The sequence below is a fragment of the Vibrio sp. YT-16 genome, from assembly GCF_033337405.1.
GTDB lineage: Bacteria > Pseudomonadota > Gammaproteobacteria > Enterobacterales > Vibrionaceae > Vibrio > Vibrio alginolyticus.
In genome coordinates, this window is sequence record NZ_JAWOQQ010000013.1 from 1 (window position 1) to 57,671 (window position 57,671).

Genomic DNA, 57,671 nt, shown 5'->3' on the forward strand with positions numbered 1-57,671 from the left:
GAATCTAGCCCAGATATAATCTGACAGGCACCGAGTCGAAAAGTGGGTAACTGTCAGATCAGGTCTGAATTAGTACACATGAATGCACTATCCAAAAGAGAAGCTGTTATATATTAAGACTAGTTTTGGTTTCCGTTTGAGCTATGTTCTACTTTTATTTATCTCCATGAATTTAGTCTTTCTAAATCAAATTTTAGCCGCTAAAATTCTGTTAGATTTGGGGGCTGGGTAAGAGAAACTCGTCACGAATTGTTCCCAAAGCTTTAGACACCGCTTGGTGAGTTATTTTTTTACCACCAAGTTTAGTTAGCTTTTGAGCAATTTCTTTCTGATTAAGGCCTTGCTTTCTCAGAGCGAGCATTCTTTTCTTATTGTCAGTAAGTCTTGAATCGACCATTCTTCGGGCTATATTACGCAAAGCTCCTTCGTCATCTGCTCCAAGAGTTGTACCAGCTCCAGTCAAGCGCACAGCCGCTTCGTTAATGAGCCTTTCTGTCTCGCCTTTTAGCTCTATCGGGTACTCGAAATTATCCCTGATATAATGGAAAAATGCGTCAGCTTGCTTTTGCGTTAAGGACTTATCCTGGAGGAAGTGATAAAAATAAAGATCAACTAGTTCATCTCCTGAAACATCTTTAAGCTTTTCGACTTTGAAAACGTGAAGCCGTAATCGTCGACATTCTTTCTCAAATTGGCTCTTTGATTTCATAGCACTCCTATATACGGAGTTCCAAGTGCGACCATCTTTATTCTTCGGTTTATGATGAGGGCAATACCGGTGGCTAAGTTGCCTTTTTTTCTTATTATCCTGGTGTTGTTCGTTGTGGCTTTCTACTTCATCCTCAGGGTCTAATATATTGTTATCTAACTTATAGAAATATTCTGCGAGTTCATTTCTTTGGCCACACAGCTCGCAGTAGGTTTGTTTTCGTTGCGCATTGAGTTTTGTATCTGCGCTATGTTGCCGAAATCGTGTGGGCGTAAGGTGAAGTTGCCATAAAAGCTCGAGTAGATTGTCTACAGTTCCTTGAAACTTAAAATCTATAGGCCGATATTGATGTTCAAGGTTCATAAAGTGCCTCAAGCGCTGTTTGATCACGTCATGAGCATTTTGGAACCCCATCATCATAATTAGATTGGTTATCGGAGTATCTTCTTTTAATTTTGATGCATATTTAATAGATACAATACGATCTGCCTTTTCTGTCAAAGCCGACTTGTTTTTTGAACGTGGCAAGGGTGAACGATCAATATTCAGGTAGGGGTTTGGAAAGTAGCAAAAATGACTCATAGGAAGAGATCGAAGGAACTCTGACACCTTAGGGTCGATAACTTCTAAGATGAGCTCTCCAATAGGGCGCTTATCGGTTTCTAGTTTGTGGTGAGCTTTACTCCCCTTTAAATGGCTTCTAGGGTCTTTTCTTTTTGAATGTACTGTGTAGTGTGCCCAGCGCTCTCTAAACTCTCGTATGCCATCTGCAACAAAGGCGTCACAATCCTCCCAGACAGAAATATAGTATGCGTCTAAGCGATCACTTGCTTCCTTTTCGATTTCAGCATATTCCATCTGCCACTCCCGTCCCCCGTACTGCAGTGCCATGTTACTAATGATTACGTGATGAACATATTAGCAACTAGTTGCATTTATTGGTAGCTGGTCCTTTATCAATATGAAAATAAATGAAGGCTCAACTTAATCTGCCAAAACGTCCAATCCGGAGTTTAAAAAATATTGGCATAGTCAGGTCTCAGTAACTAGGAGGAGGCAAAGACATGCAGGATCTGGCACATAAAACCCTTATTAATCGCAAGACACTACTCAAGATGATTCCTTTGTCTGATCGGACTATTTACAACATGGAGCAACGGGGAGAGTTCCCTCGACGAATAGTACTTACTAGCCGCAGTGTGGCTTGGGATCTTTCAGAGGTTGAGAACTGGATAGAAGAAAAACGCAGGTCTGCATTCAAAGCAGCTAGACCGGGCTTTTTTTGGTAGTCAGTAATCAATATGTCGTTTGAAGATTTTATGGATACAGAGTTCCTTGTATCAAATAAGAAAAAAAATGTTCCAGTAGTGCACCGTAAAACAAAAGTTGAAGTGAGATCGAGCTACGTAGACTCCATCATAGAGATTCAAGAATGCAGTGCTCAGGAGGCCAATGAACTCGGATTTATTGCTCGACTTCTGATTCAAGCAACCATGCCGCACAGCAATCCAAAATCGAATGAGTGGAGCCGGAAGAATGGTAATTTCACCATCCACATGATGGCACCATCATCTGTAGGTTTGCCTTTCGGTTGTTATGCACGCTATCTCTTGGTTTGGGTAAGTACACAAGCAGTGAGAAATAAGTCAAAACTGGACAATGGCTTTATCACTGAACAGGAAGCACGCAGGCTTGAACTGGGAGATTCTCAAAGAGGTTTTATGAAAAAACTAGGGGTGCGTTCAAGTGGGGGAGAAAATGGGCCAATAGACCCCTTTAGGGACCAAATGCGGCGGTTGTTCAAAACTACGATCAGTGTCAGTTATACAGAACTAAATGATGAAAGTGGATATATTTGTGAAGATGAAACAGGAGCCAGGGTCGCTGATATTTCCCATATTTGGTGGAGTACAAAGCAATCCGATCAAGATTCATTAGGAGCATCTTGGGTGGAACTATCGCCTAAGTTTTTTCAACTTATTACAGATAAACCTGTCCCTTTGGATATGAGAGTTCTGCGGTTGATTAAGCGTTCTCCGATGGCCGTAGATATATATTGTTGGGCGACTTATCGGGTGAGTTATTTAAAGCGAGCCACAATTATTCCTTGGTTAGGTTTGATGGGGCAATTGGGAGCGAATTACGCCAATGTCAAAGACTTTAAACGACGGTTCAATGGTGGACTTAAAAAGGTACAACAGGCATGGCCAGAACTAGATGCTACTCCAACCGAAAAAGGATTACTTTTGAAGCCAAGTGCTCCTCAAGTACCTCGACGGACAAAACGACAGATTGAACGGGATATTGAAGCGTAATGGAACTGTATACACCATCGTTTTAGGTGTTAGTAAGTCTGGGAAATTAGAAAGTTATCCACGCATGTTTTGTCCCGCTTTAAAGGGGGAGTTTTGCGCATGTTTTGTCCCAGTTTACGCATGTTTTGTCCCGGAGTGCGCATGTTCTGTCCCGAGAAAGGCCAAAAAGTTTTTTAATAACAGATGGTTGTGGAACCTCCTATAGTACTTTCCTGTAGGTTTACCTATATAAAAAATTAACCTGTAGTTAAGAGAAAAATACAGTGGATAATTTGGTAAAGACTGAGCAGTTTGAGTATCGAAATTGGAATAATACAGTCTATAAAATACCGAACTGTTAAGCTGATTTATACATGTCTGAAACTGTCAATAGAATGGATTTGAACGGCATTGGTGGATTTTTAAGTTATTGAAAAATAGCTGTTTTAATGTTTCACCTTCTTGGCGTTTCAACATTTATTGACATTTGAGGGGCGGGAGATATTTGGAATCGAAATAATATTACAAGCCTTTCCCATGTGATTTCAGACATATACATACAAATACAGACAAGATTCATCGTCTTTGCAGAAATATACAGATAGCAAAACATGGATAAACAGTGCTGAGGTGCGGGCAAGATAGGTGAAGTAGGCCCACCAACAAGTTGATGGTTCCTATTTCACTCACTACTTATTCGCACCTTCGGGCTCAACGGTATCCTGCTCTACGAGGTCTCTAATTATCGACTTTAACCCTTGGAACTCCTAACCAGCTTTAAGGGGAATGACACCTATGTTTCAAAGATCTGAGGCCGCGCGTTTTTAAGGTGTCGCGCAGGTCGGACGCCAGGATAGAAAGTGACAACCTATCTTTGTAGAGGTCCACATTCACCGCTGATTTTCAGTAGGGGTAAAGGCTCATATCTATAGATTTTGGGCCGATACAGGTTGGTGGGTGCAACTTAGTCACGACAATACTAAGGGCACTCAATTATGAACAACGTACGTATTTTAGCGGCTAAAATAACTACGGCCGCTATTTCATTAGCATTTATCTCTCCCATACCGGTAGTAGCTGGGATTCCGGTTGTTGATGGAACGAACCTGACACAAAATATTATGTCAGCAATGGAGTCTGTCACTCAAACAGCCAAACAGATCCAACAGTACCAAACTCAGTTGCAGCAGTATGAAAACCAGTTGCAAAACACTATGGCCCCAGTGGCTTATATTTGGGACCAGGCACAATCGACGATTGATGATTTAACTCATGCCACCAATACGCTTGCTTATTATCAAAACCAGCTTGGTAGCCTTGATGCTTACCTAAGCAAATTCCAGGATGTGGCCTACTACCGCAGTTCACCTTGCTTCAATGGATCTGGAGGTTGTACGCCTGCAGAACAAGCGAAGATGGAAGAAAACCGTCGCTTGGCGTCCGAATCCCAGAAAACAGCCAACGATGCTCTCTTTGAAGGCTTGAAGCTACAGCATAAAAACTTGCAGGCTGACGCTCGTCAGCTGCACCGATTACAGTCAGCAGCTCAGGGAGCAGATGGTCAGTTAGCTGCTATTGGCTATGCCAACCAGCTCGCTAGTAACCAGGTCAACCAACTCCTTCAAATCCGTAGTTTGTTAATTGCTCAGCAGAATGCTGTTGGTTCTCGAATGCAGGCGGAAGCCGACCGCGAAGCTCAATATCAAGCGTCCCGTGAAAGGTTATTTGATATGGGAGAGCCTACCGACCGTTCAAAAAATAGGGGGTTCTAATCATGCAGAATATCATTCGAGTTTTTATCGTCAGCGTGTTGGCATCTTTCGTTCTGGTAGGGTGTGGTGAGGATGGAGGGCCAAAGCCTACAACGATCAACTGTAATAACCCGAACCTGACGAAAGATCTGAGGGAAGAAGGGAACTGTCTTTGGGATATGGGCGAACGCACGGAACGCTCCAAGAATAAGGGGTTCTAATTATGAGCAAGATATTCATTCGACTTGTGATGCTACTAGCTGTGTTACTGACCTCGCAAACTGCGTCGGCGGCCATTGAGCCTAATGGTGTCTTGGATGAGGTAGCCGTGCGCTTCATGACCGCTAGTGCTACTTGGAGCACGGTAATTACAAACCATGCCGTGTGGCTGTTTTGGACGCTGGGTACTATATCTCTTGTTTGGACTGGCGGTACTTTGATCCTTAAACAAGCGGATATAAGGGAGTTCTTTGCCGAGTTTATGCGCTTTATCCTGACGTTTGGTTTTTTCCTCTGGTTACTCAGAAACGGCCCAGACTTTGCGACGTCAATCATCGACTCGTTGAGAACGATCGGTGCTCAAGCCGGTGGCCTTCCGAGAGACCTAACCCCCTCAGAGCCTATCAGCATTGCTTTCGACATTATTGTTAAAGCAGGTGAGTATTACAGCATCACAAGCCCTATAGATAACTTGTCTCTTTTCTTAATCACGCTAGCAATTTTGGCATGTATGGCGGTTGTGGCGGCTAATGTGTTGTTGGCCTTGGTAACTGCTTGGATATTGATATATGCCGGTGTTTTCGTGCTGGGGTTTGGTGGTTCGCGTTGGACTTCAGATATAGCAATCAACTACTTCAAAAGCGTATTGGGTGTCGCTTTGAAGTTGATGACAATGACTTTGCTCATTGGCATCGCCATGTCGATAATGGACGGTTTTTATGCTGAGCTATCCAATGATGCTCCTATGCGTGAACTGCTGGTGATCTTTGTCGTTTCACTGGTTCTCGTAATGCTTATTCACTCTGTTCCCAATGTGGTTGCTAGCCTAGTTCCCGGAGGTGGCGCGGCGGCGGGTGCTGGCAGCATAAGTGCTGGGGCGGTGGCCGGAGCGACTGTTGCCACTGGTGGTATGGCTGCTGGTGCAGCAATGGCTACCGCCGGCGGTGCGTCTGCTATTCAGGCTGCATTTACAAAAGCAGGTGAGAACGTAGCGAACAATACTGACGTTATGTCGAGCCTTAGCAGTGCATTTAGCGGTAGCGGTGACTCTGACGAGGCTGGCTCCTTCTCCCAAGCTTCCGACCAATCTTCTAGTAATGGCGAATCCTCTGGCGGCTTTAAGGATAGTGTTGCAAAAGCGGGCCGCGTTGCAGCGGATACTGGCGCTAATTTGATTAAGGGAGTGGGAGATATGGCCGGGGAGCGTATAAGCCAAACCGCTGGAGGTCGTTTAGCCAGCTCAGTACGAAACAACATGAAAGGGGACGAGGAAGATGATAAGGAGGGTGACTGACGGCGCTTCTCCTGCATTTGACAACGACAACTTAGGCGGTGTCGTTACTGGCTGGACGAGTCAAACCAGCGGCTTTGATGACCTATCCAGTGATGACCAGGAAGAAGCTCGCCAAGCACACGCTGAGTGGCAAGAGCGTGACCCGGAAAAGCACACCTTCGACGTTGAGGACTACGTTTCGTATGCCCAGGAACGCAATGAAGAGGTTGCTAGCTTTGTCAATAAAGGCCGTTCGGCCGAACTAGATAAGGATTACTGATTATGGAGTTTAACTTTCCACCTCAAAACCTTGCGGAGGTATTTGGTTTCTTCGCAGTGATGTTCATTGTGATGCTGGCCTTCTATTTTTTAGGACAGTGGCTACACAGCACTGGACACAGCCCTAAGATGACAACCATTGCCGATAAAATGGAAGTATTCCAAAACAAGCTGGCCGGGCGTGCCTACAAGGACGTGACGAAAACGGTTGATCAAATCGACAACATGAGACGCTGGCCGTTTGGCCGACGCAAGTAGTTAGAAAGCAGTCGGGCCGGTGATGGTGCACCGGCTCGCATTTTCACATACATCAAACCGATTATGGTGAAGCTGTAACTCGTTTTTGGACAAAAGCACGTTAGAGTATGGGTTCTAACGCGCGAGATGTGGATTAGAAAAAGTATCTTGAAACCTTAAACGTTAGGCTTATGTGTGTGATTCATAGAGGTGGTTTCAATTTTCTTAGCTGAAGATCGAGCTTGTAATTTTGCTCTTGAAACCGCTCTTTCTGCACGCCACCTAAATCACTACACTTACCGTAAACTACAAATGCCACGCGTTGCGAATCCGTCTTAAAGCGTTTGTTATGGTTCATTTTCATCCATAAGACCTTTAAGCTTTTTCTTAGCAAAATTCGCAGCCAAATCTTTTGCAACTGCTATAACAGTTGCCACACTATCGTCCTTGAACTTAGTTTTGATAACATTCCATACATCTTCTTGGCGCAAGTTATCTAAAAATTCATGCCCAGCCCAAGTCATACTAGTTATAACAAACCTTGCAGGAGCCATCGATGAGGAGGAGTGACTTCTAACGTAATCACCTTCCTGTCGGAGGACATTAAAGTTTGAAACTTTTCTATTTCCGAAGTGCGTTACTATCGTGGCTAAAAGAACCCAATACTGACAATAAAGATCGACACTTAGACTCAATCAATGTGGCTATCCAACGAAAGTGTGACAACAAAGTTTGAAACTCGCTTTTGGACAAAAATGCGTTAGGGTTACCCCTCCGAAGGGGAGACGGTACATTACTTCTAGTATGGCAAATGACTCTTGACATGTGTTTTGCGGTCAGGGTCCAAACCACATCATTTCGAACTCTTGATTAGACGTTAATTTTCCCGTAAGTAACTCGATTACGACCTTCATCCTTTGATTGATAAAGTGCTTGATCTGCTATCTCGACAATATCTGTGGCTGAAAATGAATCCATATTGCAAGACAACGGTTCTAGTGTGGTGAAACCAATCGACACAGTAACAATGGGATAAATAGCCTGTGGTGCGTGTTGGATGGATAAATCAGTGATGGCTGTCATTAGATGGTTGATAAGCGTATGTGCTCCATTTTGCTCTGTGTTTGGTAACAACAATGCAAACTCCTCACCACCATAGCGGGCTACGACATCGGCCGGACGCTTCGTTATTGTATTTAACTCTCGACCAATGAGTCTTATACAATCATCACCTGCCACATGCCCAAAGTGGTCGTTATATTTTTTAAACTCATCAATATCAATCATGACAATCGTTAGAGGTTCGCGTTGCCTGCGGGCACGCCTAAACTCGATGTCCAACTGTTCATCGAATGCCAACCTATTCGCTAATCCCGATAAACTGTCGGTATGGGCAAGCTTACTTAACTTAATCAACGCTTTATGGTAAGCCAGGTGCGTCTGAACCCTCGCCGCAACGACCCGCGGCTTTAATGGTTTAACAATATAATCAGAGGCGCCTGCATCGAAAACTTTTTCTTCAAACCCGGTTTCAATATTGCTGGTGATAAAGAGGACTGGGATATCGGATGTCAGCGTGTTTTCTTTTAACATCAGGCACAATTCAATACCATTGGTATCGGGAAGTTCGACATCCAATAGGATTAAATCTGGTCGATTCTCTTTAATCATATCGAGTGCTTGTGCCCCCGTTGCTGCAAATCGAATCCGACCAAAATCTTGCAACACTTGATGTAAAGTAATCACAACTGAACTATCGTCATCAACGATAAGTATCTCAGGATTGCTTTCATTCATTCGATGACTCATTATTTCCCCTTGCACGAACAACAAAAGGCATTAAAACCTCACTTGCTTGCTTGAAATTCAAACGTTTGGTCGCCTCTAGCAACAAGCTCAACGTATCTTTACCCAGCAGATTGAGTAAGTATTCTTTTTGCTCTTCGACTAAAGTTAACGCGTTTAAGTCTTGCTCATCGAACATTTTCAATAACTGATTGGCTAAGTCTAAAGAAACCACCTCATTAGACGCCGCAGGGTCGATAGGCATCTCCGTACTCGTTTTCCATACTACCATTGCATCTTTAACGTTAACCTTCAACTTCTTAAGCTCCGACGACAACTCATGAACAGCCACTTCCGCTTGTGAATCTGGCTCTCGCAAAATATTTTCCGCAGAGGATGCCAGAGTATGAAGGTGCTGAGCACCAACCATGCCAGCGGAGCTGCGCAATTTGTGGACTTGAGAAGCGAGACGAAGTCTCGTTTCTGGATTATCCAGAATAGACGTATCGAAAGAATCATCCAGCATGAGATTCTCATTATCTTCTAAAAGATGCTCAAGAGTATTAAAGAACAGTTCCTTATTGTTCATTAAAAGCGCTTTTGCCTGCGAGATATCTAGCCCATCGATAGATGGCCAATCATCTTGCGGTTTTGAGGGGAGGTTAATTTCCTCAACGTCAATATTTTTCCCCAAATATTGAGATACTTGAGTTCGTAATACACTGATGAGCTGCGTTGGGTTGATAGGTTTTGTGAGAAAATCATTCATCCCCGCATCTAGAGCACGTTTACGCTCTTCAACGAGTGCCCCTGCGGTTAATGCAATAATTGGAATGGACGTCAATTGTAGGTTTTTTCGAATGTAACGCGTCGCCTCTAAACCATCCATTACGGGCATTTGAACATCCATTAAAATGGCGTCATAGTAAGATGGATTCTCTTCTAATTTGCTAATGGCAATATGACCACTGCTTGCGCACTCAACGTCCGCCCCTGCTCGAGTAAGAAGATATGTAGCCACTTCTAAATTCGTATCACTATCGTCAACCACCAATATTCTCACATCCGTTAACCACTTAGCGTGTATTTTCTCGGTCGTCGTGGCGTTTAACACCCGCTCGATGTTCCCCGTTAGACGACAGACCGTATCATTGACGGCGTTAAACAACGTGGAAGCACAAACAGGTTTCTGCAATATTGTGTCAACCAGATGCTTAGAATCTAAAAGTTTAATTTGTGCTTTTTCATAAGCCGTTGCCATTAATACGGCTGGCAATTTTTCTTTACTAAACTGTTGTGATAACGACTCTATCGCCGCTAAACCATCTAAAATCGGCATTTTCCAATCGACGATTAATGCATCAGGTAAACGCAGTCCTTGCTCTTGTCTTGCTATAAAAAGTGCAACCAGCGCTTGGCCATCAGTGACTAATTCTGCTCGCCATCCAAGAGCGCGTGTCAAAGACATGATGTGCTTGGCGTCCTCCTCGTCATCTTCGGCAACGATGAGATAGAGCATTTGTTGATTCTGCGATTGCGCAATTTCTATGCTTTCTGCTGAAAGGACAGGAAAAGGAATATCGACCCAAAAGACAGAGCCTTCTCCCTCGACACTGTTAACGGCAATTTCTCCGCCCATTAACGCGACAAGCTGATTAACTATTGATAACCCCAAGCCAGTTCCACCAAAGCGTCTTGTTGTACTCACATCTGCCTGAGAAAAAGGTTTAAAAAGTTGCGATAAACGTTGCTCTGAAATGCCGACACCCGTGTCACTGACAGAAAAACGAATTGTGGTTTTAGGCGCCTCCTCTGGGGCTGACGCAGAAATGGGTTCGACATGTAAACCAATCTGACCCATGTCAGTAAATTTGAGCGCATTCCCCAGTAAATTGACGAGGATTTGCTTCAATCGCATGGCATCGCCTTCAACCCAGCTCGGCAAATCAGGAGACAAAGTTAACGAAAAATCGAGCTTTTTCTGCTCTGCTTGAATGATAAATACGCTGCTGACTTCATCCACAAAGTTTGGAAGTTCAATTGGTAATAACTCCAACGACATCTCATTCGCTTCAATTTTTGATAAATCCAGCACATCGTTCACTATTCCAAGCAAAGATTTTCCTGAAAGGCTGATTTTATCTATCAATACACGTTGTGAATTTGTCAGTGTCTCATTGGACATTAAATGCGTTAGTCCAATAATAGCGTTAAGTGGTGTTCGAATTTCGTGACTGGTGTTGGCTAAGAATGCGCTTTTCGCTCGGGTTGCATTTTCAGCGTCACGCAACGCTTTCGTGAGTTTCTGTTCAGCTTTCAGCCTTTCGGTGATATCTCGCAAAGAAACGGAGACCAACAACTCATCTTCCATAGAAACGGCACTCAAACTAATTTCTACAGGAAACTCTTCGCCATTACCTTTCAATGCAACAAGATTTTGCGAAGGTGCCATTCGACGATGTTTAGGGTTACGCATATAGCTCAATAAATATGTACGATGCGCTTCTCTTAATTCTGGCGGAATGAGTTTATCCACGGAGTGATGTTCGAGTTGGTTTCTTGGTACATCGAACACTTTCTCAGCTTCCGCATTGACCATTTTGATAATGCCCAACTGATCAACTATCAGTGTCGCTTCAGGTGAAGACTCTATTAGGGCTTTAAATCTTGACAGTTCTTTGGTTTGTTGCTGCCGTAACTGATGATTCCATCTTTCTTTTTGTTCAGTCAAAGCGCTTAACCAAAGCCAGTATTGAATACTGATAGCTACGGTCGCTAAAAACAATATCGTAAGCAACAACGTGAGTAACTGCCAGGAGAAACCAATGATAAAGGGAAGATGACTTCTTGTGTTATAAATGGTTAAGTATCTTGACTCTGAAGCGTCACCCAATTGAAACTGAGATTTCACCGCCCAAATGACACCACTAGTGCTTTCATATTCATGGACTCCAGATATCGCTAGGAGTGACGATGTGTCTGAACTAAATTCAGAATGCCATTGAGCCGAGCCACCATATTCAAACGAAAATGGCTTACTGTCATCCGGATGGGCTATGTACTCATTATCTCTATTGGTTATGTAAGTATCGATACCCGCTATGTTGTCTTGCGTGAGATTGTTTAATACTTCTGCCGCATTGACGTTAATAATAATTAAACCAAACGGTGTGCCATCCTCAAAATACAAAGGTGTTGAAAATCGCCAAACTGGTTTGTGGGGGTTTTCAATAAAGCCGAACTCTCTGTTGAGATTAATATCGGACAAATACACTTGATTTGTCTCAACACTCATCGTTTGCAAGATATATGGCTCGGAGCTTTTCTCCTGCAAAGATAATCCATCAAAGGGGAGCAGAGTCGCCCCTTCGCGTTGTAGCTTAACCTGCTCCTTCCAACGGCCTTTTTCAGTAAGGAGTCGTACTTGATATACCTCGTCTGACGTCAACATATACGCTTTAAAAATATCTTCCAGACGCTCTAACCATTGTTCATCTAAAGCACCTTCCACATTATCAGCCTTCGCATTTTGCATTTGTAGCATGGCTTTAATGGGGGGAGTATTGGCTAAAAACAGCGTGTCACGCTCGTATCGCTCTGCCACAGAACTTATATACATAAGAGCGTCTTGGTTTGTGCGAGTGAGCTGATTGGCAATCTCTGTTTTTTGCCCTTTTAGCAGCAACCAGCTCATTAATAGAAATAGAACGAACAGCGTCGCAATCGCAGGCGGCCATGTTTTTTTTACAATAGGGCTTTGAGCAAACAATAAAAACCGTTGAGCCCGCTGGTAGCCTTCATCGTTTTCTCCAAATTCGTGCTCTGAGTGGGTAATGAGTAGATTGACACCCAACACCAGAAGAAACGTCATTCCGATACCGATGGTCAAAACCCAAGCTATATCCCAGCGATGGGATAAGTATGCTTTGTCATTGGGGGTAAGCTCTAACATCCACTTCTGCCCCATCACATCAATGACACGCTCCAATTTATCTTCTGTATGAAGCTGAACAGCATCATGAGCGCTGGTATAAAAAGGCGTTGGCTCTCTTTGGTTACGCAGTTGAATTTGCGCCTGTTCGAAAACTTTAGGTAAGCCCTCGAGCACATCATCAACAATTAAAGGGGCATAAGACCAACCAATAACATTATCCTCTCTTTCCTGTGGTGAAGATAAGTGGAGATCACTTGGAAAAATAGGCAGCATAATCAGAACGCCACGGCGGGCCTTTTTATCGGCTTGAACTAACGTAATCGGCTCTGTGAGGTACGGTCTATTCTCTCTTGCTGAAGCCAGCGCAGCCCTTCGGCGATTCGTTTCAGAGCCGATATCCAATCCAACTGCCTGCTTGTTAGGTTCAATCGGATAGATGTATTCGATAACAAACCGGTCCTCATTATGCGACGTCAAAAAACGGATAGAAAAGTGCGGCATGCCATCACGTCGAGCTTTTTGTATAAAACGTGCCTCCTGTTCAACCGAAACCTTTCGTATAAAGCCAAAACCGAGCGATCCAGGAAACTCATGCGGTATATCACGAGTACCAATGTAATTTTCAAATTGCTTTCGAGTAATAAATTCTGGGCCAGTGGTAACAATGGCCCCACGAGCGGCCCTCAGTCCATATTCGTAAAAACCAAAACGCTCTTGAATCAACGACTCGGCTTGTGTCGCCAGAAGCTTTATATGAGCTTTATCTTCTTCCTGATCCTGAACATGCAGTAAGACAGAGACCAACGCCGTCAGCAATGAACCAGCCAACAAGGGAAGCCAAGCTAAAACCGAAGTGACAGCTTTTGGCAACGATACCTTCATAAGGAGTATTCCAGTTTAATGTCTGTATAACGTACAGGACGAGAAAAATGGTAACCTTGAAGTGATGCCACACCAAAAGCACGTAACCGCGCAACTTGAAAGGAATTTTCAACGCCTTCAGCGACACATTTTAGTCCCGTGTCTTTGGCTAATTGAGCAATCGTTCTGACTAAAGACTCATCAGGATTGTCTTCGGTCAGTTGATTTACAAAAGAGCGGTCAATTTTAAGTACATCCACTGGTAGCGATTTCAGGTAACTTAAGCACGAATATCCCGTACCAAAATCATCTATGGATATGGTGATGCCCAGTTGTCTGAGCTGTTCCATATCACGAGAGACATGTTGCAAATTATCAAGCATCAGGCTTTCTGTCACTTCAAGCTCTATCTGAGAGGGATGAACGCCGTGCTCTTCAATGGCATGCAATAAGAACGGAAGAAAGTGGGGGTCTAAAAATTGAACCGGTGATATATTTAATGCCATATGTAGACGAACCTGACTTTGTTGCCATTGTTTGAGCTGAGCTAAAGCCAAATGGATCATTTGCTCTCCCAAAGGAATAATGAGCCTCGTTTCTTCCGCTAAAGAGATAAATTCAACAGGTGGAATTAAACGCCCATTCTCATCGGAAATTCTCATCAAAGCCTCGACCGCCGTGACTTTCCCGGTATTCGCATCAATCATCGGTTGATAAAGTGCGACCACTCGTTTGAGGTTAATTGCCTGTTTAATCTGAGAATAATGTTCACGTCGAGCAATATTGTGAGATTCCATCTCTTCAGAATAGAAACAAACTCCATCATGAATCGCGTCGACTTTTGCTCGATGTAAGGCCGCGTCTGAATGTAATATTAACGACTGTGCATCAGTGGCATCTTCAGGAAATACGCTCAAACCCATACTGATTGAGAAATTATTTAATTCCGGATGTCGTTTTGCAAACTGTTGGACAGTTTCCTTAATGGACAAAGCAAAATTTGATAACTCCGTGGGATTACAGAGTTCGGGAACCAGAATCATAAACTCGTCAGCATTGTGCCGACTGACCATCCCGTCATTGTGTACTTGACTTTTTAAACACTGGGCAATTTTCTTTAATAATATATCGCCATATTCGAACCCAAACTCTTCATTAATGAGTTTGAACCCATTGATGTCGAGCACTATTAACCCTAGCTCTCGCTCCAAGCGCTGAGCCTTTTCAATTTCGTTCGCAAGGTGCTCCATCAATAAAAAACGATTTGGGAGGTTTGTAAGTTGATCATGTTGAAGGGTATGAGACATTTTTAATGCCATCGCCTTCGATTCACTAATATTATCAAAAACGATCACGCCACCGATTACTTCCCCATATTCAGAAAGTAAAGGGGCGGCACTATCTTCTACTGGTATCCAGCGGCCATTTTGACATCGCATTTGACAATTAAGAGCCATGCCCACCACTCTATTTTCAGAAATGGCCAGTCTAAGTGGATTTATATGAGAGGGGCCGTCGTTTCCGATCCTTAAAGGCATGACATCCTCAATCGCTAATCCTTCTGCATCAGACATCGACATCCCTATGAGCAGCTCAGCGGCGGGGTTTAAATACGTAACTTGGCATTCTTTGTCCGTTGTTATCACGGCGTCACCAATAGAGTCTAACGTTATTCTAGCGTGGCGAAATACTTCAACTAAACGCTGCTCACGATTTCTAAGCATCAGTTGTGTACGAACCCTAGCCGCTACAACAGGCGGTTGTAGCGGTTTAGCGATAAAATCCACAGCTCCGTCGCGTAAACAATGAAGTTGCTCTTCAACTGAATCATTGGCAGTAATGAAAATTACAGGAATTAAAGCTGTCTCGCTGTGATTTTTTAACAGAGCCAATACTTCATAACCATTCATTCCCGGCATTTGAATATCAAGAAGTATAATGTCGGGTTTAACAGCAATGGCCTGCTTTAGAGCATCAACGCTTCTTTGTTCGAAAAAGACTTGCCCAATTGTTTTAAGTACTTGATGCAGTAAAGTAATCTGATCTGCGTCGTCATCAACTAAAAGTATCCGTGGTGAGGATTTACTCACAGAGAACATACTTTCTCCTTCCGCTAGATAAAGGTTCCGTACAACCAACATGACAAATACTAAAAGTGTAGGTTAGTACTACTGCATAAGCCGACGTTGTAGACCAATTTATTTAAATTTAGTGAGATAAGTGCCAAGATTAATAATGATTCATAATATAATTGAGGTCAAATCGACATTACAAAGCGGATTTATAATCAATAGGTTAATGAGAGGGAATGGATATTAGATTGCAAAATGACACATAATTTTAAAAAGCTCACGACGACGCTCGCTCGGATAACTAAAGGTAGGGGAAACTTTCATCCAAAAGAAGTTAATTAACTTCAGTGATAACAAACAATGGGGCAAAATCGTCTCAGAGAAGAAGGCAAACTACGACAAATGGCACCGAAAAGTTTCGTACTTTATTGTCATAGTTCTAATCTTTATTGTTCGAGTTTCAAACTTTGTTGTCCACCGACACTTCCAATAATCCGGCATCAATTAACAAAGCAACATGATAATTTATGTCCTCTGGCTTATAGTTTTCAAAATTAAAGCCAGAAATTCGGTCAGGATGCTTCTCAATAGAAAGAAGTAATCTTCTGATTAAAGCCATATCTCTTTTCAATCTGCTAATCCTCCAATGAACCATGTAGCCTTGTTAAGGTGTGAGGCGCGCAATACCGAAGATCCCGCATGCCACCTTGACCACTAAAAACAACCCATAGTAAAAATGCCACGCGTGCCGAATCACTCTTGAACAATTTGTTATGCAAATTTTTAGAGCACCCTAGCCATAAGCATTTTTTGCAATTTATCTGGAAAGCTATCAGCTGGAATAAGATCATCAAACAACCATTCAAAATACTCATCGAGAATATCGACCAACTCTCCAATAGTGTAATATGCGTTCGCTACTGAAATTCCAGGCTGAGGTCCAAACACGTAAGTAAAATGATCCCTAATTTCTGGTTTGTGGACCTCTGTAACAACCTTTTTTTCATCGCTAGGTTTGTCCAATCGAAAATGTTTCGAACCATTTGCTAGATCGCGCGTAGCATTAACTAGTTCCTTCATTTGTGGCGGCGCTTGATTAACTTTTTTATAAAACAAGTTAGGCCGATTTTGTTTATCGTTTTTAATCCAGTCGTGGTGCAAGTGCCATGCAGTGACCACAAAGTTGAAGAAATCATAAGGGTGATAACTTTGAGTAACTCGTTGCCGCTCAAATTTTAATTTTTCACGTAACTCGTGAACTGTCTCTATACCTACTTTCAAACGAAGTCCTCAAATTGCATAACGCTTTCTATGCGGATTTTAGCCGCCTTTCATATTCCTATCATGTAACCTTTTTAATACCACATCAACGTGTAATCAATAGGTTAATGAAAGTTAACAGAGATTAGATTGTATGATGCCTGATGATTTCAGAAAAATGCTGGTGCCCAAACTCCTTCGGATAACTTTTGATAGGGGAAATTACTAGGTTCGAACTGAGCAAGATCTTTTGCTCTGAATTGTTTTGGGGCACTTTCTTGTTAGACAGTGCCCACTGTGAAGGTTCTGGACAACTAATATTTGAAGTCTGGAGTTTTGAGTTATCTCACTGAAAGGGAAGTGGAATACGGTGACAATGGGGATAGATAAATTGTTTGGAACAATTAAATGGAACGACTGAAAGAGTCTCCTTTAGAGTCGATAGATGACATGGAGAACGTCATTAAGAAAGCAGAGCGTCGTGAGACGGTAAAACTTTCTTCAGAGGCTATATCAAAAAGACACGGAGCCTTAAAAGATGCAGCTAGATTACAGGCTCTCGTCTCTATTGCTCGTAATTCTGCTGAAAAAGTCTTGGTGTTGCAGAACTCACCTAATACTGAAATTGTTTTGCAAGAGCTGTGTAGTTACGCACCGGGCTTGACGTCGGTGAGATTAAATAAATCAATTAACATAAACAATGAGGTTATCTCTAGGCGAAAAGCTCTTTTGCCAGCAAAAGACAAAATGATTGCATCCGATAATCAGCACTATGCAGCAATAGTTCGTGGACGTTCGATCGACTTATGTTGTATCAGCGGTGCGGAAAGACAGTATTTGTCTCCTCTGTTTTCAAACAAAAATAGCCAAGCGGTAAGAGATAGTTCACTAATGACAAAAACTATGGTGGCTATTTTTAAACAAATTAATCAGCGAGAGTTCAACCATTTAGAGGGCGACCTAATTGAAGCCTTTGGTATTTTTGGTTGCGAGCTTTTCAAAAATACGCAAGAACATGCCCTTAGAGACGAGCACGGTAGACCTTACATTGAACATGTAGAGGGGATGATTGCTTCATGGAAAGACCAATCAAGCGAGACATATAAAAAAGACTTTATGGGGCATCCAAGACTAAGTAAGTATTGGAACGACAATGTTGTAACGAGTGTCGACGGAACCAAGAAAACGCTGCGTTGTATGGAAGTGAGCTTTTTTGATACCGGCCCGGGGTTGGTAGGAAGGGCCTTTGGAACAAGCATTGACGTAGCCTCCGAGAAAGACGCTCTGATAAAGTGTATTGGAAAAAATTTCTCTACTAAATCTGAAAGTGGCGCAGGCAACGGCTACCCTACGATTTTAAATCAGCTAAGTAAAGTAGGGGGATTGATAAGAATTCGGTCTGGGAACCAGTGTTTATTCAATTGCTTTGACAGAGACAAGCATGGATTTTGGACGCAAGAGCAATCTGTAGAAGCCGCGAAACAGCAGCAAAACCAATATTTAATGAATTTTGACAACTGGACGAACAAAAGTCTTGGGTCCACTTCAGGAACAGTGGTATCGATTTTGGTTCCCTTAAGGAAAGATAGTGGACAACGTACTTTGCTTTAACGCAGAAAAAGATCTTGATGATCAAAAGTTTGACATTCTGTGCGCTTACCTTGGAGACGGAGCTTGGCAAGAGCCATCTAGCTTTTATCCAGCTTTAGAAAAAGCGTTAAAAAATAGTGATACTCTTCCCGATGGCATCGTTATTTACGTACCTTCCGGCAAAATCAATGACTGCCTTAAACATTGGAAAAATGAAGATTTACGAGACAGTTTTTTGGATCGTTTGTCGAAAAACAACGTGTGCTTCACCAAAGCCCTTTATTTTATTGATATTAGTGATGGCATTTTTAAAATACATGAAGGTTATACTAGCTCATCCAACTCTTTGCCACTTCAGGCAAAGGATGTGACTAATTTTTATTCAACAGGTCTGCGTAAGCTTGCTGAGCGCAATAATGTTCTGCATATTGCGCCCGCAGGACACACATTCAAACACCCCTCTGGCCGCATCAGTAAAATGTTTATACAGTCGAGAGATATAGCTGCCACTGAAACTGAATTACAATTCGTCGCTAACGGATTACGAACCTTAGTGGAAAATGTAGATTGGCTCAAAATTAAAACAATCTATATAGATACCATGGGTATTTACTCTATTGTAAAAGAAGCTGCTTTAACTGCCGGTTGTAGAGCTAATATCGAAAGCTACCATTCCTACGATTTTTTACAGAAGCTTAATTTACCCATAGACGACTACCTTGTGGTGATTTCAGCATCTACTTCAGGGGGAATGGCTAGAGATCTAGTCAATAGAAACTTCTGCAAAAACAAAATCGTTACCTTGATTGATGTAGAAGTAAGACCTTCCATATCACATGTGCTTATTAACCTGTCTTCAACACCATTGTTACAAGGAGTAAGTAATGTTGATGGTAATGAAACTGATATAGAGTTAGTAGGTGAACATTTCTCATATAAGGCTAAACCCCCTAAACAAGTGACCGTGGGTATCCCCCACAAGCCTAAACACCTTCCGGATATCCTCATAGATTTCTGCATATCAGGCATCAACCAAATCAATCAACCCATTGATATAATTAATAAAAATCCATTACTAAGCCTCAAGCCAGAAAATCTACACGCCAGTAACAAGTTCAATAAATGGTTGGAAGAAGAGTTAAAGTGGTCTCTATCCTCGTCTATTGATACTGTGATATTCAGTGATGACGGTGCATCTAAAATTTTGGCTCAAAAAGCCTCGGACTTTATTAAAAACAGTCGCGGTAATGGAAAATCTCCATCGTTATTGGAATGGCCGAATATAAATAAAGAAGATTTACAAGACGCAACTGGAGTTATAGTCGTCACGGCATTTTCAGGTGACGGTGGAAAATTGAGACAAATTAGTCGAGACCTTAGGGAATATGAAAGCAAAACCATTCCAAGACACTTTTTAATAGGCGTTGGTCTACCCCAAAGCATGGAATCTTGGAAAAAGCTTGAGCAATTCCTCGTACGCAATGCAACACCAAGATTTTATAACTTTTCAGTTTGGAAAGTATTGCCATTGGGACCAGATAACATCCAAAAATCATGGGACGAGTTAGCACAATTAGCTGCAAAAGCGGATAATGAAAGCACATCACCATTGGACACAATTACGCCCGATGATGCAGAGAAATGTTACGAAGCACTATCTCATTGTATTGGTCAAGCTAGTGCTAGCCTGCTACCCAATGCTAATGGCGAATCACTAAAACTGACCGAAGGTTTCGTATTTTTTGATGACAAGTTTGATGACAGAATTGACCGTATTACTCAGAGTGCTACGCTGCTAACCATTGCCGCTGTATTACAAACAGCACGAGAACACGCAGATCCTGAAAAGTGTTTAAGGCCAACAAACTATCAATCCGTAATTATTTCCCCAGAGAACTTCTTGAGATTTAATGATGATATTTTGCAAGCCTGCATCCTTCGCGCGAGCCTACCATCAGAGTTGGATTATTCGTCCGATCACCACTTAAGTGGACTGATGAAAGAATTTCTTTACAAGGTTTTTACTAGACACAAGTATCCGTTTGGTTATGCAGCCCTTGAGTTCGCGGGCGCACTTGCAGTTGGCAAGCTAAAACTGAAAAAGGAACACTGTAGGGAGTTAGTGGAGAAATCGGTCGAATCCATTGGTTCGGAAAGTCGCGTTTTAACAGGTTTCTTGCTGATGGCAATGCCTAAAAGCTGATTCAACGACATTAAAAAAGTAGTGGGGCAAGACTTGCGTTTTGCCCTAATTACCTAACCATATTTATTGAAAATACATAACTGATTGGTAAGAATCGTAGCTACTTTCAGATTAGAACAGCTAGTGCAAACTTGGGCTGTCGTTCCAGCGACTGCAACTAAGCGAAACTCATAGTGGGGCAAAATTTTAGCAACAGAGTCAGTACCGCTTACTCTGACTCGATATTGGGGCGTTACTTGGTCGAGGATTTGCTCGGCTTTAAGCCCGGAGTGTTTCCTGGAGTTTTTTTGTTGTCACGTCTACGTTGATCTGGTTTGCCGGTCGACTTGGCTATTGGTTTTGGCCCTGGTTTCAAACCCATGATTTGATCCTTTTATTTAACGAGGTTATTCCTCGTTGTACAATCTTTGGGCAGTATTGATGGTTTTCAAGATGTGTATGAAAAACAATCTAAAAATATCCCCAAGGTTTCTTACTGGTAACTCATGTCTTGATGCATTTAAAGTGTACTGCTATAAGTTGGAGGCACAAGATGGATAGAATTACCTCGGGTCCGCGACGGCTTAGTGTTGAAGAGATACAAGAGCTTCGTCGTGATATGCAAGAATCCTCAGCCTGGGCCAAAGCCGAACTAAAACGTCGACGAGCCGCAAAAAATCAAAAAAATTCTGCGCATGGTATAGATGATGGTATCGATAATGACCACATTTCTAACTAGCTGTTATATAGGTATATTTTATTCTCATTGATATTCGAGTGGGAATAATTTTCCTCTAGACAGTTGAGTTTATAAGAACCAGCCTTCGGGCTGGTTTTTTTGTACTTCAAGTTTGTGAAGAGGTGGCTCAACTTTTTTGTGAGAGATATATACATGCGGTTAAATTAAATATATATTCATTTTAATTGTTTAATTATCATAAATGGTATTGCTATGGAACAGGCTGACGTTACCTCTCTCATTCCCATCCTTATTACTCTTTTCCTCGCGCTGACCACAAGAAATGTCGTTGTTGGTTTATTCGCGGGTATGGTGAGTGGTGTCGCTATGCTCGAAGGGACATTTGTCGAAAAAGGGCCACTAGACTCGTTTAGTGCACTGATGAAAAGCTATCTACTGCCGCAATTAACTGACAGCTACAATGCGGGCGTCATTTTGCTCTTGGTCTTTATTGGTGGCTTTGTTGCCTTGATGGAGAAATCTGGCGGTGGTGTGGCGTTTGCTAAAAAGGTTACTCAATGGGTGGCGAGTAAATGCCAAGCTCAACTGTCCGCATGGTTCGGTGGTGTGGTTATTTTCTTCTCAGACCTTGGTACACCACTGATTGTTGGCCCTGTTTTTCGCCCTTTATTTGATAAGTTAAAAGTATCACGCCAAAAATTAGCTTTTATTATCGACTCTACTTCCTCTCCCGTCGCAATCTTGATCCCTTTTATCGGATGGGGCGTTTACATCATGGGATTGATTCAAAAAGAGTTTACTGCCCTGAATGTCAGTATGAGTGATTGGGATGCTTTCATTGGTGCGATCCCGTATCAGTTTTACGCCTTTCTTGCGATCGCGATTGTGCCGATTGTCTCTTTCTTCAAATTAGATTTCGGACCGATGGCGAAGGCTGAACAACTAGCAGAGCAGGGCTCCGACTTTGGGAAAGTGCAGGAGTCCATGAATGTGTTTACGCATAAAAATGCAAAATCTAGTTTTGTATGGGCACCTTTGCTCGTTATGCTGGTGGTTCTATGTACCATCCTCGTGCCACACGGTTTTCCATTTCAAAAAGTGGCAGGATCAACGTTTAGGGCTGCACTTTCTTCTGCATATTTCTTTGCGGCCTTCACTTTAATTGCGCTGATGGCGTTTTATGGCGTAAGAAAGCTTTCGGATGGTATTCAGGTTTATCTGAAAGGGATGTCAAACATGATGTCAGTGGCGGTGATTCTGGTATTGGCTTGGGCGCTTAGCTCGGTTGGGAAAGAATTAGGTGCAGCTGCATACATTGCTGAACAAGCTCAAGCCGGTTTCCCTTACTGGTTATTGCCAGCGGTTGCGTTTTTACTGGCCGGTATTATCTCGTTCGCTACGGGATCATCTTGGGGGACGTTTGCCATCATGATGCCATTAGTGATCCCAACTGCCGTCGCGATTGATGCACCACTGTTGGTTTGTATTGGTGCGGTATTATCTGGTGGCTTGTTTGGCGATCACTGTTCTCCCATCTCTGAAACTACGATTTTGTCGTCGACAGGAGCGGGGTGTGAACAGTATGAGCACTTCCGTACACAATTACCTTACGCATTACTCAATGGAATGATCGCATTGGGGTGTTTTCTTTTAGCTGGAATCAACGCCTCACCAGTGATTGTGCTTGCCGCAATTATTTCTCAGTGTGTGGTTTATTTTGTGCTGTCTAAACAAAAGTCAACCGCGAAGCTAGAGGTGGTTTCGGCAGAACAATAAAGAGAGAAACATCACAAAGCGGAGGCTCACAGGGTCTCCGCTTTTCTTTTGAGTCAAGGTAACATTTTTCTTGTGACAAAATGTGTGTGAGGACCTATTTATTCATTTTGTCTCGCAGAATCAACGTACTTGGCTCGGTGTTTCGTATATATGATCCACTATATGTCTAGTTATTCCTCGTATATTGTATTGTTGAAATCCGGAGACTAGACATGTTTGCACTCAAACATCTTCCTCTTGCATTGAGTTGTGTCTTAGCAGCACAAGTGAATGCGAGTATGAATATTCAGCCCGATCCGCAAAATCCGAATGGTTATGTTATTGCTCGTGGTGACGTTCAAGCCGTAGAGCAAAGCAAAACTTCTGATCCTATGTATGCCATTTGGTCACAAGCATTAGAGACACGCCCGAACTCAGTAGTTGAAGCGATTGTTCCAGGGGCGACAACCAACCCAGAAAACGTGAAGCGTGTAGAGCGTGTATTCCCCGAAAGTGAGTGGGACTTCCTGACTCAAATGGCGGCACCTGAATACACTTACACGCGTTTCCTACGTGCAATTGGTAAGTTCCCTGCATTCTGTGGTGAGTACACAGACGGTCGTGATTCGGATGCAATTTGTAAAAAATCGATCATGACAGCGTTTGCTCACTTTGCACAAGAAACCGGTGGCCATATTTCGATTGATAACGTATCGGATAATCCGCTAGGGTTGGAAGAGTGGCAGCAAGCTTTGGTTCATGTGCGAGAAATGGGATGGTCTGAAGGGCAAGAAGGTTACACAACAGGTTGTGGTCAAAATGACTGGCAAAACAAACGCTGGCCATGTGAGTCTGGACAAGGTTACTTTGGACGTGGTGCAAAGCAGCTTTCTTACCATTTTAACTATGGCGCGTTCTCTGAAGTGATGTTTGATGGCGATGCATCTGTATTGCTGAAAAATCCAGGCTTGGTTGCGGATTCGTGGCTGAACTTAGCATCGGCTATCTGGTTCTTCCTAACCCCACAAGCACCGAAACCTGCAATGCTACATGTGATTGACCGTACTTGGGTGCCTTCACAGCGTGAGCTTGATGCTGGCATTGGTTACGGCTTTGGTACCACCATCAACGTGATCAATGGTGGTATTGAGTGTGGAGAGCAAAACAAAGATAAAGGTCAACCTGTTAACCGTATTCGCTATTGGGAAGGACTTGCCGCTCATTATCAAATTCCAATTGAAGCCGATGAGACCAATACCTGTTGGCAGCAGACGCCTTACGGCAGCTTAAATCTGAATGGTGCGACAGACGTGTTGTACACCAACTTGGATGGGAACTGGAAATACTACTCAGATCGTCCGGGAGGCCACTCTTTTGAATGTGAACTTGTTGGTTTCCAAACGGCTTACTCTGCGCTAGTTGCGGGTGACTATGAGAAATGTGTAACTAACTTCTACCAATCTCATGCGGGTTGGCCAGAAGTTCGTGTAGTTGACAAGTTAGACCCAGTGGATCCGGTCGATCCGCCTGTAGGTGGTGTGGCAGCTTGGGATTCTGGCAAAGTATATAACACGGGTGATCAAGTTTCTTACCAAGGTGCTGTTTACGAAGCGAAATGGTGGTCACAAGGTAATGAGCCAACGAAAGGAGACCCTTGGAAGCTGGTTTCAGGCACTCCTACGGAGCCGCCTACAACGGAACCTGAACCACCGGTGACTGAGCCAGAGCCGCCAGTAACCGAGCCAGAACCACCAGTGACAGGCAATTTTATTCAGTGGGAGCCGGGTGTAACGCAAGTCGCTAACGGCGATAAAGTGACGTACCAAAACAAATGTTTTGTTGCGAAAAATGGCCCAGGAGTGTGGGAAAGCCCAACGCAAAGCAACTGGTTCTGGGACGAGATTTCTTGTCAGTGATCGAGTAAAAAACAACCTAACCATCTATAAAGACTCTGCTTTTTTGCAGGGTCTTTTTTTATATATGTAGTGGTTTATTTATGGAATCTAAGTTTTCAATAACAGCTTTTCTCTTTTGTTCTGGAGCCCATTAAAATTCGCGCGCATTTTTTATCAACATTTTTGAAAAAAGGTATTTGTACATGTCGACAAAACTGGCTAACCCAGCACCGCTAGGTCTTATGGGTTTCGGTATGACCACTATTCTGCTCAATATTCATAATGCAGGATTTTTCCCAATTGACTCTATGATTCTAGCGATGGGCATCTTTTACGGTGGCCTTAGCCAAGTAATCGTTGGCATCATGTGCTTTAAACGCGGTGATACATTCGGCACAACTGCGTTTACTTCTTACGGTCTATTTTGGCTAACATTGGTTGGTCTAATCGTAATGCCTCACATGGGTCTTCCTGCAAGCCCTGCAAGCTTTATGGGTTGGTACCTAGCGCTTTGGGGCATCTTCACTGGTTTCATGTTCATTGGTTCTCTATGTTACCCAACAGCGAAGCAAGTGGTATTTGGCTCTCTAACTATCCTGTTCTTCTTGCTTGCTGCTCGTGATTTCACTGGTAGCGAAGTGATCGGTGCTATCGCTGGCTTCGAGGGTATCTTCTGTGGCGCAAGTGCAATTTACTTCGCAATGGCACAAGTACTGAACAACGAATTTGGTCGTGAAGTGTTACCTGTAGGTAAAGCAAAAATCGCTCGTAAAGTTGAAGCGGTTATCGCCTAAGCTGCTACTCATAATGAAGAAAGGGGGATTAACCATTGGTTAATCCCCCTTTTTTATGTCCTCAATCGGACCACTGCTTTTTCTTATTTATGTGATAACGCTATGTTGATGGTTGCTCAACAGTTTCTGCGCTATTGCTGTCTGCCGTTGGTGCTTTACCCGTTTTACGTCGGTACTTATCTTCCCAGTAATCTGCGCCTTTAATGCCCAGTGCAACAGGGTTAAATGTAAAATCGGTCACACCACGTTTTTGTTGCTCTTCGTAGTCGTTCAGTGCTTTGAGTGCAGGCTTCGACATAAAGAAGATGATCAAAATACCGATGATGTTTAGCCACGCCATCAGTCCTACGCCTACATCACCCATCGCCCATGCTAAGTTGGCGGTTTTCACGGTTCCGTAGAACACGGATGAAATAATGATGACTTTCAGAATAAACATCAGTCCATTTACTTTGAACGTACGACGAATGTAAGCAATGTTCGTTTCTGCAATGTAGTAGTAAGCCAGAATGGTCGTAAACGCGAAGAAGAATAGAGCGATTGCGATGAATGGTTTACCCACGCCAGGTAGTGCGCTTTCGATCGCCATCTGTGTAAACACAGGACCATTTGCACCAATATCCGCTGGTAGGTTTTGAACCAGGAATGTACCTTCAATCGCACCATTTACGTTGTACGCGCCAGTGATAAGAATCATGAACGCGGTTGCTGAACACACAAGTAGTGTATCGATGTAAATAGAGAAAGATTGAACAAGACCTTGCTGAGCTGGGTGATCAACACTCGCTGCTGCTGCTGCGTGAGGACCAGTACCTTGACCTGCTTCGTTGGAGTAGACACCACGTTTTACACCCCAGCCGATTGCTGCACCAACGCCTGCCATTGGTGTGAACGCGTCACCAATGATCATGCCGAAAATGCGTGGAACCTCACCAATGTTTAGAAGGATGATGACAAACGCAGTAATGATGTAAGCTAACGCCATAAATGGCACAACGACTTGGGTAAAGTTCGCGATACGCTTTACGCCACCAAAAATGATGAAAGCCAAAATGACACAAACAACCGTACCAGTGAAAATTTTAGCAAAACTGAAGGTACCAATAGCGGTTTCAATCATGTCACCTGAGCCAAATGCGGCTTCTACTGCGTTACCGATACTGTTCGATTGAACGCCAGGAAGTAGAACACCACAAGCAAAGATGGTCGCGATAGCAAAGATCCAAGCGTACCATTTTTGTCCCATTGCTTTCTCAATATAGTAAGCAGGGCCACCACGGAACTCGCCTTCGTCTTCTTCTTTATAAATTTGTGCAAGTGTTGATTCTGCGTATGCGGTTGCAGCGCCAAAGAAGGCAACGACCCACATCCAGAATACGGCACCTGGGCCACCGAAACCGATAGCAGCAGCAACACCAGCAATGTTACCTGTACCTACACGGCCAGATAGTGAAACGGCAAGTGCCTGAAATGATGATATCCCTTTTGTTGAACTCTTCCCTGAAAGTAATAAGCGCCACATCTCAAAGAAGTGACGAATTTGTACAAAACGCGTCATGATTGAATAGAACAAACCTGCGCCAAGGCACAAATAGATCAGTACCGGGCTCCAAATAATTCCATTCAGAAAATCAACTAATGACTGCATGAGTATTTTCCCTGTTAGTTGTGTTTGTGGTTGTTTTTCACACAATACATTACCCTTTATGTAATGCAATTGTTAACTTTTTTAGCTACAAATCCTTTGTAGCGTGATGATGAACACAGAATGGAGAGTAGTTGTTAAAATTTGGTTCTTGTTGCTTATTTGCTCCTTTTAGGTAGAAGATTTGCCTGATGATTAATTATGCAGCACATTGTCATTTAAATGTGCTGCGATTTTGATGAGTTAAAAATGCCAGTGGTTATGCATTTTGTGGAGTAAGTGTCTGCCTGTTTTTTGTTCAGTCATGTCCTCAGGAGTAACGACAAAGGTTAAGCTCTGCATTATCCATCACTTTTGCTTTTTCACCTTTCATTACGCTTGCTAGCAATTGACCTGAACCACAAGCCATCGTCCAGCCCAGAGTTCCGTGTCCGGTGTTAGTAAAAAGGTTATCGTATTTAGTCGCGCCGATAATTGGTGTGCCATCAGGCGTCATTGGCCTAAAGCCGCTCCAAAACTCAGCTTGGCTGAAGTCACCACAACGAGGAAAAAGATCACGGATGACCATTTCGATGGTGTTTTTGCGCTTTTGTGGAAGGGAAGCATCAAACCCTGCTAATTCTGCGGTGCCAGCTACGCGAATTCTGTCATCAAATCGAGTCATAGCGACTTTATAGGTTTCATCCATCACAGTAGATCGAGGAGAGAAGTGTTCATCTTCCATCGGGATGGTAAGTGAATAGCCTTTGACAGGGTAGACCGGAATATCAATATCGAGTTGCTTGAGTAGCGCTGTAGAGTAGCTTCCAGAGGCCACCACATATTGGTCTGCTTTAAATTGTCCTCGGTTCGTTTGGACACCTATGATCTTTTTGCCTACTGTAACCCAATTGCTTACTTCAGTATCGAATTCAAATCGGACACCGTGTGCCTTAGCAAGCTCCGTTAGTTGTTGGCAAAATTGATGGCAATCGCCCGTTTCGTCATCAGGTAGATGCAAGCCACCAACCAGTTTGTCTTTCACAAGTGCAAGCCCTGGCTCTTGTTCAATACATTGTTCGACGTCCATTAGCTTAAATCGGGTTCCGCTTTGTTCAAGGAGCTGCATGTCCTTTTCAATGGCTTGCAGCTGTTGATGTGTTCGGAATACTTGCAAGGTCCCAAACTGACGTCCTTGATACTCAATGGCGTGTTCTTGGCGTAACTGTTCTAAGCAAACACGGCTGTGGTTAGCGATCGAAAGCATGCGAGCCTTGTTAACTTGATAGCGAGGTAGGGTGCAGTTCGCGACCATTTTACTCGCCCAGCGGATCATGTCGGCATTCAGAGTGGGTTTGATTTTAAGTGGAGCATGCTCCTCCATTAACCACTTAATGGCTTTAACAGGAACACCAGGCGCAGCCCAAGGCGAAGAATAGCCATATGAAATCTGCCCGGCATTGGCGAAGCTCGTTTCCATGGCACTGCTTGGTTGGCGGTCAATGACGGTAACTTGATAGCCTGCTTGAGATAAATACCAAGCAGAGGTTAAGCCGATAACGCCGCTGCCTAATACGATGACTTCCATTGATGCACTCCACACATTTATCAGAGTGCTCAGTTTCTTTTCTTTACCTTTTGTTAACAATCGATATAAATTACACACTGCGTTTAGAAAAACTATAGGCTCAAGGATGAAAAGTAATCTGATAAGTGGTTTGTGCCTATTTAGCCAAGTCGCGGAGTACAGCAGCTTTACTGGTGCTGCAAGACATTTACACCTCACCACTGGTGCCATAAGCCAACAAATTATTCATTTGGAAGCGTTATTAGGTTTTACTTTATTTGAACGCCACTCTCGCGGTATTCGTTTAACCGTAAAAGGCACTCAGTTACACCAAGCGACGCAGTTTCACTTTTCGGAACTGAGCAAATTGCTTGATGAGCTCAAAGTAGAAAAGCAAACCAATGAAATTCGTTTGAAGTTGACGCCTTCTTTTGCTTTCAAATGGTTAGTCCCAAAGCTCGAAAGCTTCCATCATGATAATCCGGATATCCAAGTACAAATCTTTGCGGAAGGTGCGCTGGTAAATAGTGAGATAAAAGACTATGACGTCGCAATTGACTATGGTCTTCATCCTTATAGAAATGCTAACGCGGAGCTGATTTTGGATGAGCATCTGCTACCGGTGATGAGTCCAAAATACCTTGAGGATCATGGCTGGCTAAAAACGTTGTTTGGTGAGCAAAAAAACTCAATGCCAGTGAAGCAATGGCAAGAGGCGACGCTACTACACGATGCGATGCCATGGGAAAAAGCGACGCGTGACTATGAGTGGCTATATTGGGCGTCAGCGATGGGGTTGGATTTTAAAACCGATATCGGACACTTTTTTAATCGAACGGATATGGCAATGTCTGCAGCCGAAGCTGGCGTTGGGATTGCGATGGCTCGAATGGCATTGATTGAGGATGAATTGACGACAGAGCGTTTGGTTTCTCCATTCAAACCGATTCCTGCCAATGCAGGGTATTACTTGATCATGAACACACGTACGAATGCGACAGAAACGTTTCGTCACTGGTTACTTGGACAGTTGAATTAGCGTTTTATCTCTGTGATTCATCCCTACGTTATTTGTTGAAAAATTGGGCAATATAAGTTTTAAGCAAGGTAAGTGCTTTGCTTGCCGCTATTTGAGTGATGAAAGACAGGGAAGAACATGAAAGACGAAACGCTATCTATCCATTTTGGTTACGAAACTGACCCGACCACCAAATCTGTCGCGACACCGATTTATCAAACGGTCGCGTACGAGTTTGATAACGCGCAGCACGGCGCTGATCTGTTTAACTTGAAAGTGCCGGGGAATATCTACACTCGCATCATGAATCCGACTAACGATGTTCTGGAAAAACGCATGGCGGCGTTAGAAGGTGGCATTGCTGGATTGGTCGTGAGTGCGGGGAGTGCAGCGATTAACTATGCGATTCTGACGTTAGCGCAAGCGGGCGATAACATCGTTTCTACGCCGCAACTTTATGGCGGTACTTATACCTTGTTTGCGCACATGCTCCCAAATCAAGGTATTCAGGTGAAGTTTGCTAAAGATGACAAGCCAGAAAGTTTGGCCGAATTAATTGATGAAAATACCAAAGCGGTGTACTGCGAGAGCATTGGGAACCCTGCGGGCAATATCATCGATTTAGAACGTGTGGCGGAGCTTGCTCATGCACAAGGCGTACCTGTGATTGTGGATAACACCGTTGCGACGCCAGTGCTTTGCAAACCCATCGAATTTGGTGCGGATATCGTAGTTCACTCTCTCACTAAATACGTTGGTGGGCATGGCACCACATTAGGTGGCGTGATTGTGGATTCCGGTAAATTCCCTTGGGCACAGCACAAAGACCGCTTTCCTGTTTTCAACCAACCAGAACCTTCTTACCACGGCGTGGTGTATACCGAAGCGTTTGGTGAGGCGGCATTTATCGGGCGTGCGCGTACCGTACCACTGCGTAATACCGGAGCAGCATTATCACCGATGAATGCATTTATGCTTATGCAAGGGTTAGAAACGTTACCGCTGCGTATGGAGCGCCATACCGAGAACACACTCAAAGTGGCTGAATTCTTGGAACAGAATGACAAAGTCAGTTGGGTAAGTTATGCCGGATTGCCAAGTTCTGAACACTTCCATCTCGCCGAAAAATACATGAAAGGTAAGCCTTCTGCGATTTTGTCGTTTGGTTTAAAAGATGGTTATGACGCTGGTGTGCGTTTTTATGATGCTTTGAAAATCTTTAAGCGTTTGGTGAACATTGGCGATGCAAAATCATTGGCTTGCCATCCTGCATCGACGACTCATCGTCAATTGAGCGAAGCAGAACAAAAACAAGCTGGTGTGTCTCCAGAGATGATTCGTTTATCGGTGGGTATTGAACATATTGACGATATTCTAGCCGATTTAGAACAGGCACTAAACGCGTAAAACGATTCTTTTTTTAGCTTTGGGTTACCCATAGGCCAGTCTTTAAAAAAGCTGGCCTATTTTTATTTTATTGTTTAAATATCAAGGGTTTTGGTGTTTTTGGTTTGTGGTATTCCAAAAGCTCATAGAGGGTGAGATTTATTCTCTTGTCACGTTTGGGTTTGTTCCTGATGATGTGTGCATGTATTACACATTGGAAGGGACTCAAATGTCTTACGTATTTCACCGTCACTGCCATGCCACGCTGCCAATCATCGATAGAGGTGAAGGTGTTTATCTATTCGATAAGCATGGAAAGCAGTATCTCGATGCTTGTGGTGGGGCTGCGGTATCAAACCTTGGCCACAGTCATCAAGCCGTTAAAAAAGCGATGTTGGAACAGATCGAGCGAGTGCCGTTTGCTCATACTGGATTTTTTACTAGTGATAACAGTGAGCGCCTAGCAGAATTGGTTTGTCAGCACATGCCTGAACAGTTCAACCATGTGTATTTAGTCAGTGGAGGATCAGAAGCGGTGGAGTCGGCACTAAAAATGGCGCGGCAGTATTTCGTGGAATCAGGTAAGCCAGAGAAAAAGCAATTCATCGCGCGTCAGCAAAGTTATCACGGTAATACCTTGGGGGCTCTGGCTGTCGGAGGTAATGAATGGCGACGTGAACCGTTCAAACCCATCTTACACCCGAGCCATCATATCGCCCCTTGCTATGCTTATCGTTATCAGCAGAGTCATGAGTCGGAATTGGATTACTCATTGCGAGCGGCGAATGAGCTAGAGGCAAAAATTCTTGAGTTGGGGGCTGATAATGTCATGGCTTTTGTCGCCGAGCCCATTGTGGGAGCCACCGCTGGAGCTGTGCCTGCCACACAAGGTTATTTCAAGCGTATTCGCGAAATATGCGACCAATACGATGTGTTATTGATCTTGGATGAAGTCATGTGTGGCGTTGGACGCAGTGGTAGTTTTTTTGCGTTTGAGCAAGAAGAGGCAGACCCCGATCTGGTGTGTATGGCTAAAGGGCTTGGTGCGGGTTATCAACCTATTGGCGCGGTGGTTGCGAATGATCGAGTCTACCAAGCTATTGCCGGTGGAAGCGGTTTTTTCCAACATGGCCATACCTTTATGGCGCACCCTGTGGCGTGCGCTGCTGCCGTGGCAACCATTCAAACCATCTTCCAAGATGATTTATTAACGGCGGTGAATCAGCAAAGTGCTTTGCTGCGTAATGAGCTTACTTCTGAATTGGCCCATTTACCGTACATTGGCGACATTCGTGGTAAAGGCTTATTTTTTGGCATTGAGCTGGTGGCGGATAAAGAAAGCAAGGCGCCTCTGAGTAAAGCCACATTGGCAGACAAACGCATCAAACAGCGAGCAATGGAAAATGGCTTAATGTGCTATCCAATGGGCGGAACGATTGATGGCGTTAATGGGCACCATATCTTGCTTGCGCCGCCATTCATTATTCAGCCTCACCATATTGATGAGCTAGTTGGCAAACTCTCATTAACGCTAAAAGAGGTAGCGAAGGAATGGAATTAGAAAATCGATGTATACGAGAGCCTATCGCTATTATCGTGGCCCCAAACGGTGCAAGAAAAACTAAGCACGATCACGCCAGCTTACCCATGACAACAGACGAACTGGTTGCAGAGGCTATCGCTTGTCAAACGGCAGGGGCTGCCATGATCCATTTGCATGCTAGAGACGCCAACGGACGTCATTCATTAGACATCGACGACAACATGGCAATTTACCATGCCGTGAAAGAAGCGGTGGGACAAAACATGATGGTACAGCTCACCACAGAGGCGGTGGGCTTGTATTCTCCGCCACAACAGATGGCGTTAGTTAAAGCTGTGAAACCAGAAGCGGCTTCTTTTGCATTGAGGGAGTTAATCCCCGATCGCGCAAGTGAGAAAGAAGGGCATGCCTTTTTCCATTGGGTGGCAGAACACAACATCGTGAGCCAAATTATTCTCTACGATGCAACCGACATTGAACGTTATTTCCAACTGCGTGATGCGGGCGTGTTACCTAAAACGCATCAGCATGCATTAGTGGTGTTAGGGCGTTATCACCAAGCTCAACAGTCTTCGCCATGGGATTTACGAGGTTTGAATTTGGCGCGTTTTGTCGAGGAAGAAATTCGATGTGCCATTTGTGCTTTTGGCGCGCGAGAGCAAGACTGTTTAGCGAGTGCGATGTTACTTGGATTCGATGTGAGAGTGGGGTTTGAGAATAACCACGTCGATGTGGCAGGCGAATTAGCAATCAGTAACGCGGCTCAGGTGGAAGCTCTACGCGATGTGGCGCATCGCTTTGCGATTCCTTTACACAGTGCGCAAAGTTTGCGTTCAGCTTTGAAGTAAATCTGCTCGCGGAAAAGAAAAAAAGAAGAAAGGAAAGTAAAAAGGCTCCATCGGAGCCTTTTCGGTATTTGTCGTTAGTTCTCAGTTTGCGCTACAGGTTGACGAGCGGGATGTTTGATAAACACCGCGACAACAGCCGCTACCGCTAATGCAAAACAGTAGTAAGAATTGGCAACTACTTCAAGTGGCGAGAGGTTGAACACGGAACCTAGCAGTAGTACTTGAGCACCGTAAGGCAACACGCCTTGCACCACGCATGAGAAAATGTCTAACAAGCTTGCTGAGCGGCGAGGAGAGACATTATTCTCTTCCGCCAGTTGGCGAGCAACGCTGCCCGATACAATGATGGCTACGGTGTTGTTTGCCGTACAGCCATTGACCATTGATACCAAACCTGCAATACCTAGCTCGCTTGCACGACTGTTCGCATGCTTAGAGTGACTAGAGCCAAACGCGTGGATAAGGCTACTAACGAAATTTGTTAGAAAAGCAAGACCACCTTGGCGACGCATCAGTTCACTCAAGCCACCAATCAGCATGGATAACAAGAAGATCTCTTGCATGTTACCAAAGCCTTTGTATACGTCTTGGGCTAGATTAGTTAGTCCGTAATTGTCAATCGATGCCAAGCTCACGCCGCCAGCCAAAAGAATGCCAATCGACAGAACCACAAACACATTCACACCAGATACCGCTAGGATCAAAATAGTGATGTACGGCAAGACTTTTAGCCACTCAATATCGCCAGTTGCAGGCACTTGAGTCGCAGTACTGTTGAAAGCGAACACTGCAATCGCGATCAACGCCGCAGGTAAAGCAATACGAATGTTCTCTTTAAACTTGTCTTTCATCTCACAACCTTGAGAGCGTGTCGCCGCGATGGTGGTGTCAGAGATGATAGAAAGGTTATCACCAAACATAGCGCCGCTCAGTACAACGCCTGCGGTTAACGGTAAGCTCATTCCTGCTGATTCAGCAATACCCAACGCTACGGGGGCAACGGCTGCGATGGTACCCATCGAAGTCCCCATTGCTGTTGCGATAAAAGCAGAAATCAGAAAAATGCCCGGTAAAATCATGCTGGTTGGAATAGCGGATAAACCAAGGTTCACTGTTGCATCAACACCGCCAGAGGCTTTTGCTACCGCAGCAAAGGCACCTGCAAGCAGATAGATCATACACATTGCGATGATGTCTGGGTGGCCAACACCACGCATGAAGTGTTCGATTGAGCGGTTAAGTTTCTCTTTACTTAAAAGAAACGCAATGATGATGGCTGGTAATACCGCGATGGGTGCAGGCAGCTGGTAGAAGGCAAATTCCACGCCTTGCAAAGATAAGTAAGTGCCTACGCCAATAAATAGCGCAAGGAATACAATTAATGGGATCAGTGCGACCGCAGACGGTGCAACTGTTTTAGTAGTTTGTTGGGAACCGGACATGTAAACGACAATGTTAATGATAAGAGAGAAGAGCAGACTAATATCACATTTCTACATTGTCAACGTCTAGACGTCTAAATGGCTGTTTAAATTTTACACGTAAAGAAAAAGATAAAAGCTCGTGTTGCGTATCTCACTGATACCACGAGCTTTAGTTATGCGCTAATGAAGAGACTGTCGTTATTGCATTGATTTGGCTTTTTTGCGTTTAACAATACCTAAAACCATCCACGTAAATAAGACAGCAGCAAATGCCCATACCAGATATTTGTATTCGGTGTACAGGTTGCTCAACACGCTTAAATGTTCAAATGCAAAGTGAGTTAACAAGCTGAATACCAATACCCAAACCGTCGCCGCGAGGGCGTTACCGAGCAAAAACTCTCTACGTGGCATTTTCGCGATACCGCATGCAAGAGGCATAAATTGCTTCATTCCTTCAATAAAGCGGCTGACCACCAAGCACGTAGGGCCGTATTTCTGGATAGTCAATTGAAGCGTTTGCATCTTCGGGCCGGAAATGTAGCCTTTTTTATCTAACCACCCCTCAAAGTAATAACCGATTAAGTAGCCACAGGTATTACCAAAAAAGCAGCTCAGCCACGATACCATCATTACCATACTTAGGTTCATGACTTGTTCTGACGAGAGCAAAGATGCCGCGATCATCAGTGATTGACCAGGCATCGGGATACCTATCCCTTCTAGAAATATACTGACAATCAGCGCAACGTAGCCGTATTGCTCAAGCAAAGGCTTCATTGACATGAGAAGTTCGTTAATATGTTCCAAAAGCTTTCCCCTAATAAAAGCGGAACGAAGTTGGAGTGATACTCCGAATGTCCTATTGGGTCAATTCTTGTTTCTCACCATTGAGAAAAACTGACATGCCTCTGATAATTGCGCAGAATCAACCTGCAGCAGGCTTTATTCGCCGCCACGCTCTTTGGTAGCGGCGAATTAGGGAGATCCTTATGACTCTTTGGCTTTGGTGAATGCACCATACAAATCAAGGCGGCGATGACGTAAGTTGGTGACAGAGCCTTCGGTATTAAGCTGTTTCAACTTAGTCAAATCAACATCAGCGAAGATTATCATTTCGGTGTTGGCGCTTGCTTCTGTCAAGGTCGCATCGTGTGGAAAATAGATATCCGACGGTGAAAATACGGCAGATTGTGCGTACTGGATATCGACATTATCAACACGAGGTAAGTTGCCGACACTGCCCCCAATTGCAACGTAGCATTCGTTTTCGATGGCTCGTGATTGGGAACAGATTCGTACTCGTTGGTAGCCATTTTTTGTGTCTGTCCAGAAAGGAACGAACACAATTTGTGCGCCTTGCTCGGCGAGCATTCTTCCCAACTCTGGGAACTCGCTGTCATAACAAATCAGTATGCCGACTTTGCCTGCATCGGTTTCGAACACTTGAACATTGTCACCACCGTCGATCACCCAGTCTTTTTGCTCATGGGGCGTGATGTGGATCTTATATTGAGCGTTTATTTCACCATCTCGTTGCAGCAAGTAGGCCACATTATACAACTTGCCATCCTCGATGACGGGCATACTGCCTGCAATAATGTTGATGTTGTAGGTGACTGCCATCTGCGAGAAGCGGTTTTTGATCTCTTCTGTAAAGCTAGCCAAAAAGCGAATTGCTTCGACGGAATTTTGGTCGTTTTGCAATCCCATCAGCGGCGCGTTAAAGAATTCAGGGAATAGGGCGAAATCGGCTTTGTAGTTCGCAAGAGAAGAGATGAAGAACTCAGCCTGATCGAGCAAGTCCTCTAAGTCATTCATAGCACGCATTTGCCACTGCACAACACCAATACGAATCAGCGTTTTTTCTACATCATGTACGGATTGAATATCCTCTTCGTAGAAGAAGTTATCCCACTCCAGCAGAGTTGCGTAGCCTTTAGAAGCACTATCCTCTGGCAAGTAACCACGCATAATACGTTTGACATCGAAGTCGTTTGCAAGCTGAAAAGACAAAATAGGATCGTGAAGCTCACGGCGTTTTATCTTGTCGATGTATTCAGCCACGCTCAGTTCGTCAGCATATTTGTGGTAATTCGGGATGCGACCACCGGCTAAAATTGCTTTGAAATTCTTACTCCGGCAAAGTTCTTTACGCGCATCATACAGACGGCGACCTAAACGCAGCCCACGGTAGTCCGGGTGAACAAATACATCGAGACCATACATGGCGTCACCGGTCACTTGGTTTTGGATGACGTTGTTCTCGGTGATGATGTCGGTGTACAGGTGAGGAAGTGAAAATCGGTTGTAGTCCACTTTGATTGTTAGCGCTGCGCCGACAATTTTTCCGTTATCCTCAATACAGATTTGTCCATCAGGAAACTGATGAATAAGATCCATGATGGTCAGGCGTGGCCATGAGCCACCAACATCAGGAAAAACAAGGTCCATTAATTCCGCGAGCTCTGGGTAATCGGTCGGCTCAATGGTGCGTAAAGAGAGTCTTGGCGTGTTGCTGTCCATATCGTACTATCCATTTATCCTTTTTAAATAGTATGGATGAGAATGCCATAAATTTGAGCAGACAGATACCGAAGTCTTTGAGTTGTTTTGGTTTACCTAAACGAGTTTAAAGAAACAACATTAACTTAGCTTGCTCTTCAGCCATTCGTGAAATGCCACTACTTTTTTAGCTGAAAGTCGATAATTTGGAATCATCACGTAATAACCATAACCGCTCTGTAAAGTTAGGTTGAGAACATGCTGAATGTCCCCTCTTAAAATCGAATACTGCGCCATAAAATCAGGAAGCAAGGCGAGCCCTTTTCCCATTCTGACAGCTTCGCAAGCTAGGTAAAAATGTTCGACGCCTACAGGTTGATAGGTAACGGGAGATTCTACAGTGTAGACAGTTTTAAATTGCTCCCATAGCTGAGGGCGAGTGATTTGAGGTATAAACGGATAATTACTAACAGCGTGCACACTCTCAATTGCAGGAGCATTTGTGCAACCGACTAATAACAATGTTTCTTCGCACAGTAAGTGGCTGTATTCATAATGTGTGGATAATGGAAGGCAGCGAATATGTAAGTCACTTTCGTTGCTCGAATCTTTGACGTTCCCATACCCGGTACAGACTCTTACTCGGATGTTAGGATGTTGCTGGTGGAAGTCATCAATATTAGGTATCAACCAAAGGCTGGCAAAAGAAGGGGTTACGTCCACGGTGAGTAATTCTTGCTTTGAATCTGACTGGATTAAGTTGGCAGTTGCATGCTGAATAAGCTCCAAAGCTTCTGTGACTTGCGGCAGATAACGCTTGCCTTCTTCGGTTAACTCAATACCACTCGCCCTTCTTTGTATTAAAGGTAAACCCACCAATTGCTCCAGCGATGCGATTTGTTTGCTTACTGCGCTTTGCGTAATACATAGGGCATCCGCTGCTTTAGAGAAACTGAGGTAATTAGAGACCGCGACAAACGTCCTTAATGCTCGAATAGAAGGGTATTCACTGCCTTTTAACATACTTCAGTTCCATTAAACTCTGCTTAGGCAAAGAGTAGAGTATTCACGGCTTGAAGCAAAGTAAGATGCAACGTATGTGTGATTAGCTTCCTTTCTTATAAAAACTAGCTAAGCGTTTTTTGACTGATTAATCTACAAGAGTATTTTAGATGTTTATTTAATTTCTTTGAAAAATCTACAAATTAACAAGAATCTTTTTCACATCATCGATTAACCTCAATTTAGTATTGTTTATATAAAGTAAACAGACAGATCTTTTTTTCTGTTTTTGTTCGGCGTTCTTTAGAGGATTGTCAGTATTCTATAAAATTAAATATATTTTTCATTAATTTAAAGTTGGCATTGCATTTGCTCTTTACTATTCGAACCTTCAATGGAACTTATATTAGGAGAACGAAATGAAAAGCAATGTTGTTACTTTGATTAGCCTTTTTTCTTTAGCAACGTTTAGTACTTTATCACATGCTGCGGACTCCAACGATCATGGTGTATATGTTGGCGCCAACTACGGTTACTTAAAAGTTGATGGACAAGATGACTTTGATGATGACAGCGATGTTATTCAAGGTTTAGTTGGTTACCGTTTTAATCCTTACTTAGCGTTGGAAGGTGGTTACATTGATTTCGGTAGCTATGGTAATAACCTAGCAAATGCCGAAACGGACGGTTACACCGCAGCACTAAAAGTTACAGCCCCTATTGCTGATCGTGTCGACCTTTACGCAAAAGGCGGTCAAATGTGGTACTCGACGGATTACGACGTTGCGGGCTTCCAAGGCAACAAAGATGATGAAGGTGTATTCGCTGGTGCCGGTGTGGGTTTTAAAGTTACTGATAACTTCTTAGTTAACGCAGAATATATGTGGTACGACGTAGAACTCAATGCGGAGAATGTCGCGAACGGTGCAAACACGGAAACAGACTTTAACCAAGCATCACTAGGTGTGGAATATAGATTTTAATATTGTTAACAACTCTAAGCCCTAATAAAAAGCGAAGCCTAAATAGCTTCGCTTTTTCTGAACTCAATCTAGTTGAGGATAATAGAGCGTTTTTTAGAATAATTGTTCGTGCCTTTTACTGTCACTCTACTATATTTAGAGCATTTCTAACATGACTATCTAACCTTCTTACTAGTCTCGAAAAACAAAGTTTTATCACTCTATAAGTAATACTCGATAGGTCGATCGCTGCGCTACCTGACATTACATTCATGTGACCTAAAATACCGCGAACGTGTTCTGTATACTCGTTTTTTAGTTTTGAGATGTACGCCATAGCTTTAGCTAGTTGATCCCAAGCAGTAAGGCCTACAGTTGCTATTTGTTGTATTATATGACCCAGACCTGAAATTCTTAATAAGGTCAAAATTGAAGAGACTATTTTACTTACCCAACCATCAGTCATCCGAGCATTATATCTATTGTTGAAGTCAAGAAATACGTTGCGTTCTAGGTAAGCTTGAGATTTGGGTTGTAGTGCCGACCACTCATTACTTGTAGCGGTATTGACATAACCCGGAACAGATTTTTTTCCTAGTCCATGAGCGCAGAAGTAGATGCCAGAACTTCCATCTAGCCGATACTCAATACCACCGTGAGTAAATGGCCAAAGAGGAGACATAGGAACTGGATCTGCGCCATGAGTGCAGCGATAGGAAGAATCTAACTCCCTTCTTGCGTATGGTTTAAAGCCAACTTTTGGTGCGCCAAAAGTATATAGGTGTACGCTATAGCCGTACTGACTCTTCACCCAATCTGCCGCTAATGAAGCAAGAGCACCACCTAAACTATGACCTACACAGTGTATTGCCTTCGGTGCTTTCATGTTCTTTTTCGAATAACCAGCGATGTATGCTGCAAGTTGTGGCTTTATCGTATTGAAGAGATTTACAAAACCTGCATGTACCCTGTAACCTGATGAGGTACCTGATATCCCAATGTTTCCATCGGTCATAATGTCGCCGATGTTTGCTTGAGTGCCACGAAAGGAAAATACTAAAGTATCGGTAAACTCGCCCTTACCTCGACCTATCGCTACAAAATCTGATGTCATTCCACCAAATCCCATAAAGCCACTTGTCGTTCCTTTTTTGACATCATTCCTTAGATCAAATGTAAAAAACTTTGCTATATAACCACTAACGTTACGAACATTAGTTGCGAATACAGAATAAGGGATTTCTGCGATTCTAGATGATAGCTTTGGTGAGAGTGATTGCATTCTTTAATTTCCATATAAATCAGAGTCAATATATCCAAATAAATCACATTGACTATTTACGTAGTAGTCATCGTTTTCGTCATCATCAATTGAAAAAGCAAAGTACTTAAGAGGGTTTGCTGCATCACAGACTAGATTAGCCATATTGTTTTTTACGTAATCCTCTATTTCATAGCCATCGAACGAACCTTCCCAAATAATAACGCTTTCATCAATATCTAGTTCTGTGGTTAAAACAATAGTTACATAATGTTCAATAAGCGGGATCTTAACGCTCTCTTTGTTCTCATACACAGGAGAAAATTCAAACCGACCATTGCTGTCAGTAAATGTTGATAAGTCTATTGATTTTCCTGAAGCGCTTAAACCAATACTAAGACTAACCTTTTGGTTATCAATCGGCTTCCCTTTTTTTGTTAGCACACCATTGATTTGTGGTGTGTATTGGTTAACTTTATCGCTATTCAATATACTCTCTCCAAAACTCATATTAATGCTCAACAATATGATTGTAATAAATCCAACTAAGTAATTTCTCACATCGACTTTTTTCATTTTAAAAATCTATAAATGTATATGTATTGTGTGTTTTTACAATATTTAATGCTAACTATGTGATTCGTACTGCATTGCCCTTGTAACTTGTGAATTTGAAAATTACATTTTTAGATTTATGTTTATCTACTTGACCGATTTTTATTAGCATTAATAAAGTTTAAATCTGGAATACTCAGTCTACGCTAACCTTAGGTAGTTATATTGTATTGGATTTTTTAGGCTTTCATCAGGTAATGTGGAAGCAAAATAAACGAGAGCTATCGAATGGGAAAGAGCTCTATAAATACTAGGTTTCAGACAATGAAATCGTATTGAAAATAGTTAATTAGTCGCTTGCTCAAGAGGTGTTTTTATTACTTTACATCGTAATGCTAGATTGACTTGATAATTTATTTTTCCGCCAATTGTGATAACCAAGAACAAAAGAAAAGGCTTATTGAGTATCTTTTGATGGTTAGTGATAAACCCAAATTGTTCAACTTTAAGCCATCATAATTCTATAACTTAGATTTAGCACTCGTAGTTGTTGATACCCCAAAAACTTAGAACACTTTAAATCGAAGAGCATATAGTACACACTTTTTGTCCTTGAATGAGTTCTTCTGAACTTCCATGTGTTTTTGGTGGTGTATTTATGAGCGTATCGCCTGTTACTTAATACTCAACGAGTTTTTAAATCGGTGTACGTTCAGAGTTATGCAGTAATGCTCGTGAAAAGTTATCAGGTAGCATGAGTGCGTGAGAAAAGAAGACAATGTGGATAGTGGATAGTGGATAGTGGGTTGTTGATACAAAAAAGGCCACCCGAGGGTGGCCTTTTCCAAACGTTTGGTGGAGCTGGCGGGAGTTGAACCCGCGTCCGAAAACCGTTCATCATTGGTACTACATGCTTAGTCGATCTTTAATTTCGCCACCCACCTGCGAACCGACACGCTAATGAATGACTAGCCTGAATTAAAATTCGCCGTTCATCTCTCAGGCGGGAGAATCCGGGCTAGCGCGTTTGGGTTTGATCCCTCGTTGATCCCCGTCTTACGTGCGGAAGCTAGGGCGAGAGAGCTCTTAGCAGGTTATTAAGCTGCTAGTGCGTAGTTTTCGTCGTTTGCGACTATTTTTTTGCGGTTTGTTAACGAGGCCTACCGCACCTCGGCATGCACCTCAGACTTCTGAATTCCCGTCGAATCCTAAATCAGCCCCAGGTAATATTCGCATAGTAACAGAAAAGCATTGGCTGTCCAGTACTATGCGTTTAAGTGGTCAAGATTAACGCAGCGCGCTCTTCATTACGCGTGCTTTTTCTCTTGCCCAGTCTTTTTCTTTTAGATCCGTACGTTTATCGTGCAGCTTTTTACCTTTTGCTACGCCAATTTTTAGTTTCACCCAAGAGCGAGACCAGTACAGTGAGAGGGCCGTTAATGTCATACCTTCACGGTTTACACGTCCGAATAGATTATCCAGCTCACGACGACTCATTAGTAGTTTACGCACACGTGTAGGGTTCGCCACAACGTGTGTCGATGCCTGATTTAAAGGAGTGATTGTCATGCCACTCACAAAGGCTTCACCGTCACGCATAAATACGTAACTTTCAGAAATATTGGCTTTACCTTGGCGAAGGGCTTTCACTTCCCAACCTTGGAGCTCCAAGCCAGCTTCGATTTCATCATCGATGAAATACTCGTGGCGAGCTTTTTTATTCAGCGCGATAGTATTGCTACCCGCTTTTTGTTTCGTTTTTTTCTTTGCCATAATAGCGTCATTATACGGGTTGGATATCGGATAGGAAATCCTTTTATTTGCGCAATCGTGGAATAAAAGTAAAATTGGCGAGTAGCTTTAAATCTGTACATGTATCGATAGGAGTATGTATGAAGCAAGTCAGCCGTTCTGCGCTTGTGTCTTTTAGCGCCGAACAGATGTTCAATCTGGTTAATGATGTTGCTAAATACCCTGAATTTCTGCCTGGTTGCTCGGGCTCTAGAATCATTGAGTCTTCGGGGAATGGTATGGTGGCTTCTGTCGATGTGGCGAAGGCTGGAATCAGCAAAACGTTTACGACTTCAAATGAGTTGATCCCAGGTCAGGCAATTATGATGAACTTGGTGGATGGCCCGTTTAAGACGTTGCGTGGTGGTTGGATTTTTACCGCGCTAGATGAGCAAGCTTGCAAGGTTGAACTAAAGCTTGAGTTTGAATTCTCAAGTAAAATGATTGAGATGGCCTTCGGTAAGATTTTTAACGAGCTTACTAGTAATATGGTAAATGCATTTACTAAACGCGCAAAACAGGTCTACGAGTGTTATGAGTATTGAGTCAGATATGATTCACGTTGAGGTTGTCTATGCTCTTCCTCATGAACAGCGTGTATTTAACTTAGTGGTAAATAATCACGCAACGGTAGAAGAGATCATTCGACAATCCGGTGTATTGGAGTTGTACCCTGAAATTGATTTGTCCAAGAACAAAGTGGGTGTGTTTAGTCGTAACGTGAAGTTGGATGCGACCGTTCGAGATCGAGACCGAATAGAGATTTATCGTCCGTTACTCGCCGATCCGAAAGAGATTCGCCGTAAGCGGGCGGAGCAGGCTAAAGCCGAGGGAAGTGCAGACCCAGTCACCGGTGGCAAGCCTAGTTCTGTACGTAAAAATAAGCAGGATTAATATAAACCCAATAGCTCATGTGAGTTACTCAAAGTTTGACTAACGTGATTTCTATATAATAAAAAACCTCCCAAACGGGAGGTTTTTTTGCAAAAGTCAGTTTACTGAATTTGCTCGTAAAATGCGTCACTTTTTGGAAAGTCACCACTGATGTCTGCGAGTGTGCCTTGGTCATTAAAGTTTACAATCAGATCTTTCTGTACTGGTTCGCCATGGCCAGGAGTATGATGATAGATGTAATACCAAGTGTTTGGATAGCCGTTTTCAATAAGCATTGGCGACCCTAATACGAAGCGAACCTGTGCTTTAGTCATCCCAAACTTTAATTTATCAACCGCACTTTGTTCTACATAGTTGCCTTGGTTGATATCAATACGATAAACCAGTCTTTCCAATACCGAACATCCTGTCAGCAATGTCATTGCTAATGGTACGGCAACTAACCACTTCTTTAATTGCATAATAATTTCTTAGTAACCTTTAAAATACTGCGCTGATAATAAACAAGCTCGACGCAGATGTAAAAAGCTATGCGTCGTATGGTAGACAATCTGACAACGAATTTTGAGTTGAGTTGCATTTATTCACCGATATTAGGCGGTAAATGTCACCACATGACGTATTAGTTAGGTGACGAAGAGCACATTTCAATCGGAGGTAGGGTGATGGACGCTTTCAGCGGTGAGCCAAGCCTAGTGACTCGTTAGTCGGTTTTGGCGAATTCGCGTAATGCATCACCTGAAAAACGATAATACTCTTTTTCATGAATTAGTGTTGCACCAATTGAGCGGTAAAACTGACCTGCGGTAGGGTTACTACTTTCAGCTGTCCAGTCCAACCTTTGGCATCCACACTTGATCGCCAAAGATGCCAGATACTTCATTAACTTGAGACCAACCCCTTTTCCTCGAACCTTCGAAGATACGAACAGATCTTTTAAGTACATCTGCCCTGAGAGTTTTGGGGCAGGGAACATGACGGTATAAGATGCAAAGCCTACGACGTCATCATTATCGTAAACCGCAATGATATTAACACCAGAATGTTCAGAGAAGACTTGGCTCTTTAGATAATGGACCAGATCGTGTTTTGATGAAGCTTTTTCTTTGAAGTAGTAATGTTCTAACTCAATAAAAATAGGGATGAGATCTAAGCAGTTGGTTTTGTGTATTGCTCTGATATCCATATCTCATCCCTTGTCGATTTATTAAGCGGCGATAAGCAGTTCTTTTGCGTTTGCCAACGTTGAGTCGGTTATTTGACTACCACCAAGTAAGCGAGCTAATTCTGCCACACGTTGTTGTTCATCTAATGCGTGCATTTGGGTTTCGGTTTGGCCTGCTTTGGTTTGCTTAGCAACAAACATTTGTTGATGGCCGCATCCGGCAACTTGAGGGAGGTGAGTGACACACAATACTTGAGTAGATTCGCCAAGCTTGCGTAGCATTTTGCCCACTACGGCAGCTGTTGGGCCACTAATACCTACATCCACTTCATCGAAGATTAAACTTGGTGTATCTACTTTCTGAGCGGTGATCACTTGGATCGCTAGAGAGATACGTGATAGCTCACCGCCTGACGCAACTTTTGCTATAGGTTGCAATGGTTGTCCCGGGTTGGTCGATACTAAGAAGCACACGCTGTCCATGCCAAGCGGCGATGGGTGCGTGTTGTCATTGCTAACTTCGATACTGAATACTGCTTTCTCCATGCTCAATTCGTGCATGCTTTGTGTGATCAGTTTGTTCAGTTCTTTTGCGTAACGGCTGCGTGATTTGTGCAGTTTTTCTGCTTGTGTTAGAAAGCTTTGGTACTTGTGTTCTACTTCTTGAGCAAGCTCATCTAAACGTTCATCGGAGCAATCTAACGCTTCTACTTGGGCCAGAAGATCTTGATGATGTTGGTATAGTTCTTCTGGCATTACGTGGTGTTTACGAGCTACAGACATCACTTTAGAAAAACGTTCTTCTACATAAGCCATACGAGCAGGATCAACATCGATGCCATCTAAGTAGCTGCGTAATTCATTCTTCGTTTCTTCAAGTTGAATCATCGCTTCTGACAGCATGTTAGGTAGCTCAGATAGCTTTTCATCTAATTCGGCTAATTGAATTAGGGAGTGATTGGCCGATTGCAAAATACCAAGCGCATTGACTTCTTCACCTTCGTAAATAAGTTCGATGGCTTGCTGACAGGTAGTGGCGAGTTCACCACTGTTGGATAGTCGTTTATGCTCTTGCTCGAGCTCTGCAAATTCTTCTTCACCTAGCGATAACTCATTCAGTTCTTTGATTTGGTATTCAAGCAACTGTTTTTGCGCCTGGTTTTGCTGGCTATTTTCTTTTAGCTGCTTGAGGTTATTATCCGCCTGACGCCAATGCTGGTAAGCACTTCGTGTGCTTTTTAGTAGGTTTAAATGCCCAGCATATTGGTCGAGCATGGCCATTTGGTGCTCACTTTTCATCAATTGATGATGAGCGTGCTGCCCATGGATATTGATAAGTAGCTGCCCTAGAGATTTGAGTTGTGATAGTGGAACAGGGCTGCCATTAATGAAGGCTCTTGAGCGGCCTTCTTTTGTGATAATACGACGCAAAATACACTCACTGCCATCTAGCAGATCGTTATCTTCTAACCAACGTGTTGCATGTAAGTTGTTGTCCAATAAAAAAGCGGCGCTAACTTCGGTTTTCTCTTCACCTTGTCGCACCATGCCGGCATCGGCTCGTCCGCCTAAGCAGAGCCCTAAAGCATCGATAGCAATGGATTTACCCGCGCCTGTTTCACCTGTAATGGTGGTCATGCCCTTAGAAAGCTCGAGTTGTAAAGACTTAACAATCGCAAAATTATTAACACTTAGATGAGCCAGCATTTTATTTACCTGTATAACTGAACAATACTGTATAAGAGAACAGTATATACTGTTTCTTTATACAGTAAAGTCAGGTAAGGAAAATTTTCTTTGTAGGCTGTTTTTTTGTGATGAAGTGGGAAAAATGAGCCGATGTGATTACAACGACTCATTAAAATTGAACAGGTTACGGACGAGTTGGGTTAATCGTTAATGGTTCTAGTGTGACGACTGCATTCACACCTGCACCTGGGTGCTCCACGTATGAAGTGTCTTGCATTAGAGTGTAGTAAACGTCGACGAAGTCATCATCATTCGTGAGTACACCATCGGGGATAGTGTCGATGATCTTGTTCGTGATTTGCGGAATAATCGCATAAGCCTGAACTTCTGGATCTGGAATCGCTTTCAATACTTCTTCGGCAACTTGAACAAGGAGTTTTGCCAATTGTTTATAGTCTGTGCCGTCATCTTGCTCCATGAGCACAATGTCTGCCGCACCCCAGCGGTAACGAGACCAGTGAATAATGATCTGATTTGGATAATAATCTTGGTTATCGTAGTCTAAGTATGGAAGCTCCACCAAATCGAGAGTAGGTTCATCACGACTTGGATTGACGCCCGTTACGATAGCGTAGATTTCTGCCTTGCCAGAGATCCAAGGTTCTTTGTCATCGGCTAGACGGATCTTTTTCAACTGCGTGGTTTGAATTGGAGCCGCTTCGCCCACTGCGCTACTTGACAATAACGGTGTATTTTGGCGTTGTTCATCAGCAATATATGGTTGAACTAAAGCTGGTTGACCGAGTTTTTTCATCTCAGCTTGCATAGCTTGCAAGCCTGCTTTTAGCTCTGCAGAGCTATTGTTATCAACGACAAGTACAGGTACCTCAGGGAGCTGGTAAACATCGAGTTGATGGATGTTGCCATAAACATCAAATGCTTCGATGTATTGCCAATTCTCATCATCACCACTTGGTTCAAACGCAAATAATGGCTCGACCTCGCCACTTTGCCATGCTGTTATCATGGCTTCATTTGCCAAGCGAACTTCTAACAACTGATCTGAGTATTCAGAAATACCTTTCCAGCTACGAATTTGAGTGTCAGCTTGTACAAGCTGGCGGCTGAACTCTGAGTTAGGGTTTTGCTTAACAAATGCTGATACAGACACGTTAGTCTGTTGTGGAGTAATATCTCTTCTCAACATGGGTTCAATGGCAGCATAGTTCTCACTCAATTGTTGAGCTAGGGCACGCTTCGTCTTAGTGATATCTTCCGCTTTTGCGTTGGATACACTGTTGACTTGCGTTTCCTCTGATTGGCAGCCAATAAGTGCTAATGTACTGAGAACAGACAGAATGATGGTTTTCTTCATAATATGTCCTTTATTGATTGTATGAAATAGAGTTAATACTCTATTCATGGTGAGAATATCACCGGACATAGATCATTGAATTTGCTTTTCTATCTTTTGTGTAAAGTTTGCCCACAGGATCAAAATTTATAAGCTTCTCTTTAATGATGACAAATATCGTGTCGCCTCACTACTTTGTGTCTATTTCTTGTCTAAGAAAGCCAAAAGCCAGTAGCAATTAAGCTGCTGGCTTTTTTATTGAAGTTATTGCCCTGAGTAACAAGTGTTAGAACAATTTACTAGACCAGCCAAGCTTATTCCGTAAGACGTGATAGTAGCTGTAGTCTTTTGGATGGATGAGCTTTAGTACATTTGGACTTTGATAGATGTGAATTTCGTCGCCAGGGGTAACTGGAAGTGAGACTTGTCCATCACAGCTAACTTCTTGTGTTCCACGGTTTTCTGGTGATACCACCAATTTAATTCGACGTTTTCCATCAACCACCAAAGGTCGACTCGACAATGTATGAGGGAACATTGGCACGAGTGAAATGGCATTCAAGCTAGGAGAAAGAATTGGGCCGCCGCCAGAAAGTGAATATGCCGTCGAGCCAGTCGGAGTGGAGACAATCAAACCGTCGGCCCGTAAAGAGAAGGCGAAGCTTTCATCAATATACACTTCAAATTCAATCATATGAGCAATTTGCCCTGGGTGAAGTACGGCTTCGTTTAGCGCAGCGTTATGGCTCTTTATTTGTCCGTGGCGGTGTACTTCCGCCTCTAAAAGAAAACGTTCCTCTTCAATATACTCACCGTCGAGTACCGCTTGCAGAGACGCTTGGAAGTCGTCTGGGTTCAAGTCAGTTAAGAAGCCCAAATTTCCACGGTTCACGCCTATAACTGGCACATCAAATCGGGATAAAATTCTTGCCGCACCTAACATGTTGCCATCGCCACCAACCACAATGGCTAGATCGGCATTTTTTCCTAGTTCAACTAAGCTAGCAAACTGACTCTGTGGGATATCATCCAGTATTGCGGCAAGGCGATCGTCAATGAATACTTTATAGCCCTCAGAGGTCAACCATTGGTACAACTCTTTATGAGTTTGAATTGCTTGTTGATCTCTTGGTTTTCCGATAATCGCGATCACGTTACATGGATTTTTCATAGCATTTCCGCATTAAAGAGGCTTGAATCAGGAATCTTCATCCCCATAATAATGGCAAGTCACCTAAATATGCGAATTTTTATGTGGTTAAAGCCCGCAAAAACGCGCATGGCTTTAAGGGCATTATGTTGAATTCTGGAGATATCATGAGCAACGAAGAAAACAAAGTTACAGAAGAAGAGCTTGATCAAATCATCGAAGAGGCTGAAAAAGTAGAAGCTGAAGCACAAGAAGTTGAAGCTGAGCTTGAAGAGCTTGGTGATGAGACAGACGCTAAGATTGCTCAACTAGAAGCGGCACTATTGTCTAGCGAGGCAAAAGTAAAAGAGCAACAAGATGCGGTGTTGCGTTCTAAAGCTGAAGTAGAAAACATGCGTCGTCGCACTGAGCAAGAGATCGATAAAGCACGTAAGTTTGCGTTGAACAAGTTTGCAGAAGAGCTGCTTCCTGTTATTGATAACCTAGAGCGTGCAATTCAAGCGGCAGATACAGAGAATGAAACTGTGAAGCCGTTCCTAGAAGGCGTTGAACTAACCCATAAAACGTTTGTAGACGTTGTAGCGAAATTTGGCTTGAAAGCAATCAACCCTGAAGGTGAAGCATTCAATCCAGAGTTCCATCAAGCGATGTCGATTCAGGAGAGCCCTGATCATGAATCAAACACTGTTATGTTTGTTATGCAAAAAGGTTACGAACTAAACGGCCGTGTGATTCGTCCGGCAATGGTAATGGTTGCTAAGTAACTTTAACTCCCTGTTTTTTAAATATAAAAGCGCCCATCATTTTTGATGGGCGCTTTTTTGTTTTAAACATAAATGACTGCATCGAACTTCGTTGTATATCGATAAATGAAAATTTGATCCCCTTCATATTTTTTCCTATTGGTTAATTATTTTCCTATAGGAGATTTTCTCTCATCTCGCTGCGTGTTTATTAACGGGAAGGGCTATAAGTGATTGTAATCATTCGCTGCGTGAATGTTTGTTCTGCATAGGAATGTAAATATAGTCATTTTTTCTAAAACAATTTCGTTAACAAAAATGTAAATTATCACTTTATTTTGTAACTTTGGTGTGTATGATTTGCGACTAATGCTTTAAAAGTAAGCATATATAACTACAAAAATGTAAATAGCAAACACAACATATCGGAGATTTATAATGGATAAATCGCTTTCTAGTAAGATTTTTATAGGCTTGTTTGCCGGCCTTGTGCTGGGGACAGCAATTCAGTACTTATTTAGCGGTATTGCGATTTTTGATACATACCTACTTGGAGCTGCAGAAGGTGTTGGCGGCATGTTCGTCTCACTGATCAAATTGCTTGTTGTTCCTTTAGTTTACGTTTCAATCGTATGCGGCATTGTTGACTTGAAAGACATCAGTGCATTTGGTCGTCTTGGTGGAAAAACTTTTACCCTTTACATTCTTAACACCATCATTGCGATTACGGCGGCTTTGACTGTCGGCTTGATCTTCCAGCCAGGAGCGGGCGCTAATCTAGCAGGAACGGTATCTGAGGCTGTACAGCTGACAACGACAGAGACGCCGGACATTTTCTCTTTAGTTGTTAACATTGTTCCTAGCAATCCTGTACAAGCGTTTGCTAGCGGCGACATGCTGCAAATCATCTTTATGGCAATTTTGACGGGGCTTGCAATTCAAGCTTTGGATTCTCGTGGTGGCCCAGCTATTCGCACATTCAAAATGGCAAATGAAATCATGATGAAATTGGTTGGATTAGTGATGAGTCTTGCACCATATGGTGTGTTCGCACTAATGATTCAACTAGGTGCAACGCTAAACGCCAATACATTAATGTCCGTTGCCGGTTACGTGGCTTTGGTGGTTGCGATGTTGGTGTTCTGGATCTTCTTCTTCTACCCAATGGCAGTGAGTATTGCGACAGGAACTTCTCCAAAGACTTTCCTACGTGCAACTCGTGAGCAGATTCTTTTCTCTCTATCTACCGCGAGCTCAAACGCGACTATCCCGGTAACGATGCGCACACTGACAGAAAAGCTTCAGGTCTCTAAATCGGTTGCTGGCTTCGGTGTACCACTGGGCGCAACGATGAATATGTCTGGTGTGTCTATCTATATTGCTCTAGCAACGATGTTTGTTGCGAACGCTTTTGGCCAGCCAATTAACACCGCAGACATCTTCACACTTGGCTTAACTATTCTTCTGTTATCTATTGGTGCTGGCGGCGTTCCTGGGGGCGGCGTGGTAATGGTAGGTGTTTTGCTTCACCAGCTAGGCTTACCACCTGAAGGTTTGGCAATCATTGCAGCGGTCGACCGTATTAATGATATGTTCTGTACATCATCTAACGTTGTCGGCGACACGGCAGTGAACACCATTGTTGCAAAAACAGAAGGTGAGATAGGTAAAGAAGAAGGTGTTGATGCTGAGCCTGCTCAAGCGAACGCCTAATACCTTGAATCATTTATTTTAACCCTAATATTGAAGCGAGCTCTTATGAGCTCGTTTTTTATTTAGGAAGAGTCGGGCATAAATAAATTTATCTGGGAAATGACGTTTTGTTGCGCTACAGCAGTGTGACGAGTTCCCAACTAATCAGAAAGAAACACATAAATTTCGAAAAAAGACGCTTTTTTTTAATTCTGCCCTTGAAAAGCATTTTGCCGCCCTTATCTATGTGGCATAGAGAAGCAAACATTGATTATTTTTGTTTGTGAGCAAGGGTTGAAACCCGATTCTCCTCCCCCCACATTGGGGTTATAACCAAACGAAAATAGAATTTATTCGGAGATAGCCAGATGGGTAAAATCATTGGTATTGACTTAGGTACTACTAACTCATGTGTTGCTGTATTAGACGGCGACAAACCACGTGTAATTGAAAACGCAGAGGGCGAACGTACTACTGCATCGGTTATTGCTTACACTGACGGTGAGACGCTAGTAGGTCAACCAGCGAAACGTCAAGCAGTAACTAACCCAGAAAACACGCTATTTGCAATTAAGCGTCTAATCGGTCGTCGTTTTGAAGACGAAGAAGTTCAGCGTGACATCGAAATCATGCCTTACAAAATCGTTAAGGCTGACAACGGTGATGCTTGGGTAGAAGCGAAAGGCCAAAAAATGGCAGCTCCTCAGGTTTCTGCTGAAGTTCTTAAGAAAATGAAGAAAACTGCTGAAGACTTCCTTGGTGAGGAAGTAACTGGCGCAGTTATCACAGTACCTGCTTACTTTAACGATGCTCAGCGTCAAGCGACAAAAGATGCTGGCCGTATCGCAGGTCTAGAAGTTAAACGTATCATCAACGAACCAACAGCAGCTGCGCTAGCTTACGGTCTAGATAAGAAAGGCGGCGATCGCACTATCGCGGTATACGACCTTGGTGGTGGTACATTCGATATTTCAATCATCGAAATCGATGAAGTTGAAGGCGAGAAAACATTCGAAGTTCTAGCAACTAACGGTGATACTCACCTAGGTGGTGAAGACTTTGATAACCGTCTAATCAACTACTTGGTTGATGAGTTCAACAAAGAGCAAGGCATCAACCTTAAGAACGACCCACTAGCAATGCAGCGTGTTAAAGAAGCAGCAGAGAAAGCGAAAATCGAGCTTTCTTCTACTTCTCAAACAGACGTAAACCTACCTTACGTTACTGCAGATGCAACTGGTCCTAAGCACATGAACATTAAAGTGACTCGTGCAAAACTAGAATCTCTAGTTGAAGACCTAGTACAACGCTCTCTTGAGCCATTAAAAGTAGCTCTAGCTGACGCTGACCTATCAGTAAACGACATCACTGACGTAATCCTAGTTGGTGGTCAGACTCGTATGCCAATGGTTCAAGCGAAAGTTGCTGAGTTCTTTGGTAAAGAAGCGCGCCGTGACGTAAACCCTGACGAAGCAGTAGCAATGGGTGCTGCAGTTCAAGGTGGTGTACTTGCTGGTGACGTTAAAGACGTACTACTACTAGACGTAACTCCACTGTCTCTAGGTATCGAGACAATGGGTGGCGTGATGACTAAGTTAGTTGAGAAGAACACAACTATCCCAACTAAAGCGAACCAAGTTTTCTCTACAGCGGAAGACAACCAGAGCGCGGTAACTATCCACGTTCTACAAGGTGAGCGTAAGCAAGCGATGTACAACAAGTCTCTAGGCCAATTTAACCTAGAAGGCATCCAGCCTGCACCACGTGGTATGCCACAAATCGAGGTTACGTTTGACCTTGATGCGGATGGTATCCTACACGTGTCTGCGAAAGACAAGCAGACTGGTAAAGAGCAGAAGATCACTATCCAAGCTTCTGGCGGTCTAAGCGATGAAGACATCGAGAAAATGGTTCAAGAAGCAGAAGCTAACAAAGAAGCGGACAAGAAGTTCGAAGAGCTAGCGACTGCACGTAACCAAGCTGACCAAATGATTCACGGTACTCGTAAGCAAGTAGAAGAAGCTGGTGAAGCGCTACCTGCAGAAGAGAAAGAGAAGATTGAAGCAGCAATTTCTGAGCTAGAAACAGCACGTAAAGGCGAAGACAAAGAAGCTATCGATGCTAAAGTTCAAGCACTAATGACTGCTTCTCAAAAGCTGATGGAAATCGCTCAACAACAAGCTCAAGCGCAGCAAGCACAAGGTGCTGACGCAGGTGCACAGTCTAAAGAAGACGACGTTGTAGATGCTGAGTTCGAAGAAGTTAAAGACGACAAGAAATAATATTTCTTAACCAGATGGCTGCATAGCCATCTGGGGTCGATAAGACTTCGTGTGCGGGCGTTTGGGGCAACTCTTACGCCCGTCTGTTTGTAAACGCTGTCTTTCTAGTTAAGTATGTTGCAGACAAGTGCACTTACCTAGAACGATACAAACACCAAGCGGTGAATCGATGCCGTTTGTAGTAATTAACTGGTGACGAAGAACATGTCAAAACGTGATTTTTACGAAGTATTAGGCGTAAGCCGTGATGCCTCAGAGCGCGATATCAAAAAGGCGTATAAGCGTCTAGCGATGAAATTCCACCCAGACCGAAACCAGGGTGATGATTCTGCGGCGGACAAGTTTAAAGAAGTAAAAGAAGCGTACGAAGTTCTGACCGACCCTCAAAAGAAAGCGGCGTACGACCAATACGGTCATGCAGCTTTTGAACAAGGCGGCGGTGGTTTCGGTGGCGGCGGCTTTGGCGGCGGCGGTGCTGATTTCGGCGACATCTTTGGCGATGTATTCGGTGACATCTTTGGTGGTGGTCGTCGTGGCGGTGGTGGCCACCGTGCCCAGCGAGGTGCTGACCTACGTTACAACATGGAATTGACGCTAGAAGAAGCGGTTCGTGGTGTAACGAAAGAGATCGAAGTACCGACACTAGTACACTGTGATACCTGTGATGGTAGTGGCGCGAAGAAAGGTTCATCTGCTGAAACATGTGGTACCTGTCATGGTCATGGTCAAGTACAGATGCGCCAGGGCTTCTTCGCAGTGCAACAAACCTGCCCTACCTGTCACGGCAAAGGTAAAATCATTAAAGACCCTTGTAATGAGTGTCATGGTCAAGGTCGTAAGCAGAAAACAAAAACACTTAACGTTAAGATCCCAGCAGGTGTTGATACTGGCGACCGTATTCGTCTATCTGGCGAAGGTGAAGCGGGAGAAATGGGAGCACCAGCGGGTGACTTGTATGTACAAGTGCACGTGAAAGAGCACCATATCTTCGAGCGTGATGGCAACAACCTATACTGTGAAGTGCCAGTAAGCTTTGCGATGGCAGCTCTAGGTGGTGAAGTTGAAGTACCAACCCTAGATGGTCGCGTAAGCCTAAAAGTGCCTTCAGAAACGCAAACAGGTCGTATGTTCCGTATGCGTGGTAAAGGTGTGAAAGGCGTTCGCGGTGGCGGTGTTGGTGATCTTATTGTTAAGTTGGTTGTTGAAACACCAGTAAACCTAAGCTCACGCCAAAAAGAACTGCTCAAAGAGTTTGAAGAGTCTTGTGGTGGTGAAGCGGCGACAAAGCACAAGCCTAAATCAGAAGGCTTTTTCAACGGTGTGAAAAAGTTCTTTGATGATTTAACCAGCTAAGACGTTAGTGAAAAGCACAAATACAAAGGCCTGCTAAAATGCAGGCCTTTTTGCATCTCGGTGTTCTTCCTAATTCCAGCAATCACTTGGTTCTTCGACATTTGTTGACGTTAAAGTAATCGTTTTAGAACCAGTCAAGCACTCGTCGTCGTCTTGTCCCAGAGCCGATTTTGCTGTTGCTGTAATGGTATAGGCCGTACTTGCAGAGCTCGCAATATCGAAAGAAAATCTATTTGTGTCTGAGTCACATAGAGTGCATGTGCCTCCAGAGAGAATATGACTCCAGTCGTACCCACCATCATAAGATGTCTCTAGCTCTAGCTGAATTCGACTAAGATCGCTCAAGGCAACCGTCCTATGAGACTTGATTACATGATTAGTGTAAGAAGGGTAGGCGATCGCAGCAATGATCCCGACAATCACGACAGCTATCAGTAATTCGATCAATGTCATCCCTCTCAATCCTTTTTTGTAGCCGTTACAACGAGAAATTCGAATCATCACGAGTAGTTTCCTTTTCACTTTTCCGCCTATTTTTGGCAGGTGATAGCATCTGTGCAAGATGAATTACGGCCCTTTTGCCGTTTACATAGGAATTTGGGAAATGCCTCGCGGGTTTACGTTGTTGGAGCTTCTTATTACTGTTGCTGTACTGAGTGCTTTATTGGCTACAGCTGCACCATCTTTCAAGAATGTCTTTGAAACCAACAAAATGCAGCGCTTAGCTAATGAATTGCATGGCTTTGTTATTGAAGGCAAGTCTGAAGCAGTATTACGGCGTGAAAGACTTTGGGCACACATCATCATGTCTGGGAGCTCATCCAGTGACGGAAACTGGCGTATTGATTTGACAGATAACGGAGCTGAGGGTGCTGGGACTGTGTTGTTCTCTTTATCAGGTAAGCCGTATTACGGTATTGTCGTTACCCCGAGCTATGCTTCCGATCAAATCAGCTTCGACGATGTTCATGGTCGACCATCATCAGGAAACTTGAAGTTTCATCCTGTTGGTGAATCATCAAAAGCCTTAAAACTCATTTCTCATACTTTATCAGCCCGCGTAAGAGTATGTAGTGATAACAGCGGCACAGAATATTACGGTTATTCAACTTGCTCTTAAGGATGGCTATGTTTAAACAAAAAGGGGCTAGCCTTATTGAGTTTATGATCGCATCTGTGCTTGGGCTTATTTCTCTTGCGACAGTGGGGTCAATCTATGTGAGTGGTCAACGAGTGATAATGGAGCGTTCGAAAGAGTTAATGTTGTTACAGAATTCTGAAAGTGTCGTGCAGATGCTCAAGAGCGACATTCAGCGTGCTGGTTTTGACGGTAACAATGGTCATTCTATAAAAATATCGGGCTCAGCGAACACAATTTACACTCTTGATGATGTTGATAGAGGGCTAATTGCTTACGCCTATTACATAGGTGTTTCTGGCTCTGCTCCTTTATATAAAAACGTGGCTTATGAGCAACGAGTTAATACGCCAGAGTCGCTATTTGTGTGTGAAAAAAAGCAAATAACGATATGGGATGTTAATGACGTGGTCAACCTTGCAGGCACAGGCTCATGTAACACTCTCTTTGATAAAAAAGTTATTCACGTTAATCGATTTGACCTGACTAGTGATTTGCTAGAAAGCACTGATGCAAAAAGTGCACTGGTGACCATTACATTGGGAACCGAATTGAAAGACGTGACAGATATTCGCACGCAGCAGTCGTTTACTGCGATGCAAAGGAACTGGCAGTAATGAAGAAACAACAAGGTGCAGCAGCGTTATTAGTTGTGGGTGTATTGCTAGTTGCGGCATTAATGATGTCGCTTGGTAGCTACAAGTCTCTTTTTTATCAGATCAAGCGTGCCAACAATCAAATTGAAGCACGACAAGAACATTGGCTTGCAGAAGGGGGATTGGAGTGTTTCTATTCTTTAGTTCAAAGTACCGGTGATATTTCTTCTGCAACTTCACTAATTTCAAGCCGATGTGAAACACCTTTAGGTTTACATCAATTAGCATTGGAACCCGACAACAAGCTGTTAAGCAAACCAGCTCCAAACTCCAGCCGGACCGTTGAAAAACAACTTGTCCTTTCAAGAGGAAGAGCGTCCGGAGCACTAAAAAGTAGTACAGATTTATACGTTAATGGTAGCTCCGCATTTTCAACACCAGATCCTGGCGAATTTGTAGGAAGTGGGTGGGAGTGTGTTGCTATTCGCTATAAGAATGCATTTCACTCACGTGCTGGAGCGACAAACCAAGGGGTTATA

Annotated in this window: 49 protein-coding genes and 1 other RNA gene (1 of these 50 running past the window's edge); 27 read left to right on the forward strand and 23 right to left on the reverse strand. The window is 43.3% G+C overall.

Annotation, left to right across the window (positions count from 1 at the left end; genetic code table 11):
* Positions 1–211: 211 nt before the first annotated feature.
* Positions 212–1,567 (reverse strand): hypothetical protein, encoded by a 1,356-nt coding sequence (locus R7F07_RS18380; protein ID WP_213916102.1) that lies wholly within the window; start codon positions 1,565–1,567, stop codon positions 212–214.
* 206 nt (positions 1,568–1,773) lie between these two features.
* On the opposite strand from R7F07_RS18380, the gene R7F07_RS18385 reads away from it, so the two are divergent.
* From R7F07_RS18385 to R7F07_RS18415, 7 genes are all read left to right on the forward strand, one after another.
* Entirely contained in the window at positions 1,774–1,998 is a 225-nt protein-coding gene (locus R7F07_RS18385; protein WP_025622075.1) for a helix-turn-helix transcriptional regulator, read from the forward strand.
* 12 nt (positions 1,999–2,010) lie between these two features.
* Entirely contained in the window at positions 2,011–3,024 is a 1,014-nt protein-coding gene (locus R7F07_RS18390; RefSeq protein ID WP_104974446.1) for a replication protein RepA, read from the forward strand.
* Between the two features lie 974 nt (positions 3,025–3,998).
* A complete protein-coding gene (gene trbJ / locus R7F07_RS18395) occupies positions 3,999–4,775 on the forward strand; it encodes a P-type conjugative transfer protein TrbJ (RefSeq protein ID WP_104974445.1) in 777 nt (258 codons plus the stop codon).
* A 2-nt stretch (positions 4,776–4,777) separates the two neighbouring features.
* Positions 4,778–4,975 carry a hypothetical protein gene (locus R7F07_RS18400; RefSeq protein WP_318110547.1) on the forward strand — a complete coding sequence of 66 codons (198 nt, stop codon included), beginning with the start codon at positions 4,778–4,780 and terminating at the stop codon, positions 4,973–4,975.
* A gap of 2 nt (positions 4,976–4,977) precedes the next feature.
* Positions 4,978–6,267: a P-type conjugative transfer protein TrbL gene (gene trbL / locus R7F07_RS18405; protein ID WP_250156011.1), complete on the forward strand. Its 1,290-nt coding sequence runs from the start codon at positions 4,978–4,980 to the stop codon at positions 6,265–6,267.
* Complete coding sequence (locus tag R7F07_RS18410; RefSeq protein ID WP_250156010.1) at positions 6,248–6,526, forward strand: conjugal transfer protein TrbL; 279 nt, start codon at positions 6,248–6,250, stop codon at positions 6,524–6,526. The genes trbL and R7F07_RS18410 overlap by 20 nt, the downstream gene beginning before the upstream one ends.
* Before the next feature lie 2 nt (positions 6,527–6,528).
* Complete coding sequence (locus R7F07_RS18415; RefSeq protein ID WP_213916101.1) at positions 6,529–6,783, forward strand: hypothetical protein; 255 nt, start codon at positions 6,529–6,531, stop codon at positions 6,781–6,783.
* A 326-nt stretch (positions 6,784–7,109) separates the two neighbouring features.
* Here R7F07_RS18415 and R7F07_RS18420 read toward each other — a convergent pair whose 3' ends face one another.
* The 6 genes from R7F07_RS18420 to R7F07_RS18445 form a co-directional block, all read right to left on the reverse strand.
* The gene (locus R7F07_RS18420; RefSeq protein ID WP_213916100.1) at positions 7,110–7,457 is read right to left on the reverse strand and encodes a DUF2513 domain-containing protein; all 348 of its coding nucleotides are present in this window, start codon (positions 7,455–7,457) and stop codon (positions 7,110–7,112) included.
* A gap of 175 nt (positions 7,458–7,632) precedes the next feature.
* On the reverse strand, positions 7,633–8,571 hold the full coding sequence (locus tag R7F07_RS18425; protein WP_250156009.1) for a diguanylate cyclase: 939 nt from the start codon (positions 8,569–8,571) through the stop codon (positions 7,633–7,635).
* Entirely contained in the window at positions 8,552–13,363 is a 4,812-nt protein-coding gene (locus R7F07_RS18430; RefSeq protein ID WP_140278691.1) for a CHASE domain-containing protein, read from the reverse strand. The genes R7F07_RS18425 and R7F07_RS18430 overlap by 20 nt, the downstream gene beginning before the upstream one ends.
* Entirely contained in the window at positions 13,360–15,441 is a 2,082-nt protein-coding gene (locus tag R7F07_RS18435) for an EAL domain-containing protein (RefSeq protein WP_213916099.1), read from the reverse strand. The genes R7F07_RS18430 and R7F07_RS18435 overlap by 4 nt, the downstream gene beginning before the upstream one ends.
* A 433-nt stretch (positions 15,442–15,874) precedes the next feature.
* Entirely contained in the window at positions 15,875–16,045 is a 171-nt protein-coding gene (locus tag R7F07_RS18440; protein ID WP_213916098.1) for a DUF2513 domain-containing protein, read from the reverse strand.
* A 152-nt stretch (positions 16,046–16,197) separates the two neighbouring features.
* Positions 16,198–16,695 (reverse strand): hypothetical protein, encoded by a 498-nt coding sequence (locus tag R7F07_RS18445; RefSeq protein WP_213916096.1) that lies wholly within the window; start codon positions 16,693–16,695, stop codon positions 16,198–16,200.
* A gap of 387 nt (positions 16,696–17,082) precedes the next feature.
* Here R7F07_RS18445 and R7F07_RS18450 point away from each other — a divergent pair, with 387 nt between their 5' ends.
* The 6 genes from R7F07_RS18450 to R7F07_RS18475 all read left to right on the forward strand — a co-directional run bounded on the left by R7F07_RS18450 (position 17,083) and on the right by R7F07_RS18475 (position 25,590).
* Complete coding sequence (locus R7F07_RS18450) at positions 17,083–18,285, forward strand: hypothetical protein (RefSeq protein ID WP_055453245.1); 1,203 nt, start codon at positions 17,083–17,085, stop codon at positions 18,283–18,285.
* The gene (locus R7F07_RS18455; RefSeq protein WP_213916095.1) at positions 18,263–20,467 is read left to right on the forward strand and encodes a hypothetical protein; all 2,205 of its coding nucleotides are present in this window, start codon (positions 18,263–18,265) and stop codon (positions 20,465–20,467) included. The genes R7F07_RS18450 and R7F07_RS18455 overlap by 23 nt, the downstream gene beginning before the upstream one ends.
* Before the next feature lie 532 nt (positions 20,468–20,999).
* The gene (locus R7F07_RS18460) at positions 21,000–21,185 is read left to right on the forward strand and encodes a hypothetical protein (RefSeq protein WP_054867877.1); all 186 of its coding nucleotides are present in this window, start codon (positions 21,000–21,002) and stop codon (positions 21,183–21,185) included.
* Positions 21,186–21,398: 213 nt separating this feature from the next.
* The gene (locus tag R7F07_RS18465) at positions 21,399–22,922 is read left to right on the forward strand and encodes a Na+/H+ antiporter NhaC family protein (RefSeq protein WP_171343009.1); all 1,524 of its coding nucleotides are present in this window, start codon (positions 21,399–21,401) and stop codon (positions 22,920–22,922) included.
* Between the two features lie 212 nt (positions 22,923–23,134).
* Positions 23,135–24,817: a chitinase gene (locus tag R7F07_RS18470; protein ID WP_171343010.1), complete on the forward strand. Its 1,683-nt coding sequence runs from the start codon at positions 23,135–23,137 to the stop codon at positions 24,815–24,817.
* A gap of 182 nt (positions 24,818–24,999) precedes the next feature.
* Positions 25,000–25,590: an acetate uptake transporter gene (locus R7F07_RS18475; protein WP_005381682.1), complete on the forward strand. Its 591-nt coding sequence runs from the start codon at positions 25,000–25,002 to the stop codon at positions 25,588–25,590.
* Between the two features lie 100 nt (positions 25,591–25,690).
* Here the strand turns inward: R7F07_RS18475 and R7F07_RS18480 are convergent, their stop codons facing one another.
* Positions 25,691–27,238 carry an alanine/glycine:cation symporter family protein gene (locus tag R7F07_RS18480; RefSeq protein WP_005381681.1) on the reverse strand — a complete coding sequence of 516 codons (1,548 nt, stop codon included), beginning with the start codon at positions 27,236–27,238 and terminating at the stop codon, positions 25,691–25,693.
* Between the two features lie 307 nt (positions 27,239–27,545).
* On the reverse strand, positions 27,546–28,802 hold the full coding sequence (locus R7F07_RS18485) for a D-amino acid dehydrogenase (RefSeq protein ID WP_025768866.1): 1,257 nt from the start codon (positions 28,800–28,802) through the stop codon (positions 27,546–27,548).
* A gap of 106 nt (positions 28,803–28,908) precedes the next feature.
* On the opposite strand from R7F07_RS18485, the gene R7F07_RS18490 reads away from it, so the two are divergent.
* The 4 genes from R7F07_RS18490 to R7F07_RS18505 all read left to right on the forward strand — a co-directional run bounded on the left by R7F07_RS18490 (position 28,909) and on the right by R7F07_RS18505 (position 33,576).
* The gene (locus R7F07_RS18490) at positions 28,909–29,820 is read left to right on the forward strand and encodes a LysR substrate-binding domain-containing protein (protein ID WP_137281744.1); all 912 of its coding nucleotides are present in this window, start codon (positions 28,909–28,911) and stop codon (positions 29,818–29,820) included.
* Between the two features lie 117 nt (positions 29,821–29,937).
* Positions 29,938–31,206, forward strand: a complete 1,269-nt coding sequence (locus R7F07_RS18495; RefSeq protein WP_171343011.1) for an O-acetylhomoserine aminocarboxypropyltransferase/cysteine synthase family protein — start codon at positions 29,938–29,940, stop codon at positions 31,204–31,206.
* 208 nt (positions 31,207–31,414) lie between these two features.
* Complete coding sequence (locus tag R7F07_RS18500) at positions 31,415–32,746, forward strand: aspartate aminotransferase family protein (protein ID WP_025768868.1); 1,332 nt, start codon at positions 31,415–31,417, stop codon at positions 32,744–32,746.
* Positions 32,737–33,576, forward strand: a complete 840-nt coding sequence (locus R7F07_RS18505; protein WP_047102133.1) for a 3-keto-5-aminohexanoate cleavage protein — start codon at positions 32,737–32,739, stop codon at positions 33,574–33,576. Before R7F07_RS18500 ends, R7F07_RS18505 begins: the two co-directional genes overlap by 10 nt.
* 74 nt (positions 33,577–33,650) lie before the next feature.
* On the opposite strand, the gene R7F07_RS18510 is transcribed toward R7F07_RS18505, so the two are convergent.
* The 4 genes from R7F07_RS18510 to R7F07_RS18525 all read right to left on the reverse strand — a co-directional run bounded on the left by R7F07_RS18510 (position 33,651) and on the right by R7F07_RS18525 (position 38,528).
* Positions 33,651–35,018 carry a Na+/H+ antiporter NhaC family protein gene (locus tag R7F07_RS18510; protein ID WP_318110548.1) on the reverse strand — a complete coding sequence of 456 codons (1,368 nt, stop codon included), beginning with the start codon at positions 35,016–35,018 and terminating at the stop codon, positions 33,651–33,653.
* Positions 35,019–35,198: 180 nt separating this feature from the next.
* Complete coding sequence (locus R7F07_RS18515; protein ID WP_005383738.1) at positions 35,199–35,786, reverse strand: DedA family protein; 588 nt, start codon at positions 35,784–35,786, stop codon at positions 35,199–35,201.
* 204 nt (positions 35,787–35,990) lie between these two features.
* On the reverse strand, positions 35,991–37,526 hold the full coding sequence (locus tag R7F07_RS18520) for a bifunctional GNAT family N-acetyltransferase/carbon-nitrogen hydrolase family protein (RefSeq protein ID WP_005381670.1): 1,536 nt from the start codon (positions 37,524–37,526) through the stop codon (positions 35,991–35,993).
* A gap of 120 nt (positions 37,527–37,646) precedes the next feature.
* Positions 37,647–38,528 carry a LysR family transcriptional regulator gene (locus tag R7F07_RS18525; RefSeq protein WP_171343012.1) on the reverse strand — a complete coding sequence of 294 codons (882 nt, stop codon included), beginning with the start codon at positions 38,526–38,528 and terminating at the stop codon, positions 37,647–37,649.
* A gap of 398 nt (positions 38,529–38,926) precedes the next feature.
* Between R7F07_RS18525 and R7F07_RS18530 the strand changes: the two genes are divergently transcribed.
* Entirely contained in the window at positions 38,927–39,490 is a 564-nt protein-coding gene (locus tag R7F07_RS18530) for a porin family protein (RefSeq protein WP_005383742.1), read from the forward strand.
* Positions 39,491–39,611: 121 nt separating this feature from the next.
* On the opposite strand, the gene R7F07_RS18535 is transcribed toward R7F07_RS18530, so the two are convergent.
* From R7F07_RS18535 to smpB, 4 genes are all read right to left on the reverse strand, one after another.
* Complete coding sequence (locus tag R7F07_RS18535; protein WP_171343013.1) at positions 39,612–40,751, reverse strand: lipase family protein; 1,140 nt, start codon at positions 40,749–40,751, stop codon at positions 39,612–39,614.
* 3 nt (positions 40,752–40,754) lie between these two features.
* Positions 40,755–41,306 carry a DUF6795 domain-containing protein gene (locus tag R7F07_RS18540; RefSeq protein WP_225466667.1) on the reverse strand — a complete coding sequence of 184 codons (552 nt, stop codon included), beginning with the start codon at positions 41,304–41,306 and terminating at the stop codon, positions 40,755–40,757.
* A gap of 832 nt (positions 41,307–42,138) precedes the next feature.
* Positions 42,139–42,506: a transfer-messenger RNA gene (gene ssrA, locus R7F07_RS18545) on the reverse strand.
* 66 nt (positions 42,507–42,572) lie between these two features.
* The gene (gene smpB / locus R7F07_RS18550; RefSeq protein WP_005381642.1) at positions 42,573–43,058 is read right to left on the reverse strand and encodes an SsrA-binding protein SmpB; all 486 of its coding nucleotides are present in this window, start codon (positions 43,056–43,058) and stop codon (positions 42,573–42,575) included.
* Positions 43,059–43,177: 119 nt separating this feature from the next.
* Here smpB and R7F07_RS18555 point away from each other — a divergent pair, with 119 nt between their 5' ends.
* Together R7F07_RS18555 and R7F07_RS18560 are read left to right on the forward strand one after the other, a co-directional pair.
* Positions 43,178–43,621, forward strand: coding sequence for an SRPBCC family protein (locus R7F07_RS18555; protein ID WP_005381641.1), 444 nt, complete (start codon positions 43,178–43,180; stop codon positions 43,619–43,621).
* Positions 43,611–43,970, forward strand: a complete 360-nt coding sequence (locus R7F07_RS18560; RefSeq protein ID WP_005381640.1) for an RnfH family protein — start codon at positions 43,611–43,613, stop codon at positions 43,968–43,970. The genes R7F07_RS18555 and R7F07_RS18560 overlap by 11 nt, the downstream gene beginning before the upstream one ends.
* A gap of 101 nt (positions 43,971–44,071) precedes the next feature.
* Here R7F07_RS18560 and bamE read toward each other — a convergent pair whose 3' ends face one another.
* The 5 genes from bamE to nadK form a co-directional block, all read right to left on the reverse strand.
* On the reverse strand, positions 44,072–44,431 hold the full coding sequence (bamE, locus tag R7F07_RS18565) for an outer membrane protein assembly factor BamE (protein ID WP_017820585.1): 360 nt from the start codon (positions 44,429–44,431) through the stop codon (positions 44,072–44,074).
* A gap of 242 nt (positions 44,432–44,673) precedes the next feature.
* On the reverse strand, positions 44,674–45,156 hold the full coding sequence (locus R7F07_RS18570; protein ID WP_005381636.1) for a GNAT family N-acetyltransferase: 483 nt from the start codon (positions 45,154–45,156) through the stop codon (positions 44,674–44,676).
* 21 nt (positions 45,157–45,177) lie between these two features.
* Complete coding sequence (gene recN, locus R7F07_RS18575) at positions 45,178–46,842, reverse strand: DNA repair protein RecN (protein ID WP_005383750.1); 1,665 nt, start codon at positions 46,840–46,842, stop codon at positions 45,178–45,180.
* A gap of 166 nt (positions 46,843–47,008) precedes the next feature.
* On the reverse strand, positions 47,009–48,199 hold the full coding sequence (locus tag R7F07_RS18580) for a DUF3103 domain-containing protein (RefSeq protein ID WP_171343014.1): 1,191 nt from the start codon (positions 48,197–48,199) through the stop codon (positions 47,009–47,011).
* Positions 48,200–48,464: 265 nt separating this feature from the next.
* The gene (gene nadK / locus R7F07_RS18585) at positions 48,465–49,349 is read right to left on the reverse strand and encodes an NAD(+) kinase (protein ID WP_005381631.1); all 885 of its coding nucleotides are present in this window, start codon (positions 49,347–49,349) and stop codon (positions 48,465–48,467) included.
* Positions 49,350–49,495: 146 nt separating this feature from the next.
* Here nadK and grpE point away from each other — a divergent pair, with 146 nt between their 5' ends.
* From grpE to dnaJ, 4 genes are all read left to right on the forward strand, one after another.
* Positions 49,496–50,092: a nucleotide exchange factor GrpE gene (grpE, locus tag R7F07_RS18590; RefSeq protein ID WP_021034134.1), complete on the forward strand. Its 597-nt coding sequence runs from the start codon at positions 49,496–49,498 to the stop codon at positions 50,090–50,092.
* Positions 50,093–50,509: 417 nt separating this feature from the next.
* Complete coding sequence (locus tag R7F07_RS18595) at positions 50,510–51,784, forward strand: dicarboxylate/amino acid:cation symporter (protein ID WP_005381625.1); 1,275 nt, start codon at positions 50,510–50,512, stop codon at positions 51,782–51,784.
* 347 nt (positions 51,785–52,131) lie between these two features.
* Positions 52,132–54,045 carry a molecular chaperone DnaK gene (dnaK, locus tag R7F07_RS18600; RefSeq protein WP_005381623.1) on the forward strand — a complete coding sequence of 638 codons (1,914 nt, stop codon included), beginning with the start codon at positions 52,132–52,134 and terminating at the stop codon, positions 54,043–54,045.
* Between the two features lie 204 nt (positions 54,046–54,249).
* Positions 54,250–55,398, forward strand: coding sequence for a molecular chaperone DnaJ (gene dnaJ, locus R7F07_RS18605; RefSeq protein ID WP_005381620.1), 1,149 nt, complete (start codon positions 54,250–54,252; stop codon positions 55,396–55,398).
* Between the two features lie 69 nt (positions 55,399–55,467).
* On the opposite strand, the gene R7F07_RS18610 is transcribed toward dnaJ, so the two are convergent.
* Positions 55,468–55,899: a type IV pilin protein gene (locus tag R7F07_RS18610; protein ID WP_171343019.1), complete on the reverse strand. Its 432-nt coding sequence runs from the start codon at positions 55,897–55,899 to the stop codon at positions 55,468–55,470.
* A gap of 103 nt (positions 55,900–56,002) precedes the next feature.
* Between R7F07_RS18610 and R7F07_RS18615 the strand changes: the two genes are divergently transcribed.
* The 3 genes in view from R7F07_RS18615 to R7F07_RS18625 are tightly spaced (at most 8 nt apart) and all read left to right on the forward strand, a layout consistent with a single transcriptional unit that may run on beyond the window.
* Positions 56,003–56,518, forward strand: coding sequence for a GspH/FimT family pseudopilin (locus tag R7F07_RS18615; RefSeq protein ID WP_033905824.1), 516 nt, complete (start codon positions 56,003–56,005; stop codon positions 56,516–56,518).
* Positions 56,519–56,526: 8 nt separating this feature from the next.
* Positions 56,527–57,153: a PilW family protein gene (locus R7F07_RS18620; RefSeq protein WP_033905826.1), complete on the forward strand. Its 627-nt coding sequence runs from the start codon at positions 56,527–56,529 to the stop codon at positions 57,151–57,153.
* Positions 57,153–57,671: the 5' end (the start) of a hypothetical protein gene (locus R7F07_RS18625; RefSeq protein WP_053306533.1), read on the forward strand. The gene runs 777 nt beyond the window's last position; 519 of the gene's 1,296 nt are visible here — the first part of the coding sequence; its start codon is at positions 57,153–57,155; the stop codon falls past the right edge of the window. Before R7F07_RS18620 ends, R7F07_RS18625 begins: the two co-directional genes overlap by 1 nt.

What these genes read in the sequence shown, in the direction of transcription:
- R7F07_RS18475 (WP_005381682.1), top strand. Translation starts at nt 25,000, where the DNA reads ATGTCGACAAAACTGGCTAACCCAGCACCGCTAGGTCTTATGGGTTTC.
- R7F07_RS18530 (WP_005383742.1), top strand. Translation starts at nt 38,927, where the DNA reads ATGAAAAGCAATGTTGTTACTTTGATTAGCCTTTTTTCTTTAGCAACG.
- R7F07_RS18505 (WP_047102133.1), top strand. Translation starts at nt 32,737, where the DNA reads ATGGAATTAGAAAATCGATGTATACGAGAGCCTATCGCTATTATCGTG.
- R7F07_RS18410 (WP_250156010.1), top strand. Translation starts at nt 6,248, where the DNA reads ATGATAAGGAGGGTGACTGACGGCGCTTCTCCTGCATTTGACAACGAC.
- R7F07_RS18495 (WP_171343011.1), top strand. Translation starts at nt 29,938, where the DNA reads ATGAAAGACGAAACGCTATCTATCCATTTTGGTTACGAAACTGACCCG.
- bamE (WP_017820585.1), bottom strand. Translation starts at nt 44,431, where the DNA reads ATGCAATTAAAGAAGTGGTTAGTTGCCGTACCATTAGCAATGACATTG.
- R7F07_RS18610 (WP_171343019.1), bottom strand. Translation starts at nt 55,899, where the DNA reads ATGATTCGAATTTCTCGTTGTAACGGCTACAAAAAAGGATTGAGAGGG.
- grpE (WP_021034134.1), top strand. Translation starts at nt 49,496, where the DNA reads ATGAGCAACGAAGAAAACAAAGTTACAGAAGAAGAGCTTGATCAAATC.
- R7F07_RS18560 (WP_005381640.1), top strand. Translation starts at nt 43,611, where the DNA reads ATGAGTATTGAGTCAGATATGATTCACGTTGAGGTTGTCTATGCTCTT.
- R7F07_RS18485 (WP_025768866.1), bottom strand. Translation starts at nt 28,802, where the DNA reads ATGGAAGTCATCGTATTAGGCAGCGGCGTTATCGGCTTAACCTCTGCT.
- R7F07_RS18385 (WP_025622075.1), top strand. Translation starts at nt 1,774, where the DNA reads ATGCAGGATCTGGCACATAAAACCCTTATTAATCGCAAGACACTACTC.
- recN (WP_005383750.1), bottom strand. Translation starts at nt 46,842, where the DNA reads ATGCTGGCTCATCTAAGTGTTAATAATTTTGCGATTGTTAAGTCTTTA.
- R7F07_RS18500 (WP_025768868.1), top strand. Translation starts at nt 31,415, where the DNA reads ATGTCTTACGTATTTCACCGTCACTGCCATGCCACGCTGCCAATCATC.
- R7F07_RS18540 (WP_225466667.1), bottom strand. Translation starts at nt 41,306, where the DNA reads ATGAAAAAAGTCGATGTGAGAAATTACTTAGTTGGATTTATTACAATC.
- R7F07_RS18580 (WP_171343014.1), bottom strand. Translation starts at nt 48,199, where the DNA reads ATGAAGAAAACCATCATTCTGTCTGTTCTCAGTACATTAGCACTTATT.
- R7F07_RS18430 (WP_140278691.1), bottom strand. Translation starts at nt 13,363, where the DNA reads ATGAAGGTATCGTTGCCAAAAGCTGTCACTTCGGTTTTAGCTTGGCTT.
- trbJ (WP_104974445.1), top strand. Translation starts at nt 3,999, where the DNA reads ATGAACAACGTACGTATTTTAGCGGCTAAAATAACTACGGCCGCTATT.
- R7F07_RS18595 (WP_005381625.1), top strand. Translation starts at nt 50,510, where the DNA reads ATGGATAAATCGCTTTCTAGTAAGATTTTTATAGGCTTGTTTGCCGGC.
- R7F07_RS18525 (WP_171343012.1), bottom strand. Translation starts at nt 38,528, where the DNA reads ATGTTAAAAGGCAGTGAATACCCTTCTATTCGAGCATTAAGGACGTTT.
- R7F07_RS18520 (WP_005381670.1), bottom strand. Translation starts at nt 37,526, where the DNA reads ATGGACAGCAACACGCCAAGACTCTCTTTACGCACCATTGAGCCGACC.
- trbL (WP_250156011.1), top strand. Translation starts at nt 4,978, where the DNA reads ATGAGCAAGATATTCATTCGACTTGTGATGCTACTAGCTGTGTTACTG.
- R7F07_RS18435 (WP_213916099.1), bottom strand. Translation starts at nt 15,441, where the DNA reads ATGTTCTCTGTGAGTAAATCCTCACCACGGATACTTTTAGTTGATGAC.
- R7F07_RS18390 (WP_104974446.1), top strand. Translation starts at nt 2,011, where the DNA reads ATGTCGTTTGAAGATTTTATGGATACAGAGTTCCTTGTATCAAATAAG.
- R7F07_RS18555 (WP_005381641.1), top strand. Translation starts at nt 43,178, where the DNA reads ATGAAGCAAGTCAGCCGTTCTGCGCTTGTGTCTTTTAGCGCCGAACAG.
- R7F07_RS18480 (WP_005381681.1), bottom strand. Translation starts at nt 27,238, where the DNA reads ATGCAGTCATTAGTTGATTTTCTGAATGGAATTATTTGGAGCCCGGTA.
- R7F07_RS18515 (WP_005383738.1), bottom strand. Translation starts at nt 35,786, where the DNA reads ATGTCAATGAAGCCTTTGCTTGAGCAATACGGCTACGTTGCGCTGATT.
- R7F07_RS18535 (WP_171343013.1), bottom strand. Translation starts at nt 40,751, where the DNA reads ATGCAATCACTCTCACCAAAGCTATCATCTAGAATCGCAGAAATCCCT.
- R7F07_RS18490 (WP_137281744.1), top strand. Translation starts at nt 28,909, where the DNA reads ATGAAAAGTAATCTGATAAGTGGTTTGTGCCTATTTAGCCAAGTCGCG.
- dnaJ (WP_005381620.1), top strand. Translation starts at nt 54,250, where the DNA reads ATGTCAAAACGTGATTTTTACGAAGTATTAGGCGTAAGCCGTGATGCC.
- R7F07_RS18615 (WP_033905824.1), top strand. Translation starts at nt 56,003, where the DNA reads ATGCCTCGCGGGTTTACGTTGTTGGAGCTTCTTATTACTGTTGCTGTA.
- R7F07_RS18465 (WP_171343009.1), top strand. Translation starts at nt 21,399, where the DNA reads ATGGAACAGGCTGACGTTACCTCTCTCATTCCCATCCTTATTACTCTT.
- R7F07_RS18380 (WP_213916102.1), bottom strand. Translation starts at nt 1,567, where the DNA reads ATGGAATATGCTGAAATCGAAAAGGAAGCAAGTGATCGCTTAGACGCA.
- smpB (WP_005381642.1), bottom strand. Translation starts at nt 43,058, where the DNA reads ATGGCAAAGAAAAAAACGAAACAAAAAGCGGGTAGCAATACTATCGCG.
- dnaK (WP_005381623.1), top strand. Translation starts at nt 52,132, where the DNA reads ATGGGTAAAATCATTGGTATTGACTTAGGTACTACTAACTCATGTGTT.
- nadK (WP_005381631.1), bottom strand. Translation starts at nt 49,349, where the DNA reads ATGAAAAATCCATGTAACGTGATCGCGATTATCGGAAAACCAAGAGAT.
- R7F07_RS18425 (WP_250156009.1), bottom strand. Translation starts at nt 8,571, where the DNA reads ATGAGTCATCGAATGAATGAAAGCAATCCTGAGATACTTATCGTTGAT.
- R7F07_RS18570 (WP_005381636.1), bottom strand. Translation starts at nt 45,156, where the DNA reads ATGGATATCAGAGCAATACACAAAACCAACTGCTTAGATCTCATCCCT.
- R7F07_RS18450 (WP_055453245.1), top strand. Translation starts at nt 17,083, where the DNA reads ATGGAACGACTGAAAGAGTCTCCTTTAGAGTCGATAGATGACATGGAG.
- R7F07_RS18400 (WP_318110547.1), top strand. Translation starts at nt 4,778, where the DNA reads ATGCAGAATATCATTCGAGTTTTTATCGTCAGCGTGTTGGCATCTTTC.
- R7F07_RS18415 (WP_213916101.1), top strand. Translation starts at nt 6,529, where the DNA reads ATGGAGTTTAACTTTCCACCTCAAAACCTTGCGGAGGTATTTGGTTTC.
- R7F07_RS18470 (WP_171343010.1), top strand. Translation starts at nt 23,135, where the DNA reads ATGTTTGCACTCAAACATCTTCCTCTTGCATTGAGTTGTGTCTTAGCA.
- R7F07_RS18510 (WP_318110548.1), bottom strand. Translation starts at nt 35,018, where the DNA reads ATGTCCGGTTCCCAACAAACTACTAAAACAGTTGCACCGTCTGCGGTC.
- R7F07_RS18620 (WP_033905826.1), top strand. Translation starts at nt 56,527, where the DNA reads ATGTTTAAACAAAAAGGGGCTAGCCTTATTGAGTTTATGATCGCATCT.
- R7F07_RS18460 (WP_054867877.1), top strand. Translation starts at nt 21,000, where the DNA reads ATGGATAGAATTACCTCGGGTCCGCGACGGCTTAGTGTTGAAGAGATA.